General features: G+C 71.3%; 54 protein-coding genes and 1 pseudogene (1 of these 55 running past the window's edge). 20 read left to right on the forward strand and 35 right to left on the reverse strand.

The features are described 5' to 3' along the window. The 6 genes from ASC99_RS18085 to ASC99_RS18110 all read right to left on the reverse strand — a co-directional run. On the reverse strand, window positions 1–590 hold the 5' portion of the coding sequence (locus ASC99_RS18085; RefSeq protein WP_057233219.1) for a DegT/DnrJ/EryC1/StrS aminotransferase family protein. It extends 625 nt beyond the left edge of the window; only the first 590 of its 1,215 coding nucleotides appear in the window; its start codon is at window positions 588–590; the stop codon falls past the left edge of the window. Next, a complete protein-coding gene (locus tag ASC99_RS18090; protein ID WP_057233221.1) occupies window positions 577–2,100 on the reverse strand; it encodes a hypothetical protein in 1,524 nt (507 codons plus the stop codon). The genes ASC99_RS18085 and ASC99_RS18090 overlap by 14 nt, the downstream gene beginning before the upstream one ends. Next, complete coding sequence (locus ASC99_RS18095) at window positions 2,100–3,149, reverse strand: GNAT family N-acetyltransferase (RefSeq protein WP_235502591.1); 1,050 nt, start codon at window positions 3,147–3,149, stop codon at window positions 2,100–2,102. Before ASC99_RS18095 ends, ASC99_RS18090 begins: the two co-directional genes overlap by 1 nt. A gap of 40 nt (window positions 3,150–3,189) precedes the next feature. Beyond that, window positions 3,190–4,290 (reverse strand): glycosyltransferase, encoded by a 1,101-nt coding sequence (locus ASC99_RS18100; protein ID WP_057233223.1) that lies wholly within the window; start codon window positions 4,288–4,290, stop codon window positions 3,190–3,192. Further along, window positions 4,287–6,017 (reverse strand): polysaccharide biosynthesis tyrosine autokinase, encoded by a 1,731-nt coding sequence (locus ASC99_RS18105; RefSeq protein ID WP_157531599.1) that lies wholly within the window; start codon window positions 6,015–6,017, stop codon window positions 4,287–4,289. Before ASC99_RS18105 ends, ASC99_RS18100 begins: the two co-directional genes overlap by 4 nt. Window positions 6,018–6,198: 181 nt before the next feature. Continuing rightward, entirely contained in the window at window positions 6,199–7,311 is a 1,113-nt protein-coding gene (locus tag ASC99_RS18110) for a glycosyltransferase family 4 protein (protein WP_235583054.1), read from the reverse strand. 227 nt (window positions 7,312–7,538) lie between these two features. Between ASC99_RS18110 and ASC99_RS18115 the strand changes: the two genes are divergently transcribed. The 6 genes from ASC99_RS18115 (at window position 7,539) to ASC99_RS18140 (ending at window position 13,746) form a co-directional block, all read left to right on the forward strand. Beyond that, complete coding sequence (locus tag ASC99_RS18115) at window positions 7,539–8,618, forward strand: glycosyltransferase (RefSeq protein WP_082598421.1); 1,080 nt, start codon at window positions 7,539–7,541, stop codon at window positions 8,616–8,618. Window positions 8,619–8,720: 102 nt separating this feature from the next. Beyond that, a complete protein-coding gene (locus ASC99_RS18120) occupies window positions 8,721–9,539 on the forward strand; it encodes a slipin family protein (protein ID WP_057233231.1) in 819 nt (272 codons plus the stop codon). Between the two features lie 86 nt (window positions 9,540–9,625). Continuing rightward, window positions 9,626–10,261: a thiol:disulfide interchange protein DsbA/DsbL gene (locus ASC99_RS18125; protein ID WP_057233233.1), complete on the forward strand. Its 636-nt coding sequence runs from the start codon at window positions 9,626–9,628 to the stop codon at window positions 10,259–10,261. A 183-nt stretch (window positions 10,262–10,444) separates the two neighbouring features. After that, window positions 10,445–11,341, forward strand: coding sequence for an ABC transporter permease (locus tag ASC99_RS18130; RefSeq protein WP_057233235.1), 897 nt, complete (start codon window positions 10,445–10,447; stop codon window positions 11,339–11,341). Next, window positions 11,331–12,542, forward strand: a complete 1,212-nt coding sequence (locus ASC99_RS18135; RefSeq protein WP_057233237.1) for an ABC transporter ATP-binding protein — start codon at window positions 11,331–11,333, stop codon at window positions 12,540–12,542. The genes ASC99_RS18130 and ASC99_RS18135 overlap by 11 nt, the downstream gene beginning before the upstream one ends. A gap of 4 nt (window positions 12,543–12,546) precedes the next feature. After that, complete coding sequence (locus ASC99_RS18140; RefSeq protein ID WP_057233239.1) at window positions 12,547–13,746, forward strand: glycosyltransferase family 4 protein; 1,200 nt, start codon at window positions 12,547–12,549, stop codon at window positions 13,744–13,746. A gap of 42 nt (window positions 13,747–13,788) precedes the next feature. Here ASC99_RS18140 and ASC99_RS18145 read toward each other — a convergent pair whose 3' ends face one another. Continuing rightward, window positions 13,789–14,538, reverse strand: coding sequence for a cyclopropane-fatty-acyl-phospholipid synthase family protein (locus ASC99_RS18145; protein ID WP_057233406.1), 750 nt, complete (start codon window positions 14,536–14,538; stop codon window positions 13,789–13,791). A gap of 4 nt (window positions 14,539–14,542) precedes the next feature. Beyond that, the gene (locus ASC99_RS18150; RefSeq protein WP_057233241.1) at window positions 14,543–15,709 is read right to left on the reverse strand and encodes a glycosyltransferase; all 1,167 of its coding nucleotides are present in this window, start codon (window positions 15,707–15,709) and stop codon (window positions 14,543–14,545) included. A gap of 235 nt (window positions 15,710–15,944) precedes the next feature. Between ASC99_RS18150 and ASC99_RS18155 the strand changes: the two genes are divergently transcribed. Next, a complete protein-coding gene (locus tag ASC99_RS18155; protein WP_057233243.1) occupies window positions 15,945–16,727 on the forward strand; it encodes a glutamate racemase in 783 nt (260 codons plus the stop codon). On the opposite strand, the gene ASC99_RS18160 is transcribed toward ASC99_RS18155, so the two are convergent. Then, complete coding sequence (locus ASC99_RS18160; RefSeq protein ID WP_057233245.1) at window positions 16,718–17,521, reverse strand: pentapeptide repeat-containing protein; 804 nt, start codon at window positions 17,519–17,521, stop codon at window positions 16,718–16,720. The genes ASC99_RS18155 and ASC99_RS18160 overlap by 10 nt on opposite strands. Before the next feature lie 220 nt (window positions 17,522–17,741). On the opposite strand from ASC99_RS18160, the gene ASC99_RS18165 reads away from it, so the two are divergent. Next, window positions 17,742–18,743, forward strand: a complete 1,002-nt coding sequence (locus ASC99_RS18165; RefSeq protein ID WP_057233247.1) for a glycosyltransferase family 2 protein — start codon at window positions 17,742–17,744, stop codon at window positions 18,741–18,743. 43 nt (window positions 18,744–18,786) lie between these two features. Here the strand turns inward: ASC99_RS18165 and ASC99_RS18170 are convergent, their stop codons facing one another. Beyond that, window positions 18,787–19,809: a polysaccharide deacetylase family protein gene (locus ASC99_RS18170; RefSeq protein WP_235502593.1), complete on the reverse strand. Its 1,023-nt coding sequence runs from the start codon at window positions 19,807–19,809 to the stop codon at window positions 18,787–18,789. A 397-nt stretch (window positions 19,810–20,206) separates the two neighbouring features. Between ASC99_RS18170 and ASC99_RS18175 the strand changes: the two genes are divergently transcribed. From ASC99_RS18175 to ASC99_RS18190, 4 genes are all read left to right on the forward strand, one after another. Then, a complete protein-coding gene (locus ASC99_RS18175; RefSeq protein WP_057233249.1) occupies window positions 20,207–20,467 on the forward strand; it encodes a hypothetical protein in 261 nt (86 codons plus the stop codon). A gap of 236 nt (window positions 20,468–20,703) precedes the next feature. Continuing rightward, a complete protein-coding gene (locus ASC99_RS18180) occupies window positions 20,704–21,498 on the forward strand; it encodes a polysaccharide deacetylase family protein (RefSeq protein WP_057233251.1) in 795 nt (264 codons plus the stop codon). After that, a complete protein-coding gene (locus ASC99_RS18185) occupies window positions 21,491–22,663 on the forward strand; it encodes a glycosyltransferase family 4 protein (protein ID WP_057233253.1) in 1,173 nt (390 codons plus the stop codon). Before ASC99_RS18180 ends, ASC99_RS18185 begins: the two co-directional genes overlap by 8 nt. A 33-nt stretch (window positions 22,664–22,696) precedes the next feature. Continuing rightward, a complete protein-coding gene (locus ASC99_RS18190; protein WP_057233255.1) occupies window positions 22,697–23,341 on the forward strand; it encodes a sugar transferase in 645 nt (214 codons plus the stop codon). Window positions 23,342–23,771: 430 nt separating this feature from the next. Here ASC99_RS18190 and ASC99_RS18195 read toward each other — a convergent pair whose 3' ends face one another. The 11 genes and pseudogenes from ASC99_RS18195 to ASC99_RS18240 all read right to left on the reverse strand — a co-directional run. Next, entirely contained in the window at window positions 23,772–24,221 is a 450-nt protein-coding gene (locus ASC99_RS18195) for a YcxB family protein (RefSeq protein ID WP_057233257.1), read from the reverse strand. A 122-nt stretch (window positions 24,222–24,343) separates the two neighbouring features. Then, a complete protein-coding gene (locus tag ASC99_RS18200; protein ID WP_057233260.1) occupies window positions 24,344–25,960 on the reverse strand; it encodes an amylo-alpha-1,6-glucosidase in 1,617 nt (538 codons plus the stop codon). Then, window positions 25,960–26,784 carry a carbohydrate ABC transporter permease gene (locus ASC99_RS18205; protein ID WP_057233262.1) on the reverse strand — a complete coding sequence of 275 codons (825 nt, stop codon included), beginning with the start codon at window positions 26,782–26,784 and terminating at the stop codon, window positions 25,960–25,962. Before ASC99_RS18205 ends, ASC99_RS18200 begins: the two co-directional genes overlap by 1 nt. A gap of 7 nt (window positions 26,785–26,791) precedes the next feature. Then, complete coding sequence (locus ASC99_RS18210) at window positions 26,792–27,685, reverse strand: carbohydrate ABC transporter permease (RefSeq protein WP_057233264.1); 894 nt, start codon at window positions 27,683–27,685, stop codon at window positions 26,792–26,794. Then, window positions 27,682–28,980, reverse strand: coding sequence for an ABC transporter substrate-binding protein (locus ASC99_RS18215; RefSeq protein ID WP_235583055.1), 1,299 nt, complete (start codon window positions 28,978–28,980; stop codon window positions 27,682–27,684). The genes ASC99_RS18210 and ASC99_RS18215 overlap by 4 nt, the downstream gene beginning before the upstream one ends. 53 nt (window positions 28,981–29,033) lie before the next feature. Beyond that, window positions 29,034–29,783 carry an SDR family NAD(P)-dependent oxidoreductase gene (locus ASC99_RS18220; RefSeq protein ID WP_057233266.1) on the reverse strand — a complete coding sequence of 250 codons (750 nt, stop codon included), beginning with the start codon at window positions 29,781–29,783 and terminating at the stop codon, window positions 29,034–29,036. Next, on the reverse strand, window positions 29,780–30,859 hold the full coding sequence (locus ASC99_RS18225) for an ATP-NAD kinase family protein (RefSeq protein WP_063857119.1): 1,080 nt from the start codon (window positions 30,857–30,859) through the stop codon (window positions 29,780–29,782). The genes ASC99_RS18220 and ASC99_RS18225 overlap by 4 nt, the downstream gene beginning before the upstream one ends. Further along, window positions 30,856–32,412 carry an aminomethyl-transferring glycine dehydrogenase subunit GcvPB gene (gcvPB, locus tag ASC99_RS18230; protein WP_057233270.1) on the reverse strand — a complete coding sequence of 519 codons (1,557 nt, stop codon included), beginning with the start codon at window positions 32,410–32,412 and terminating at the stop codon, window positions 30,856–30,858. Before gcvPB ends, ASC99_RS18225 begins: the two co-directional genes overlap by 4 nt. Beyond that, window positions 32,409–33,758: an aminomethyl-transferring glycine dehydrogenase subunit GcvPA gene (gene gcvPA / locus ASC99_RS18235; protein ID WP_057233273.1), complete on the reverse strand. Its 1,350-nt coding sequence runs from the start codon at window positions 33,756–33,758 to the stop codon at window positions 32,409–32,411. Before gcvPA ends, gcvPB begins: the two co-directional genes overlap by 4 nt. 8 nt (window positions 33,759–33,766) lie before the next feature. Continuing rightward, window positions 33,767–34,207, reverse strand: coding sequence for a Beta-galactosidase C-terminal domain (locus ASC99_RS40650; protein WP_235583063.1), 441 nt, complete (start codon window positions 34,205–34,207; stop codon window positions 33,767–33,769). Window positions 34,208–34,245: 38 nt separating this feature from the next. Then, a pseudogene (locus ASC99_RS18240) lies at window positions 34,246–35,811 on the reverse strand (beta-galactosidase); the annotation flags it as partial. Between the two features lie 76 nt (window positions 35,812–35,887). On the opposite strand from ASC99_RS18240, the gene ASC99_RS18245 reads away from it, so the two are divergent. After that, complete coding sequence (locus tag ASC99_RS18245; protein ID WP_082598425.1) at window positions 35,888–36,505, forward strand: GntR family transcriptional regulator; 618 nt, start codon at window positions 35,888–35,890, stop codon at window positions 36,503–36,505. A gap of 44 nt (window positions 36,506–36,549) precedes the next feature. Here the strand turns inward: ASC99_RS18245 and ASC99_RS18250 are convergent, their stop codons facing one another. The 3 genes from ASC99_RS18250 to ASC99_RS18260 form a co-directional block, all read right to left on the reverse strand. Further along, a complete protein-coding gene (locus ASC99_RS18250) occupies window positions 36,550–37,017 on the reverse strand; it encodes an NADAR family protein (RefSeq protein WP_057233275.1) in 468 nt (155 codons plus the stop codon). Window positions 37,018–37,148: 131 nt separating this feature from the next. After that, window positions 37,149–37,370: a hypothetical protein gene (locus ASC99_RS18255; protein ID WP_157531600.1), complete on the reverse strand. Its 222-nt coding sequence runs from the start codon at window positions 37,368–37,370 to the stop codon at window positions 37,149–37,151. A 239-nt stretch (window positions 37,371–37,609) separates the two neighbouring features. After that, window positions 37,610–38,341 carry a DUF4839 domain-containing protein gene (locus ASC99_RS18260; protein WP_057233278.1) on the reverse strand — a complete coding sequence of 244 codons (732 nt, stop codon included), beginning with the start codon at window positions 38,339–38,341 and terminating at the stop codon, window positions 37,610–37,612. 711 nt (window positions 38,342–39,052) lie between these two features. On the opposite strand from ASC99_RS18260, the gene fusA reads away from it, so the two are divergent. Next, the gene (fusA, locus tag ASC99_RS18265) at window positions 39,053–41,134 is read left to right on the forward strand and encodes an elongation factor G (RefSeq protein WP_057233280.1); all 2,082 of its coding nucleotides are present in this window, start codon (window positions 39,053–39,055) and stop codon (window positions 41,132–41,134) included. 135 nt (window positions 41,135–41,269) lie between these two features. After that, window positions 41,270–42,025, forward strand: coding sequence for an SOS response-associated peptidase (locus tag ASC99_RS18270; protein WP_057233282.1), 756 nt, complete (start codon window positions 41,270–41,272; stop codon window positions 42,023–42,025). Between the two features lie 47 nt (window positions 42,026–42,072). Here ASC99_RS18270 and ASC99_RS18275 read toward each other — a convergent pair whose 3' ends face one another. From ASC99_RS18275 to ASC99_RS18295, 5 genes are all read right to left on the reverse strand, one after another. After that, window positions 42,073–43,254 (reverse strand): hypothetical protein, encoded by a 1,182-nt coding sequence (locus ASC99_RS18275; RefSeq protein WP_057233284.1) that lies wholly within the window; start codon window positions 43,252–43,254, stop codon window positions 42,073–42,075. Between the two features lie 416 nt (window positions 43,255–43,670). Then, window positions 43,671–44,165 carry a dual specificity protein phosphatase family protein gene (locus ASC99_RS18280; protein ID WP_057233286.1) on the reverse strand — a complete coding sequence of 165 codons (495 nt, stop codon included), beginning with the start codon at window positions 44,163–44,165 and terminating at the stop codon, window positions 43,671–43,673. Window position 44,166: 1 nt separating this feature from the next. Continuing rightward, window positions 44,167–44,454, reverse strand: coding sequence for a hypothetical protein (locus ASC99_RS18285; protein ID WP_057233288.1), 288 nt, complete (start codon window positions 44,452–44,454; stop codon window positions 44,167–44,169). Between the two features lie 490 nt (window positions 44,455–44,944). Continuing rightward, window positions 44,945–45,493 carry a GNAT family N-acetyltransferase gene (locus tag ASC99_RS18290; RefSeq protein ID WP_057233290.1) on the reverse strand — a complete coding sequence of 183 codons (549 nt, stop codon included), beginning with the start codon at window positions 45,491–45,493 and terminating at the stop codon, window positions 44,945–44,947. A 43-nt stretch (window positions 45,494–45,536) separates the two neighbouring features. Beyond that, window positions 45,537–46,493, reverse strand: a complete 957-nt coding sequence (locus tag ASC99_RS18295; protein WP_057233292.1) for a GNAT family N-acetyltransferase — start codon at window positions 46,491–46,493, stop codon at window positions 45,537–45,539. Between the two features lie 283 nt (window positions 46,494–46,776). Between ASC99_RS18295 and ASC99_RS18300 the strand changes: the two genes are divergently transcribed. Next, entirely contained in the window at window positions 46,777–47,580 is an 804-nt protein-coding gene (locus ASC99_RS18300; RefSeq protein ID WP_057233295.1) for an endonuclease I family protein, read from the forward strand. 65 nt (window positions 47,581–47,645) lie between these two features. Here the strand turns inward: ASC99_RS18300 and ASC99_RS18305 are convergent, their stop codons facing one another. Continuing rightward, window positions 47,646–48,113: a hypothetical protein gene (locus tag ASC99_RS18305; protein ID WP_235583056.1), complete on the reverse strand. Its 468-nt coding sequence runs from the start codon at window positions 48,111–48,113 to the stop codon at window positions 47,646–47,648. Between the two features lie 254 nt (window positions 48,114–48,367). Further along, window positions 48,368–48,796 carry a MarR family winged helix-turn-helix transcriptional regulator gene (locus ASC99_RS18310; RefSeq protein WP_057233299.1) on the reverse strand — a complete coding sequence of 143 codons (429 nt, stop codon included), beginning with the start codon at window positions 48,794–48,796 and terminating at the stop codon, window positions 48,368–48,370. A 131-nt stretch (window positions 48,797–48,927) separates the two neighbouring features. On the opposite strand from ASC99_RS18310, the gene ASC99_RS18315 reads away from it, so the two are divergent. Next, the gene (locus tag ASC99_RS18315; RefSeq protein ID WP_082598426.1) at window positions 48,928–49,812 is read left to right on the forward strand and encodes an MBL fold metallo-hydrolase; all 885 of its coding nucleotides are present in this window, start codon (window positions 48,928–48,930) and stop codon (window positions 49,810–49,812) included. Between the two features lie 12 nt (window positions 49,813–49,824). Here the strand turns inward: ASC99_RS18315 and ASC99_RS18320 are convergent, their stop codons facing one another. After that, a complete protein-coding gene (locus ASC99_RS18320; protein ID WP_057233300.1) occupies window positions 49,825–50,043 on the reverse strand; it encodes a hypothetical protein in 219 nt (72 codons plus the stop codon). Between the two features lie 490 nt (window positions 50,044–50,533). Between ASC99_RS18320 and ASC99_RS18325 the strand changes: the two genes are divergently transcribed. Both ASC99_RS18325 and ASC99_RS18330 read left to right on the forward strand, forming a co-directional pair. Then, window positions 50,534–51,079, forward strand: coding sequence for a SigE family RNA polymerase sigma factor (locus ASC99_RS18325; protein WP_057233302.1), 546 nt, complete (start codon window positions 50,534–50,536; stop codon window positions 51,077–51,079). Window positions 51,080–51,188: 109 nt separating this feature from the next. Next, complete coding sequence (locus ASC99_RS18330; protein WP_057233304.1) at window positions 51,189–52,487, forward strand: hypothetical protein; 1,299 nt, start codon at window positions 51,189–51,191, stop codon at window positions 52,485–52,487. A gap of 220 nt (window positions 52,488–52,707) precedes the next feature. Here ASC99_RS18330 and ASC99_RS41720 read toward each other — a convergent pair whose 3' ends face one another. Then, complete coding sequence (locus ASC99_RS41720) at window positions 52,708–52,833, reverse strand: hypothetical protein (RefSeq protein WP_255359254.1); 126 nt, start codon at window positions 52,831–52,833, stop codon at window positions 52,708–52,710. 737 nt (window positions 52,834–53,570) lie between these two features. On the opposite strand from ASC99_RS41720, the gene ASC99_RS18335 reads away from it, so the two are divergent. After that, window positions 53,571–53,963, forward strand: a complete 393-nt coding sequence (locus ASC99_RS18335) for a hypothetical protein (RefSeq protein WP_057233306.1) — start codon at window positions 53,571–53,573, stop codon at window positions 53,961–53,963. 66 nt (window positions 53,964–54,029) lie between these two features. Here the strand turns inward: ASC99_RS18335 and ASC99_RS18340 are convergent, their stop codons facing one another. Then, entirely contained in the window at window positions 54,030–54,701 is a 672-nt protein-coding gene (locus ASC99_RS18340) for a hypothetical protein (RefSeq protein WP_057233308.1), read from the reverse strand. 115 nt (window positions 54,702–54,816) lie between these two features. Further along, window positions 54,817–55,461, reverse strand: coding sequence for a hypothetical protein (locus tag ASC99_RS18345; RefSeq protein WP_057233311.1), 645 nt, complete (start codon window positions 55,459–55,461; stop codon window positions 54,817–54,819). Between the last annotated feature and the right edge of the window lie 404 nt (window positions 55,462–55,865).

The following is a 55,865-nucleotide window of genomic DNA, read 5'->3' on the forward strand; positions in this document are numbered from 1 at the left end:
AAGTTGCCCACCGGCACGCCCTTGCGGCTGGAACCGAAACCGTGCGCGGAGTCGTACACCAGCGGCAGCCCGGCCGCGTCGGCGATCCGCTGCAACTCCTCGGTCTGGCAGGGAGTGCCATAGACGTGCGTGGCCATCAGGGCGGCCGGCCGGTCGGCGGCCTTCAGCCTGGCCTCGGCGTCGGCCGGGTCCAGCGTGATGTCCACCTCCCTTGCCTCGGCGAACAGCGGGGTGCCGCCCGCCCAGTGCGCGGCGTGCGCGGTGGCCGAGAAGGTGAAGCCCGGCATCAGCACCGGCCGGCCCTCGCCCACCCCGGCGGCCTGCAGCACCAGCATCAGCCCGGCGGTGCAGTTGGAGACCGCCACCACGTGCGGTACGTCCAGCAGTTCGGCGGCCCGCTGCTCCAGCTCGGCCACCGTCCGGCCGTTGGTCAGCATGCCGCTGTCCAGCACGGCGCCGAGCCGCTCCAGCAGACCGGCGCGGTCCGGCACCTGCACCCGGGTCAGCGGCAGTCCTTCGGGGAAGGCGGGTGAGCCGCCGAGAAAGGCGGGTGAGGCGGTGTCAGCGAACGAAGCGTCAGTGGAAGTCATGGTCGGGTCGATCCCCCCTGGGTCGAGGTGGTGGCTGGGACTGGCCGCCGGGACCGCCCACGCGGGCCGGGCGGAGCACGGTGGTCGGCGGACGGGAACCCCACTGCCCGGGCTGCACCCGCCAGACCGGTGGCCGGGAGCGCCGACGGCCGGTCGGCCGGTCGTTCTCTCCCTCCGGGCGGGGCACCGCCAGCAGGACGAGGACCAGCGGCAGCACCTGGACCCGCTCGCGGGACAGGATGCCGAGGTTGTTGATGGTCGAGAAGGCCCAGCAGAACAGCAGCGTGTACACCAGCGCGAAGGCGATGTACGAGCGGCGCAGGAACAGCCGGGGCAGCTGACGCATCCTGGGCCAGCCCCGGATGAACATCACCAGCAGGGCGAAGCACTCCACCGACTGGAACAGGCTCTGGATGTTGGACGCCTCGAACGGGAACGGCCGGAACAGCACGCTGACCACGGCCATCGGCAGCCCGGCCGGGTTGAGGCTGAAGGCGGGCGCGGCGTCCTCGGCGGCCGGCTGGTTGATCACCGAATTGCCCTGCGAGGTACGGCGGGAGGTCTCCGAGAGCACGTGGTTGACCGAGTCGCCACCGCCGCCGGTGGTGCCGAAGAAGGTGTTGACCTGTTGCAGCATCAGCATCACCATCGCGCCCAGCACCACCACGGTCACCACCATCCGCAGCGGCCCCAGCGCACTGACCTGCTTGGGCCGCTTGCGCAGCACGTACGCCACGGTGAGCCCGGCCCCGACCAGCACGGTGACGTGCGGGCGGACCATCGCGGTGCCCAGCGAGCCGAGCGCGATGAACAGGAAGGCGCCGAACCTGCGGTCCAGCAGCCGGGCCACGCCGTAGGTGGTCAGGCCCAGACAGAACATCATCCAGGCGTCCTTGCCGATGCTGGACGGCCAGAACAGCAGCGAGGGCAGGAAGAAGACCAGCTTGGCGTAGCGTCGGGTGTCCGCCTCAGGGAAGGCGATCTGCAGCGCCCGCCAGAACAGCAGCAGCCCCCAGAAGCCGAGCCAGGAGAACACCAGGAAGCCGCCGACCAGCGACGGTCCGGTGATCGCGTAGACCACCCCGGTGACGATGATGACGAAGCCGGTGCCCGCGACCTTCATGCCGAGGTCGTAGTGGATCCCCGAGGAGAAGTCCGCCTGGTCCAGGAAGAGCGCCAGCTCGCCGCCCTTCTGGTGGTACATCTTGGCGTCCGCCGCGCCACCGTAGAGCACGAAGGCCATCAGGTAGCGGGGGAAGGCGCAGAGCAGCTTGAGCGCCATCGCCAGCATCAGCAGCTTGAAGATGTCCCGCTCGGGGTTGGCGGCGGCCACCCGGGCCAGGATCGGGGTGCCGATCGCCATCAGCGCGGGCAGCACCAGCAGGGCGCCCCAAGTGTCGTAGCTGGTGTGCACCATGGCCAGCACGAACACGGTGACGTAGCCGAGCACCAGCGCCCCGGCCACCACGGTCGGCCAGGGGACCGCCCGCAGCAGCGGGTGCCGGCCCATCAGAAGACCTCCAGGTCACCGAGGGTGAACCGGAACTCCGGGCGGCCGGGCGGCGGTCGGCCCGCCGGGGTCCTGGCCGCCAGCCGCATGCCGGTGCGAGGTGCGCGCAGGTAGCCGACCCGGAGCGCCGCCCGGGCGGCCTCAGTGCCCGGTGCCAGGTGGGTGGCCACGTGGTCGCCGCCGGCTTGGGCCGCCGTCCGGAGCAGCCGGGTGGCGGCCTCGCCGTCGCCGGGCCGGACGATCAGGTCGGCGAGGGTGAACTCGACCAGCGGCCCGCGCCGCCGGGGCCGCCCGAACGCCACCCCGGCCAGCTCGCCGCCCCGGTGACAGGTGATCACCCGGTAGTCCAGGCCGGGCGCGTCGCCGTACCGCCAGCGCAGGAACTCCTCGGTCCGCAGCACCGCGAGCCGGGCGTCCGGGGCGTCGGCCGTGGCCCGCTCGCGGAGCAGCTCGGTGACCGGCTCGGTGCCGAACCACTCGGCGGCGGTGGGCAGTTCGCACGCCACCGGGCCGACCGCGGCCCGGCGCCTGGTGAGCGCCGCGCGGGCGCCTCGGGCGAACGAGAGCGGCCGGGCCACCCGCAGCGTGACCGGGACCTGGCCGAGGTCGTGCCAGCCCATCCGCAGATAGCCGGGCAGGCTGTTGCCGTTCGGCGTGTTGAAGACCAACTCCGCCTCGGGGGTCACCTGTTCGAGCAGTTGGGTGGTGAGGCGGCGGAAGATACCGCGGCCCTGGAAGTCCGGGTGGGTGGCGGTGTCCACCGGGCGGACGGCCCGGACCGGCCGGCCGGCGCCCTGCCACTCCCAGCGCAGGAACAGCCGGACGCCGACGATCCGGCCCGCCGGGGTGACCGCCACCAGGCCGGGGCTGGCGCCGAACGGGTTGCGGCGGTGCTTCCACTCGAAGAAGTCGGCGCTGCGGGTGCCGGTCGGGCCGCCCGCCAGTGAGGCGGTCAGCAGGTCCAGTACCGCGGGGGTGTCGGCCGGGCCGAGCGGACGGCAGGTCAGCTCGGCGGCGTCGTCCCGGACTTGGTCGGGGCTCGCGCTCACGGTGGTGGTCTTCCTCTCGGAGGGGCAGGGCGGGCGAGGCTCAGGCCCGCAGCACCTGCTCGTACACCTGCTCGACGGCCCGCTGGGCCCCGGCCACGTCGAAGCGCTCGGCGCGCAGCCGGGCGGCCGCCCCGAGCCGCTCGCGCAGCCCGGCGTCCCCGGCCAGCCGCCCGAAGGCGGCGGCCAGACCGGCCGGATCGCCCGGCTCGACCAGGAAGCCCTGCCCACCGTCGTCCAGCACCTCGGGCATCCCGCCGACCCTGGTCACCACCGAGGGCAGACCGCTGGTCATCGCCTCCATCAGGGCGACCGGCAGCCCCTCCTGACGGGAGCTCAGCGTGAACACGTCGAAGCCGGGCAGCAGTTCGGGCACGTCCGCCCGCGATCCGGCGAAGACCACGCCCTCGCCGGCCGCCGCCCGCAGCTCCGCCTCCAGCGGACCCGAGCCGATCAGCACCAGCCGGGCTCCGGGGTGCTGCTCGCGGAGCAGGCCGAATGCGGCCAGCAGGGTGGCCTGGTCCTTCTTCGGGGTGAAGTTGGCGACCGTGCCGATCACCAACGCATCCGGCGGCAGCGCGAGTTCGGCCCTGGCATGGGCTCGGGCGGCCGGACCGCCGAGCGCGCCGCCCAGGTCGGGGCCGTGATGCACCACGTGCACGAAGTCACCGGCCCGGCGACGGGCCGCCGGGATCGCCGCGGCCACCGCGTGCGAGACCGCGATCACGGCCCGATTGCGCCGGTAGGTCAGCGAGTTGGCCCATCGGGTGGCGGTCCGGTAGCGCTCCCAGACGTTGTGCTCGGTGTGCACCAGTACCGGCTGTCGACGGCCCAGGGTGAGCAGCCGGACCGCCGCGGCCGGGATCGGCATGTGCGAGTGCACCAGGTGGTAGCGCCGGCCGGCCAGCAGCCGGGCCAGCCGCCACGGCCAGAGCCGCCCGGGTGCCGCGCCCAGGCAGTGCACCTTGACACCCGCCGCCTCCAGCGCGGGCACCAGCGCGTCCTTCCAGGGCAGCACGTACGCGACCTCGATCTCGTACCGATCGCGGTCCGCGTGCCGGGCACAGTTGACCAGCAACTGCTCGGCCCCGCCCCGGCCCAGACCCTTGGTCAGCCAGAGCACCCGGATCCGGCCGGCGGTCACCGGGTCTCGCCCTCGTGGCCGCCGGTGGCCGACTCGACGGCCGGGGACGGGTGCTGGGCGCGCCGGGCCCAGGTCGGCGAGGCGCGGTGCCTGGGCTCCTCGCGCGGCTGGTGCTGCGCCGGGCCCCCCGACTGGGCCGGAACCCCGGACCGGTCGCCGCCGTGCTGGCCGTCGCGCTTGCGCCGGCCGGACGGGCCGAGCGTGCCGAGCAGCGCCACCCCGGCCACCGGGACACCGGTACGGGACAGCAACTCGCTGACCCGGTCGGCCTGTTCGGGTGTGACGTTGCCGGCCCGGACGGTGACCAGCACCGCGTCCGCGTGCCGCACCAGGTCGTACGCGTCGTTGGCGTGCAGCAGCGGGGAGCTGTCGATCAGCACCACGTCCGCGTGCCGCCGGGCCCGGCGGAGCACCTCGCCCGCGCGCAGCACCAGGGCGGCCGGGTAGGCGGTGGTGTTGCCGCCGGTGATCAGGTGGACGCCGTCCACGTTGGTCCGCCGGATCAGGTCGTCCAGCTCGGGCAGCTGCTCACCGCTGAGCAGCTCGGCCATCCCCGGGCCCTCGCCCACCCCGAACTGCTCGTGCGCCTGGGGATGGCGGAAGTCGCAGTCCAGCACCAGGACTTCGCGGCCGGTCTCGGCCAGCGCGGCGGCCAGGTTGGCCACCGTGGTGGTCCGCCCGTCGCCGCTGCAGCCGGACATCACCAGGATCACCGGCGCGGGCTGGGCCAGCCGCCGGGAGACCAGCTCGGCCGGGTTGAGATTGCCCTCGGCCAGCTGCGCGGCGAGCGCGGGCGGGCCGGTCAGCAGCAGGGTGGAACGCAGCGAGCGGAACGCCTCGGCACCCGGGTCGGACGGCCGGGCCACCACCAGCGGGTCGCGCAGCCGCCGGAGCCGCCGGGAGAGTTGCGGGATCTCGCCGATCACCGGGAGGTTGAACGCCTCCTCCGCACCGTTGCGGGTGCGCAGCCGGGTGTCCATCCGACTGAGCATCAGCGCGGCCACCACACCCAGGGCCAGCCCGAGCGCCACCGCGAGGCCCAGCCTGACCCCACGGTTCGGCGAGCTGAGCAGATTGCCGCCCGCCTCCTTGGCGTCGATCGAGCCCCACTGCTGGATGGCGTCGGTCTGACTGACGTTCTGCAGGTCGCTGATCGCGGTCAGGGTCTTGGTCAGCGAGGCCAGCGCGGCCGTCAACTGCGGTTGCAGCTTGGGCTGGTCGACCGGCTTGGCGGAGCTGAACTGCTGCTGGAACTTGTTGACCTGCTCCTGCTGGGTGGCCGCTTGGGCCTCCAGCCGCTTGATCGACTCGCTCGCGCTCTTCGCCGACTCCTGGCTGTAGCCGTTGATGATCGCCTCGGCGAAGGCGGCGGCGGTGTCCGCGCAGCTGTGCTGGGTCGGACCGATGGCGGTGACGGCCAGCATCTGGGTGCTCGCGGCGGACACCGTGCGCCGGGCCGCCAGCGCCGCCACGTCCGTGACACCGAGCTTCTTGGCGGCTGCGGTGGTGACATCCGAGCCGGCGGCGTAGGAGAGCACCTGGTCGGCCCGGACCGCCTCGCCTGCACCCGCCACCGGGGTGATCGCCACCTTGCACTGCCACTTGCCGTTGTCGACCGTGTCGCCGGTCGGGGTGAGCAGCAGACCGATGATCAGGGCTGCCACCGTGCAGCCGGCCAGCAGACGCCAGTAGCGGCGCAAAACCAAGAAGTGGTTAGCCGGTTCCACCGGGTGGTTCCCCTCGCGTTCGTGGTGCATACGCCGTACGGACCGGCCGAGCCGGATGCAGGGTTAGCTCCGTACGGTCCGGTGACGGCCGCGCGACACCCCCCGACGTCGCCGACTCCCCTGGACCCCCGAGCCTGATGCTTGCGGCACCTGACGTGCGGCGCAAGCACTTTGGCCAATCTCATCCCCGCCGCAGTGATCTTTCGTAGAACTCGACCATTTGGCCGGAGACATGGTGCAGGGTGAAACGGGTCAGGAACCTGGCCCGGGCCGCCTTCACCCGCAGCGCGGCCGCCGAGGGATCGCCGAGCGTCTCGAGCAGCGCGGCCGCCAGCTCGCCCGGCCGCTCCGGCGGCACCAGCCGGGCGTAGTCCTCCGAGCCGACCGTCTCGCGCAGCGCCGCCACGTCGGCACAGACCAGCGGGACACCGACCCCCATCGCCTCCATCGCCGCGCTGCCCAGGCCTTCCCAGCGGGACGGCACGGCGAACGCGTCGGAGGCCGCCATCAGGTCGAACACGTCCGAACGCGGCCCCAGGAAGCGGACGTTGCCCGCCAGGTCGGCCAGCTTCCGCAGCCCGGCGGTCTCTGTACCGGGGCTGCCCGCGAGCAGCAGCACCGCGTCCGGCAGCTCCGCCCGTACCTTGGGCCAGGCCTCCAGCAGGACGTCGAGACCCTTCTGGTACTGCTGCCGGGCGGCCGCCAGCACCACGGGCGTGTCGGCGGCCAGCTCCAGGCCGGCCCGGACGGCGGCCCGCCGCTCGGGGGTCACCGAGCCGAGCAGCTCGGGGTCGCGGCCGCGCGGCACCACGTCGATCCGGTCCGGCGAGACGTGCAGCCGACGGGCCATCACCTGGGCCACGTGCCTGGTCAGTGCGTGGAACCGCCGGGTGCCCTGCGCGGTCGCCGCATCCACGGCCTGGGCGGCCCGGACCTTCCACGGGTTCAGGCCGCGGGCGTGCAGATGCTCCGGCCCGTACGCGGAGTTGACCAGGCTGGACACCACCGGCACCCCGCTGGCGAGCGCGGCCGAGCGGCCGAGCACGTCCGACTCGTAGAGCGTGGTGTGCACCAGCTCGGGGCGACGGCGGCGGACCAGCCGACGGAGCGCCGCCAACTCGCCGACCCGGCTTGCCGCGTGCACGCCGAAGACGGTGGCACCGGCCTGGGTCAGCTCGGCCTGGAAGCCGTCCGGCGAGTGCCGCAGGTACGCCACGTCCAGTTGGACACCCGAGCGGACCAGCTGCGGCGCCATCGACACCAGGCCCTGCTCGGCGCCGCCGATTCTGCTCACGCTGTCGATCACATAGAGCACGTGCACAGCGGCAACCCCCAGCGAGACCCCCGGCGCCGACCCCCCGGCCCAGCGCGCTCTGACAGACGATCAGCATCCCAGGCCGGACGGGGGCTCCGCCAGCGAATGGCCATACCCGCCAGGGGCGCGGGGCGGAGCCGTGCGTGTCACCGCCCCGCGCCCCTGAAAGCTTGACCCGTCCCGCGAAGTCCCCGAAGGTTGGCCGCATGGCTGACGGACCTCGCGTGCTGCACCTGATCACCGATCCCCGGGGCCGGGGCGCGCAGAATCTCGCCCGCGACCTGCACGCCGAGTTGCTGCGCCGGGGCGCGCCGTCCGTGCTCCGTGCGCTCCAGCCGCACGCCGACGCGCCGCCGGAGCACGATGCACCGGTGCTCGGTCCGTCCCGCCACCACCCCGCCACGCTGCGGGCGCTGCGGGCCGCCGCCCGGCAGGCGGACGTGGTGGTGGCGCACGGCTCCAGCACCCTGCAGGCCTGTGCCGTCGGACTGTTGGGCACCGGGGTGCCCTTCGTGTACGTCAACATCGGCGACCCGAGGCACTGGACCGCGAGCCTGTCCCGGCGGCTTCGGGTGGGTGCGTTCCTGCACCGGGCGGCCGCCGTCTCGGCGATCTCGGACGGGGCCAGGACGGTGCTGTTGGAGCGCTTCCGGCTGCCCGCCAGGAAGGTCCGCACGATTCCGAACGGCCGGGCCGCCGACGCGTACCGGCCCGCCGCCGGACCAGCCGAACGCGAGGCCGAACGCCGGGGCGCCCGCGAAGAGTTGGGCCTGCCCCCGCAGGGGCCGGTGGTCGCCTGGATCGGTGCGCTGGCACCCGAGAAGCGCCTCGACCTGGCACTGGCCGCGATAGACCGGCTGCCCGGCGTGCACCTCGCGGTCGCGGGCGACGGCCCGCTCGGCGGCAGCTTCCCGCTCACCGACCGGGTCCACTTCCTCGGCCGGCTGGCCGACCCCGGCGTGCTCTACCGGGCCGCCGACGCGCTGCTGCTGACCAGCGACAGCGAGGGCGTGCCCGGCGTGCTGATCGAGGCCGCGCTCGCCGAACTCCCCGCCGTCGCCACCGATGTGGGCTGGGTCGGCGACGTCGTGCTGGACGGCCGGACCGGCGCGCTGGTCCGCCCCGGTGACCCGGCCGCACTGGCCGAGGCCCTCGGCCGGGTGCTGGCCGGGGACCGGGCCGCACTCGGCGCCGCTGCCCGGGCGCACGCGCTGGCCCGGTTCGACCTGGCCGTGGTGACCGACTCCTGGCAGCACCTGTTGAGCCAGGTCACCCCCGCGCGATAACGATCCGTCAAGAAGTCCCCCGCGGCCTGTCCCACCCTCCGGGACGCGCGCATACTGTGCCGCGCGGCCACCGTCCGGTGACCGCCACGGGGGAGGTCGGACATGGGATTTCTGGCACTGGCGGGCGCGTTGGCCGTGCTCTGGCTGGTCTTCGGGGTCAAGGTGGTGCAGCAGTACGAGCGCGGCGTGGTGTTCCGGCTCGGCCGGGTCCGCGGGAACGTCCGTGATCCCGGGCCGATGCTGCTGATCCCGCTGGTGGACCGGATGCGCAAGGTCAACGTCCAGGTGATCACGATGCCGGTGCCCGCCCAGGAGGGCATCACCCGGGACAACGTCTCGGTCCGGGTCGACGCGGTGGTCTACTTCCGGGTGGTCGACCCGGTCCGGGCCACCGTCGACGTGCAGAACTACACCTTCGCGATGTCCCAGGTGGCGCAGACCTCGCTGCGTTCGGTGATCGGCAAGAGCGACCTCGACTCCCTGCTCTCCGGCCGGGAGGGCCTGCACCGCGGCCTCGAACTGATGCTGGAGAGCCCGGCGGTGGGCTGGGGCGTGCACATCGACCGGGTGGAGATCAAGGACGTCGCACTGCCCGACTCGATGAAGCGGTCGATGGCCAGGCAGGCGGAGGCGGACCGGGAGCGCCGGGCCCGGATCATCACCGCCGACGGCGAGTTCCAGGCCGCGAGCAAGCTGGCCGACGCCGCCCGGCTGATGGACGGTACGCCGTCCGCGATGCAGCTGCGCCTGTTGCAGACCGTGGTCGAGGTGGCCGCCGAGCAGAACTCCACCCTGGTGCTGCCGTTCCCGGTCGAGCTGCTCCGGTTCTTCGACAGCGTGAACCGGAGCGCTCCCGAGCCTTCGGTCGCCGACCCTGCGATCCCCGAGCAGACCGTCCTGCTGGACAAGGCCGACGACTGACCTCGTTGGGCCGTCCGGGCGAACCTGTGCTCCGGACGGCCCGTCAACTGGGCCGCAGGTCAACGGCACTGGCAGCATGACCGCTCGTGAACCCGCTTCTGCGTACCGCCGTGCTGGCCGCCGTCGCCAGCGGACTGCTCGTCACCCCGGCCACCGCCGCCCCCGAGGTCCCGCACGAGGGCGGCCTGGTGGGCCGGATCGACCACCCCGGCCCGGTCCGGGCGCTGAAGCAGGAGGCGGTCGAGTTCTTCTGGTACGACTGCGGGCACTCGCAGCAGCTGGAGATCCCGCTGGAACGCTGGGCGGAGAAGCACCGGGCCGACGTGACGCTCCGTCGGGTGCCGGCGGTCTGGGCGGGCAGCCGCGAGGAGCAGGCCCAGCGCGGCCACGCCCGGCTCTACTACACGCTGGAGCAGCTCGGCGAGGTGGACCGGCTGCAGCTCGCGGTGTTCCGGGCGGTGCGCGAGCGGGAGACCGATGTCACCACCGAGGAGACCGCTGCCGCCTGGGCGCTGACGGTCGGTCTGGATCCGGACAAGTTCCGGGCGGCGTACCGGTCTTCGACCGTCGAGCAGGCCACCGAGGCGGCCGCCGGGCTGCTGGTCAGGTACCAGGTGGACGAGCTGCCGACCGTGCTGGTGGAGGGCGACCGGCGGGTGCAGCCGAGCCGGGACGGCGGGGTCGAGGGGATGCCCGCCGCGCTCGACCGGCTGGTCGACTGACCCGGCTCTGAGCAGCCCGAATTCTTCACCGAACCAGCCCCTTGCTCGCACACTCTGTGCCAGAGTGGTCGCCGCGGCCGAACTGCCTGAGCAGCGGCCCGGATTCGAGACTCGAGCCGGTCGGACCGGCCCTGGTACCTCGGACGTCACCGAATCACTCGGCACCGGAGAAGGCGGGGTTCCGTGGGGGGACAGCGCGCGCAGGTCCTGGACCAGCGCGAGAACCAGACCGAGGCGCGGCGGGCGGCGGCCGACGGTCCGCCTGCTGAACTGATCTTCAAACGAAGGCTGCGGCCCGCCCAGGTGGCCCGCGAGCTGCTCGGGGCGCGCGAGTTGGTGCGCGCGCTGGCCGAGCGCGATCTGCGGGCCCGGTACAAGCAGGCGGTGCTCGGCTTCGCCTGGGCGGTGCTCACACCGCTCGCGCTGTGCTCGATCTTCACGCTGGTGTTCCAGCGCGCGGTGAAGATCGACACCAGCGGGGTGGCCTACCCGCTGTTCGCCTATGTCGGCCTGATCGTCTGGCAGTTCTTCAGCAACACGATGAACCAGGGCGCACTCAGCCTGGCCAACAACCTCAGCCTGCTGAACAAGGTCTACTGCCCGCGCGAGGTCTTCCCGCTCGCCACCATGCTGGTCGCCAGCGTGGACATGCTGATCGGCATCGGCGTGCTCGGGCTGCTCTTCCTGGTCTTCTGGACGGCGCCGGCGGTCACCTTCTTCTGGGTGTTCCCGCTGCTGCTGATCCAGATCGCCTTCACCTACGGCGTGGCGCTGGTGCTCTCGGTCGCGGTGGTCTACCTGCGCGACGTCCGGCACCTGCTGCCGATCATCACCCAGATGGGCGTCTTCGCGACCCCGGTCGCCTACCCGCTCTCGCAGATCCCGCAGGGCCTGCAGGAGATCTACGTCGGCTTCAACCCGCTGGGCGCGGTGATCGAGGGCTACCGGCGCGCCCTGCTCTACGGCCAGGCCCCGGACCTGACCCTGACCGGTATCGCCGCCGCCAGCTCGGTGGTCTTCCTGGTCGGCGGCTACCTGGTCTTCAAGAAGCTGGAAACGGGGATCGCCGATGTCGCATGACCTTTCGAGCAGGCAGAGCCTCCCGCTGGGCACGATCAGGACCGAGCAGGTCTGGAAGCGGTTCAAGGCCGACCAGCAGCGGATGTTGCTGCGCGACAAGGTCGAGCAGCTGACCCGTCGGCTGCGTGGCGGCCGGGGCGAGGACTGGCGCTGGGCGCTGCGGGACATCAACCTGCACATCGAGCCCGGCGACTCGGTCGGCCTGATCGGCTCCAACGGCTCCGGCAAGTCCACCCTGCTCAAGATGCTGACCCGGGTGATGTACCCGTACGGCGGGGTGATCGACGTGCGCGGCCGGATCGGCGCGCTGATCGAGATCCGGGCCGGTATCCACCCCGACCTGACGGGTCGGGAGAACATCTACCTGTTCGGCGCGCTGCTCGGCCTCAAGCGCCGCGAGGTGGCCTCCCGGTTCGACGACATCGTCGAGTTCGCCCGGCTCGGCGGGGCGATCGACCGGCAGGTCAAGTACTACTCCTCCGGGATGCAGATGCGGCTCGGCTTCGCGGTGGCCGCCTACCTGGAGCCGCACGTACTGCTGGTGGACGAGGTGCTGGCGGTCGGCGACGCGGTCTTCCAGCAGCGCTGCCTGGACCGGATGCGCGAGGTCGCCGAGCAGGGCACCACGATCGTTTTCGTCTCGCACGACCTGCCCGCCGTCGAGTCGATCTGCCGCCGGGGCGTCTGGCTGGAGCAGGGCTCGATCCGGGTGGACGCGGGTATCAAGGAGGCGATGTCCGGCTACCGGGACTCGATCGAGGCGCAGTCCGAGGCCGGCGGCCGGGTCGGTGAGCCGCTCCAGCTGCTCAAGCACGAGATCGTCGGCGAGGGCCGGGAGAATCTCACCACCGACGAGCCGATGACCGTCGAGCTCACCCTCGGCGGCGACTACCGGGGCGACGCCACGCTGCACCTGGGCGTGAGCGAGGGCACCTCCAGCCCGATCTTCCAGATCAGCCACGAGATCCGGCTCACCGGCGAGGACCACCAGGTCGCCTGCATGATCCCCAACCTGCCGCTGCCGCGCGGCCGTTACACGCTCTGGGCGGGTGTCTACAGCATCGGCAGGACCGACGGCGGCACGCTGATGAGCTGGCACTCGGTCGGCCAGTTCGACGTCTTCGGCCCGATGTTGGACACCCCGCCACGGGCCGTGGTGCTGGCCGCACCGGTCTTCGTCCCGCACCGCTGGGAGGAGTGAATCGGTGAACGGCCTCAGAGTCCTGGTCCACCTCAACAACCTGGCGCTCGGCGGCGCGCAGCTGAACGCCGTCGACATCGCCCGCACCCTGCGCGACCGGGGCCACCACCCGGTGCTGTTCGCCCAGGGGGTGGACGGGCCCGCCCCGCTGGTCGAACTCGCGGCCGGCCACGGCCTGGAGCTGGTGGTCGAGGGCGGTCCCGACACCCCGGTCCGGGTGGTCAGGCAGCGGCTGAACCGGCTGGCCGAGCAGCACGGCAGCCAACTGCTGCACGCCTGGGAGGTCCGGGCCGCCCGGAACTCCTTCTTCGGCCCCGGCCGGCTCGGCCGACTGCCGGTGATCACCACCTTCTACGGCATCAGGATGCTGCGCGGGCTGCCCCGGCACCAGCCACTGGTGCTCGGGCTCGGCGCCCTGCTGGGGGAGGGGCGGGCCTTCGGGCACCGCGACGTCCGGCTGATCGAACCGCCGGTGAACACCGTGACGGACGCCCCCGGGGTGGTGGACGGCGGCGCCTTCCGTCGTGAACACGGCATCGGCGAACGGGAGTTGCTGCTCGCCATCGTCACCCGGCTGGTGCCCGACCTGGAGAAGGACGCGGGCGCGCTGCTCACCGTCGAGGCGGTCCGCAGACTGGCCGATCCCCGGGTCCGGCTGGCGGTGGTCGGCGCCGGGCCCAGCCTGGAGCCGCTGCGGGCCGCAGCGGCGGCCGCGAACGCCGAGCTCGGGCGCCAAGCCGTCCTGGTACCAGGCCAGTTGGCCGATCCCCGGCCCGCCTACCAGGCCGCCGACGTGGTGCTCGGGATGGGCGGCTCGGCGCTGCGCGGACTCGCCTTCGGCAAGCCGGTGGTGGTGCATGGCGCCGCCGGGTACACCGCGCCGCACGAGCCGGGCCCGCTGGTCGAGCCGCACGCCTCGCGCTGCATGTACGGCTTCGGGGACGGCTCCGGATCGCCCGAGCTGCTGGCCGAGCAGCTCCGCCCACTGCTGGACGACCCGGCCCGCCGGGCCGCGCTCGGCGACTGGGGCCGGGACTGGGTGGTCGGCAGGTTCTCCCTGGAGAGCGTCGCCACGGCGTTCGAGGACCTCTACCACGAGGTGGTCACCACCCCGCCGGGGAAGGCGAGTTGGCTCCGTGACCTGGAGCAGATGAGCCGGTTCGAGTACAGCAAGCCGACCGCCGCGCGGCTGCTCGGCAGGTAGGTCTCCGGCAGGCGGGCCGCCTGCCGGAGACCGGACGGTCCGTCAGTCGGCCCGGCGGAGCAGCAGGGTGAGGAACCCGAGGGTGCCCCGGTAGCCGCCGAGCCAGCCCAGCCGGTGCTCGGCGGCGGTCGCCGCCGCTTCGGCGCTGTCCGGGTGCTCGGGGTGGTCCAGGGCCCATTCGGCGAGCGAGCCCGCCCAGGCCCACTCGTAGTCGTCCCACTCCTCCGGCGTGCTGATGTGGCCGAGCACCGGCACCCAGCCGGCCTCGGTGACCAGCCGGATTGTGCCGGTCAGATCGGTGTGGTCGTCCGCGTTCGGTACGCCGAGCCCGGCCAGTGCGGCCGCGTCGGGCTCCCGCTCCCAGAAGCAGTCGCCGATCAGCACCAGTCCGCCCGGCGCCAGGTGCTCCCGGGCCGCCGCCAGGGTCGGCAGCAGCCCGTCGAAGGCGTGCGTCGCACCGACCGTGAGCACCACGTCGAACGGCTGGTGGGCCTTGAACTCCTTGGCGTCCTGGTGGTGCAGCCCGATCCGCCGGGCCACCCCGAGCGCCTCGGCGCGATCCCGACCGAGCGTCAGCCCGGCCTCGTCCAGGTCGACGCCGACCGCCTCCAGCTCCGGGTACGCGGCCAGTGCGCGGAGCAGCCAGGCGGCCTCCCCGCAGCCGAGGTCGAGCACCCGCCCGGCTCTGCCCCGGAGGGCCCGGTCCAGCAGCCGCTGGACGTTGGTGTCGGACAGCGGCGCGGCGATCGGGTGGTCGGAGTGGGCGATCCTGGTTCTGAGTTGACGGTCCATCGGGTCAGTCTGGCGCAGGACCGTCACCCGGTTCCAGCTTTCCGTAGGTCCGTCCCTTCCAGGCCGCGCCCCGCCCACGCCAGTGCTGGACGGCCGAGTCCACCGTCATCAGCAGGTACAGCAGCGCGGTGAACGGCAGCAGCAGCGCGGCCGCCGCCGGCTGCCCGTAGTAACGGAGCATCGGCATGAAGGTCCCGGCCATCAGCGCCCAGGCCACCGCGCCCGCCGCCGTGACCCACCACGCTCCGGCGACCGCCCCGGCCACGGTTGCCACCGGCGGCACCAGGTACACCAGCGTCAGCCCGAGCACCGTGCCGAGCAGCAGCAGCGGCGAGTGCCGCAGCTGCGCGTACGCGCTGCGCGAGACCATCCGCCAGAGCTGCCCCAACTCCGGATAGGGCCGGACGCTGTCCACCTGCTCGGCCAGGCCGAGCCAGGTCCGGCCGCCGGTGCGCTTGACCGCCCTGGCCAGATTCACGTCGTCGATCACCGCACCCCGGATCGCGGCGATCCCGCCCGCCCGCTCCAGCGCCGTCCGGCGCACCAGCGAGCAGCCGCCCGCCGCCGCGGCCGTCCGCGATCCTGGCCGGTTGCTCCACCGGAACGGGTACAGCTGGGCGAAGAAGTACACGAAGGCCGGCACGATCAGCCGCTCCCAGCCCGTCTCCACCCGCAGCCGGGCCATCTGCGAGACCAGGTCGAGCCGGTGGCCCTCGGCCGCCAGCACCAGGGCGGCCAGCGAGTCCGGACGGTGCGCGATGTCGGCGTCGGTCAGCAGCAGGTACTCCGCCCCGCCCGCCTGTTCGACACCGTGCCGGAGCGCCCAGAGCTTGCCCGTCCACCCCGGCGGCAGCGGCGGGGGAGTGGTCACGGTCAGCGCAAGCCCGCCGCCGTCCGCCCCGAGCCGCCGGGCCAACTCACCCGTCCCGTCCGAGCTGTGATCGTCCACCAGCACCACCCGGGCCCGCCCCGGGTACCGCTGTGCCAGCAGGCTCGGCAGACTCACCGGCAGCACCTCGGCCTCGTCCCTGGCAGGCACCAGCACCACCACCTCCGGCCACCGCCCGGTCGGCACCGGAGCGGGCAGCCGCTGGTCGGTCCGCCAGAAGAACCCCTGAGCCAGCGTCAGCCACACCCACGCCGCCAGCGACACCCACACCAGTACGGTCACCTCTCGCAGTCTGCCACCGCACCACCGGCTCGCGCTGTAACAGGCGATCGGACATCAGCCATCAGGGGCTCGGGGAACTGCGACGCCGACCCTTGCAAGGTGATCCGTGCGTAGGTGGTCAGGCACCTTCGCAGTGACCCGAACGACAGATCTCCTCGCAGTTCCCCGAGCCCCTGGTGGTGCCTGGCTGACGCAGTCCCGATTCTCCGGATCGTCTCCAGTAGAGTCGTCAACCGTGAAGATCGCACTGGTGGACTCAGGACTCGGACTGCTCGCGGCCGCCGCGGCCCTGCGCCGCCGCCGTCCCGACCTGGACCTGGTGATCTCCTCCGACCCCGACGGGATGCCCTGGGGACCGCGGACGTCCGAGGACATCGCCGCGCACGCGCTGGCCTGCGCCCGGGCCGCGGCCGAGCTGGCGCCGGACGCGTTGGTGATCGCCTGCAACACCGCCTCGGTGCACGCGCTGGACGTGATCCGGGCCGAGCTGGAGCCCGGGCTGCCGGTGATCGGCACCGTCCCGGCGATCAAGCCCGCCTCGACGGCCGGGGCCAAGGTGGCGATCTGGGCCACCCCGGCGACCACCGGCAGCCCCTACCAGCAGCAGCTGATCCGGGAGTTCGGCGGCGCCGCGACGGTGACCGAGGTGGCCTGCCCCGGTCTGGCCGACGCGGTGGAGCGGGCCGACCAGCAGGCGATCGCCGCCGCCGTGGCCGACGCCGCCGCCCGGACGCCCGCGCACACGGACGCGGTCGTGCTCGGCTGCACCCACTACGAACTGCTGGCGGACCAGATCCGGTCCGCCGTGGCCGCCCCGGGCGGTCCGCTGCCGGTCTGCCACGGCTCGGCCGACGCGGTCGCCGCCCAGGCGCTGCGCCGGATCGCCCCCGGCCGGCCCGAGGGCGGCGGCACCCTCACCGTGCTGCTCAGCGGCCGGATCGGCAGCCTGCCGCCCGCCGTCCTGCACTACGCGGAGGGCCGGCTGCTGGCCGAGCCCGCCTCGGCCCTCTACCAGTGACCCGGCTGCCGCAGCCCTGACGGCAGCCGGGTGCTCGCGTCGCCGCGCGCCGCGTTCAGCTGAGCCTGGGTCAGGAAGAGCGCCCCGGTCAGGTCGGCCCCGGTCAGGTCGGCGTCCCGGAAGTCGACCCCGATCAGATCCGCCTCCCGGAGATCGGCCCGCGTCAGGTCGGCCGCGATCAGGTACGCCCCGCGCAGGTTGGCGCCGCGCAGGTTCGCCCCGGCCAGCCGGGCGCCCATCAGGTCGGCGCCCCGGTGGTTGCGCTTCTTGCCGGGAACCCCGGCCCGGACCAGCTCGCTGACCCGCAGCAGCAGCTCGCCGACCCCCTGACGGATCGTCGGCACGTCCGCCGCGACCAGCTCCGCCGCACTGCCCCGGGTCAGCGCCCCGATCCGGTCCAGCTCCGTCCGCAGCTGCCCGTGCACCGACTTCGCGGCGCGCAGATCGAGCGCCTCGGTCAGGTAGTACAGCAGCTCGTGCAGCTGCCGCATCACCGGGAACACCTCGTACATCGCCCCGGCGGTCTCCGGCGCCTCCCGCCAGCTGCGCCCCTCGAAGGTGACCTGGGACACCTTCTGCCCGGCGCCGAAGCAGTCGAAGACCGTACAGCCGGTGAAGCCGCTGGTGCGCAGCTCGGTGTGGATGCCGCAGCGGAAGTCGGTTTTCAGGTTCTTGCACGGCGTGCCCGCCGCCTTGGTGACCGCGAAGTCGGTCGAACGCGCGAACGGCAGGGCCACGCAGCACAGCCCGAAGCAGTTCGCGCAGTCGGACAGCAGCTCAAGGTTCTCGGACACCGCGCACGCACTCCCACCGCAGGACGGACACCGTGCTTCCCCCGGCGCCCTGGACATGCCCCATTGTCCCCGATCGTCCGGCTGCTCCGGCCCCGGGGCCAGGCCGTTCGGATGCGGTCGAACAGCTGCTGGCCAGCGGGGACGGGTTACGTGTATACCAAGAGGTCGATGACCGGTCGCAGGACGGTCGCAGCCACCGACCGAAAGGCCCACGGAGCCGATGTCTCCCCGACTCTCCGTCGTCGTCCCGATCTACAACGTCGAGCGCTACCTCCAGGAGTGCCTCGACTCGATAGCCGCCCAGACCTTCGAGGACTTCGAGTGCGTGCTGGTGGACGACGGCTCGACCGACGGCAGCGCGGCGATCGCCGAGGCGTACGCCGCCAAGGACACGCGGTTCCGCCTGGTCCAGCAGGAGAACAAGGGCCTCGGCGCGGCCCGCAACACCGGCTGGCGGCACCTCGCCCCGGGCACCGAGTACCTGACCTTCGTGGACAGTGACGACACCCTGCCGACCGGCGCGTACCAGCTGATGGTCTCGACCCTGGACGAGACCGGTTCGGACTTCGTCGCAGGCAACGCGCTGCGGCTGCGGGTGGCCGGTCTCTTCCCCTCGCACGGCCACCGCCGGGCGTTCGCCGAGTCCAGGCTCCGCACCCACGTGCGCGAGGTGCCCGGCCTGGTCACCGACCGGACGGCGTGGAACAAGGTCTACCGCCGCTCGTTCTTCGACGCGGCCGGCGTGCTGTACCCCGAAGGCATCCTGTACGAGGACGCGAAGAGCGTGGACGTGCTCTCCGAGCCGATCTACCACTGGCGGGTCCGGGAGAGCGGCGACCTGTCGATCACGCAGGTGAAGACCGACCCCAGGGGCGTGATCGACCGGGTCCGCTCGATCGAGCTGGTCCGGGAGTGGCTGCTGGCCAGGACCGAGCCCGAGTACCGCGAGTTCCTGCGGTCCTACGACCACAACACGCTGGTCGAGGAGCTCCCGATGTTCTTCTGGTCCGTGCCGGACGGCGACCGGGTCTACCGGGCGGCCTATCAGGAGCACGTCAGCCGCCTGCTGCGGGCGATCGGCGTGGAGCGGATCGACGGGCTGCCCGCCCAGCTGCGGCTCAAGTACCGCCTGACGCTGGCCAATCGGATGGAGCGGTTCGTCGCCGTCCAGCGGTTGCACCGCCAGGTCAGGAACCTCCGCTCCCGGCGCGCTGCGGCCTGAACACCTGCGGCTCAGCTCCCGACGGCCGGGAGCTGAGCCACCGTCACTCCGCCACGGTCGGGCCCTTGCGCCAGCGCTGCACGGCGGGCTCCAGGCCGGACAGGATGGTGTCGAAGCGCCGGGTGCTGGTGGTGCTGTCCACCTGGAGCCGGCTGATCCTGAGCGGGTGGACGGGCAGCCGGGGGCCGAGCTGGTGGTCGGACAGGAAGCCGAGCCGGTAGCCGAGCTGGCGCAGCAGGGTGTCGGCGCGCGGGTCGTAGCCGCCGTTCGGGTAGGCGAACGCGGTCGGCGGCTCGCCGAGCCAGCGGGTGAGCGCCTCGTGCGCCCCGGTGATCTCGGCCTGCACGGTCGAGTCGTCGCAGCGGGCCAGGCACGGGTGGCCGAGGGTGTGGTTGCCGACCGCGACCCCGCCGTCCTGGAGGGCCCGCAGGTCCTCGGGGGAGAGCTGCTCCTGGCCGGGCGGCCGGCGGCGGGCGCTGACCCGGAGCTCGTGCAGGCTGCGGCGGCGGTCCGGATCGGGCAGTGCCTTCAGCCGGGCGAGCAGCTGTTCCGGGCGGACGTGGCTGCGCAGCGAGCGGGCCTGACCGCCGTGCCGGGCCAGGAAGGCGGCCTCGTGCCACCAGAACGGCCGATCGGTGCCGATCAGCTCGGAGATCACGAAGGCGGCGGCCGGGATCTTGCGGGCCGTCAGCTCCGGTAGTGCGTGGGTGAGCACCGAGCGGTCGGCGTCGTCGAAGGTGATCAGCACCGAGCGCGGCGGCAGCGGCTTCCCCTCGGCGATCGCCTGCTCGACGTCCTGCACCGAGACCGGCGTGGCCAGCCGCCGCAGCCGGTCGAGCTGGGCGCCGAACGACCGGGGGTCGGTCACCCCGTGGTAGGCGAGCACCGCGAGCCGCTGGGCGGCCCGGGCACGGAACAGCGGCTGGGCGGGCGAGAACCGCAGCCAGCCACCCCGGTCGGACTCCGGCCCGGCCTCGGCCTCGGTGGCCGTGGCGGCGCCGGTGGTGCTTGTGGTCGGTGGCAGGCTGCTGACGGTACTGCTGAGCGTGGCTTCGGACTGCGGCACTGGGCCCCCCTCGGTCGCCGGTGCGGCGTGGTGGTACCACCGGAGGGCCCTGACCGCCCTCCGGTCCCGGGGCGCGGCGGCGCCGCCCTCGGCTCGGCCGATCACGGTGGGGACTCCCAACCCGCTCCGCTGACGGCCTGGTTCGCTGCTCTCAACTGGTGCTGATTCTCCTGGACCGGACTGACGGCGGGCAGTGTGTGGGCACCGGCCACCGGCAGTACAGGCTCGATCTGGATCGCTCAATGTAGTGGAGACCATCCAGTGGCACCGATGGTTGTACGGCGTTTCGGCGAGTTTTCGCGGGCGCGCGCAGAGCGCTCGGAGGAGCGCGGTAGGGTGCGCCGGCCCCGGGCCCGGCGGCTGCCGCCGGGCGGGGCCCGGGTATACCGTGGGTGGCATGGGAGAGACGCAAAGTGATCATGGCAGGAGTCGCGCCGCCCGGATCTGGAGCGGCGCAGCCCTGCACCGGCACCAGCTGCTGCTGACCGCGGCCGGTGCGGCCTGTATCGCGATGGGCATCATCACCGCCGTACTGGTCCCGGAGAGCGACGGCCCGGCCTGGGCGATGGCGGTGGCCGGCTGCCTGGCCGCAGGCGTTCTGCTGCTCGGCCGGATCGTCTTCGCGCTGCTCCGCCGGAACGGCCGCACCGCGCTCTAGTGCCGCGTCCGGGCACGACACTAGCCCCCGAAGGTCCGCCCGGACCGGTCAGATCCGGTCCGTGGTTGCGTCAGGCTGATCGGACCGGCCGATTTTCGGCCTATCTGCGCGCTTCTTTCACAACTTCCGGGCATCAGCGCCACACATCCCCCTAGTCTGAGTCCGCTCGGTAGGCGACTGCCGCCGTGCGCACGGCCACTTGCGGTGCCGGGGAGGGCACCGCAGAGGGGGAGACGATGGCGGGCAGTACCGTCCCCGGCGGCGTCCGGGGCAGAGTCAAACAGCAGTTGGTGCGGGTGGCGGGGGGAGTCCCCGGCGAAGGTGCCACCGTGCTGATCTACCACCGGGTCGGCGGCGCCGACTTCACCGCCCAGGTGGACCTGCTGGCCGAGCTGCCGGTCGGCCGAGTGGTCGGCCTGGACGAGGCCACCGACCGGCTGGAGGCCGGCCGCCGGACCCCGAGCACCGTGCTCACCTTCGACGACGGCTTCGCCGACGTGTACGAGAACGCCTGGCCGCTGCTCAAGGAGCGCGGCCTGCCGTTCACCATCTACCTGGCCAGCGGTCAGGTCGGCGGCGAGATGCGCTGGGAGGGCTCGACCGCGAAGGAGTCCGGTGCCCCGGGCCTGAGTTGGGACCAGCTCCGCGAGATGGCCGCCTCCGGCCTCTGCACGGTGGCCAACCACACCCGCAGCCACGCCCGCCCCGCCCTGCTCAGCACCGCCGAGCTGGACGCCTGCAACGACGACGTCGAACAGCACCTCGGCACCCGCCCGAAGCACTTCGCCTACACCTGGGGCGTCCCCGTCCCGCACATGGACGCGGCGCTGCGAGCCCGGTTCCGTACCGCCGCCACCGGCCGGGTCGGCCGGAACGACCCCAGCTTCGACCCGGTCCGGTTCTGCCGGGTCCCGGTCCGCCGGACCGATCCGATCGACTTCTACCGGGCCAAGCTGTACGGCCGGCTGCTCCCCGAGCGGGCCTACGCCCGGATCGTGGCCACCGCGAAGGCGGTCGGCGCCCGTGCCTGAGACGCCGTCACCCCGACTACGCGGCCCCGAGGGCCGGCCGCTCCGGGTCGCCCACCTGACCACCGTGGACATGAGCCTGCAGCTGTTGCTGGCCACCGAGCTCAAGGTCGACGTGGAGTCCGGCTTCGAGACCTACGGCATCAGCGCCCCCGGTCCGTACCTGTCCCAGCTCGACGCGATCGGCATCCGGCACGAGCCACTGCCCTCGCTCACCCGGGCCTGGCAGCCGGGCGCCGACCTGGCGGCGGCGCGCGAACTGCTCGCCGTGCTGCGCCGGATCAGACCGGACGTGCTGCACACCCACAACCCCAAGACCGGCGTGCTCGGCCGGATCCTCGGCCGGCTGGCCGGGGTGCCCGTGGTGGTCAACACCTGTCACGGACTCTGGGCGCAGGCCCACGACCCGTTCGCCAAGCGGCTGTTGGTGCTCGGGGCGGAGGCCGTCGCGGCCCGCTTCTCGCACGCCGAGCTGTACCAGAACGGCGAGGACCGGCAGACCCTGGCCCGGTTTGTCCCGGCCCGCCGCTCCCGGGTGGTGGGCAACGGTGTGGACCTCTCCCGGTTCGGCCCCGACCCGGCGGCCCGGGCCCGGATCAGAGCCGAACTCGGCGTCTCCGACGACGAGTTGCTGGTGGCCGGAGTCGGCCGCCGGGTGGCCGAGAAGGGCATCGTCGAGTACGCGGCGGCGGCCCGCGCACTGGCCGGAAAGGCCCGGTTCGCCTGGATCGGCCCGCAGGACGCCGACAAGCCCGACGCCCTGGCGGAGGAGGAGGCCGGGGTCGAGTTCCTCGGCAGCCGCTCCGACATGCCGGCGCTCTACGCCGCACTGGACGTCTTCGTTCTTCCCTCCTACCGGGAGGGATTCTCCCGCTCCGCCATGGAGGCCGCCGCCAGCGGCCTGCCGATGGTGCTCAGCGACATCCGGGGCTGCCGCGAGATCGGCACCCACGGCGAGCACCTGCTGCTCGCCCCACCCGGCGACGCCGGGGCCCTCACCACCACGCTCGGCCGGCTCCTCACCGAGCCCGCCCTGCGCGAGCAGCTGGGCACGGCGGCCCGTCGCCGCGCCCTGGCCGAGTTCGACCAGCGCGGTGTCGCGGCGGTCTCCCTGGAGACCTACGCGGCCGTGGCCAGAGCCAAGCGGTTGGCCTGGTCGGTCGGCTGAAGCCAACCTCACACCACACCCGCTGGGGGAGAAATGAAACGAGGGGGGGACCTCGTGGTCACCGCGCTGGCCGGAAGCATCGCGCTTCCGCTCGGTCTGGTGATCGCGATCCTGATCCGCTGCACCATGGGCGGCCCTGTGCTCTTCCGTCAGACCCGGACCGGCCGTGCCGGTGCGGAGTTCGAGATCCTCAAGTTCCGCACCATGCGGGACATGCGCTTCGCCGACGAACCCGACGCGCCCCGGATCACCAGGCTCGGCGCGCTGCTCCGCAGGACCAGCCTGGACGAGCTGCCGCAGCTGTGGAACGTGGTGCGCGGCGAGATGGGCGTGATCGGTCCCCGGCCCACGCTGCCCGAGCAGGTCGTGCACTACTCGCCGCGGCAGCGCGGCCGGCTGGCGATCCGGCCCGGGCTGACCGGCTGGGCCCAGGTCAAGGGCCGCAACTCGATCAGCTGGCCGGAGCGGATCGAACTCGACCTCTGGTACATCACCAACCGGACGGTCGGACTCGACCTCCGGATCCTGCTGATGACCGCCCGTCAACTGCTCCGCCCGGCCGGGATCACCGCGGTCGGCGGGGTCAACCCGGGCTTCCCGATCCCGACCACCACCACCCGCATCGTGCTGCCTCGGCAGGCGACGGCCACACGCATCCCGGTGGAGGAGGCCTCCTGAGCCATCCGCAGGGGCTCAGCCAGGTGACACCAGGGGCTCGGGGCTCTGCTGACTTGCGGCTCCGCCGCGGGGCGACGCCGACCTCGAAAAAGGTGATCCGTGCGTAAATGGTCAGGCACTTTCGCAGTGACCCGAACGCCAGACCTCCGCGCCCCGCGGCGGAGCCGCAAGTCAGCAGAGCCCCGAGCCCCTNCTCCATCGGGCCACCGACCGGGGCGAGTCGGGCCCGGCGGTCCGTCCAGCCGGTCTCGTTGCAGATGGGCAGCACGAATCATCAGGTCCTCAGGGGAGAGTGACGAACTCCCAGATTAGCCCGGAGAGTTGAGCTGCCATCAAGAATCAGTAAAACAAGGTTGTGTGATGACTAAATGGAACGGGAAATGCCGAGAGAACATGGTCGGATCATCGCAATGAAAGGCAGCGGAAGAAATCAGCGGCGCTGCGTGTGCTCCCGTACCGGCATGGCCCGGGTGGGGGCGGTCTGCTGGGGCGGCGCGGTCGTGCCGTTCAGAGTGGCCACGAAGGCGGCCAGTTCGGCGGCCTGCGCGGCGGTGAGGCCGCGCTTGAGTACCGATGTGACCGTGGTCTCGCTGATGTACAGCAGGAGGAACTCAGGCGTGTCGACCACCTTGAGGTACTGCGCCCACGCGATCTCGGTGTGCAGGCCGGGCCGGCGAATCGTGACCGCATCCTCGGTCAGTCCGACTTCGATCGTCCCGGCGATCCGGGGCAGCGACTTCCGGACGGTCCGGCGGGTCCCCAGGGTCAGGGCGTACAGCCCGTAGGCGCCGGCCGGCAGACCGGCGAACGCGATCGGGTAGTTCCCCAGCGAGAGCATCAGCAGAGCGTCGGTGAACAGGACGATTACAAACACCCACATGATGCGTCGCCGACGGTGCAGGCCCAGTCGCGATGCCCGGAGCAGTTCCTCGAACGAAACCCGGTACGACGTGCTGATATTCAAAACTTCCCCCGGGAGTCCGCAGTGACAAGACCAGGACTCTAGGGGGTGATCGTCTTCCCGTCCAGGTGATCATCCGTCAGCTCCGACAGCCCGGCGGCGAGGTCGACGAACAGGGCGGCGGACCAGCCGAAGCCGGAGGTCGCTCGGGTCGCGCGGGCTCCGGTGAGCGGGTTCCAGTACTCGTACAGGCCCCCCGCGTCGCGGACCATGGCCAGGGTGCGCAGCCGGAGCTCGTCCGCGGTGGCGGCGAAGCCGGAGCGGTGCAGGCCCTCGATGAGGAGGTAGTTGACGTTGAGCCAGACCGGGCCGCGCCACATCGCGTCCGGGTCGAAGGTGGGATCGTCGAACGCCACGGTGGGGACGGGGTGTTCGCCCCAGTAGCGGGCGGAGCGGAGTTCCTGTTCCAGGGCTGCGGCCACCTCGACGGGGAGGCGACCGGTGAACAGCGGCATGAGGTCGAGTGCGGTGCGGACCGGGACGGGCTCGCCGCCCGCCAGGGTGCGGAACCGGGTGCCGTCCCAGCGCCGGGCGACCAGCAGCTCGGTGTGGGCGGCGGCCTGTGAGCGCCAACGAGCGGCCTCCGTCGGCAGGTTGATGGCCTCCGCGATGTCGGCCAGGCGGTCGGCCTGGAGGATCAGGTAGGAGTTGAGGTCGGGGGGCTCGGCGCGTGGGCCGTAGTCCCAGACGGGGCTGTCGTCGAGACCGGACGAGTAGGGGTGCAGGTACTCGGGCAGCCCGTCGCCGTCCGGGTCGGAGACCGCGAACCACCAGGCGTGCGCGCGGACCAGCTTCGGGTAGACCGAGGCGAGGAACGGGAGGTCCGGGTCGGTCTGGTGGATCTTCCAGACGGCCCAGGCGGCCAGCGGGGGTTTGGTGACCGGCACCGGCTCCGAGGAAGGTACGACGCCGTTCGCCCGCCCGACGTGCTCGCTCAGCCGGGCGAGGTCCGAGCGGGGGAGGTCGGTGGTCTCGGCCAGTACCCCGTGATCGTGGACGACGTCGGGGAGTTGGCCGTCGGGGAGTTGGTGGTCGAGGAGCAGCAGGATCTGGTCGCGGGCGAGCGCGGGCGAGGCATGGCGCAGCGCGACGGCGTGGAAGAGGGCGTCCCAGTTCCAGACGCCCACGTACCCGTACTTGGATGGGACGAGCCCCTCCCGGCCGCCGATCGGCAGCAGGTTCACGGCCAGCGTCCACCAGGCCATCCGGGCCCGCTCCGCCAGGTCCGCCCGGACAGGCGGCATCCGGGCGAACCACTCCTCCCAGCGAGCCTCGGCCGCCGCTCGTACGGCCGTCGCCGACCAGCTTCCCTGCGGACCGGTCAGCACATGGCATCCGGTGAGTGCCACCGCCTGCTCGGTCCCGTCCGACAGCCGCCAGGAGGCGTGGGCGTGCTGCCCCGCGATCACCAGCGTCGCGGGGTCGGCGAACATCAGCGAGACCCCGTTCGCGAACGCCACCTCGGACGGCGTCGCCGAGGCGACGGGCACCGTACGCCCGTCGGTGTCGCGGACGACCAGTGCGGTCAGCTCGGTGGTCTGGTCGAGCGGGGTCTCGTACTCCGCCCGGGCGACCCGGAGGCCGTCCGGGCCGGCCGTCACCAGCAGCCGCGAGCCGCGTTCGGTGAACGGCTGTTCCACGAGGTCGAGAGTGAACATCAGCGCCCGCCCAGGCCGGAGGAGGCCATGCTGTTGAGGATCCTGCGCTGTCCGATCAGGAAGGCGATCAGCATCGGCACCACGGTCATCGCCGACAGGGCGGCGGTCAGTCCGTAGTCCACGCCGCCGCGTTGGGAGTTGAAGGAGTCCAGCAGCAGCGGGATGGTGAACAGGTCCGGGGTGTTCAGGAACACCAGGGGGAAGAAGTAACTGTTCCAGCTGGCCAGGAAGACGATGATGCCGAGCGTCCACAGACCGGGCCGGATGTTGGGCAGGATGATCCGCCAGAAGATGGTCCAGCGGTTGGCGCCGTCGATCCGGGCCGCGTCCTCCAGCTCGACCGGAACGGCCCGGATGAACTGGCGGAGCAGGAAGACCGCGAACGGATTGGCGATCGCGGGCAGGATCAACGCCAGGTGCGAGTCGATGAGTTGGAGCTTGGCCAGCATGATGTACAGCGGCACGATGGTGACCTGGGCCGGGACCATCTGGGTGGCCAGGAACAGGCCGAACAGCGGCCCTGAGCCGCGGAACGGTATCCGGGCGAAGGCGTAGGCGGCCATCGCGCCGGTGAACAGGGTGGCCGCGACGGTGACGGCCGCGATGTACATGCTGTTCCAGTAGGCCCGCCCGATCGGCACCTCGTCGAGCACGTCCGGGTAGTTCTGCGAGCGCCAGGGGCTGGGCAGCCAGGCCAGTGGCTCGTTGATCATCTGGCTGACGCCCTTGAAGGAGGTCAGCATCATCCAGACGAACGGGAACAGCGTGATCAGGCCGCCGAGGGTGAGGACGGCGTGCAGCAGGATCTGTCTCCGGTGGGTCATGCCGTCCTCAGGACTCGTAGTGGACGAAGCGCTTCTGCGCCTTGAACTGGACCGCCGTGACGACCAGCGTCAGCACCAGCAGGATCAGCGCGGCGGCACTCGACAGGCCGAACCGGAACTCCCGGAAGCCCTGTTGGTAGACCTTGTAGACGATGGTCTGGGCCCCCTCGTTGTGGTCGGGGTTGACCAGGACGTAGATCAGGTCGAAGGCCTGGAACGAGCTGATCACCGACACCACCAGGGTGAAGAAGACGGTCGGTGAGAGCAGCGGCAGGATGACCGAGCGCAGCGTCTGCCACGGCCCGGCGCCGTCGATTCGCGCGGCCTCGATCAAGTTGGCCGGGATGGTGGCCAGTCCGGCCAGGAAGATCACCACGTTGAGACCGAGTGAGGACCAGATCGTCACCACCGCGATGGCGGGGACGACCCAGGTCGGGTCCTCCAGCCAGCTCGGCAGCGTGACGCCGAACAGGTCCTGCACCGTCCCGTTCAGGATGCCGTCGCTGCCGCCGCCGAGGATCATCTGCCAGATCACCGACACCGCGACCGAACTGGTCACCACCGGCAGGAAGTAGATCACCCGGTAGGCGGTCCGGCCCCGGACACCGTGCAGGGCGAGGGCCAGCAGCAGGGCCAGCACCAGCCCGCCCGGCACGGTGATCAGGCCGATCTTGACGGTGTTCCAGACCGCGCGGCCGAAGCCCGGATCGGTGAGCAGGGCCCGGAAGTTGTCCAGCCCCACCCAGGTGGTGTCGCCGAGCCCGTCCCACTCCATGAAGGACAGCACGATCGCGAAGCCGAGCGGGCCGACCAGGAACACCAGCAGGCCGAGCAGTTGAGGCGCCAGGAACACCACGGCCCACCGGCGGTCCCGCCGCCGCCAGAGTGGCTCGGCACTCAACTCTTCCGGCCCTTCAGGCCGTCGACCAGGGTCTGCAGCTGGGTCATGCCCTCGTCGAAGCCGACCTTGCCCTCCCAGATCTTCATCAGGTGGTCGTTGACGGCCTTGGTCAGGCCGGGGACGGCGACCTCGTCGGGGTAGTTGGCGAAGCCCTTGTCGCGGACGTCGAGGAAGGTCTGGGCGTGCGCGGGGTACTTGCCGTCCGTCACCAGGCTCTCGGCACCCTTGACCGACGGCACGGCGCTGCCGCCCTTGAGCCGGAGCTGCTGGCCCTCCTTGCTGACGAACTCGGTCAGGAAGGTGAAGGCCTCCTTCGCGTGCTTGCTGTCCTTGTTGATGGTCAGGTAGGACGCGGCGACCGCACCCTGGATCGGCTGCCCGGACTCCGAAGGGAACGGCACGATGTCGTAGTTCGGGCGATCGCCGCCCTTGTCGATGCCCTCGATGACCCAGCGGCCGCCGGCGTAGAAGCCCGCCTTGTGCTTGATGAACTGGGTGGAAGGACCGTTGCCTTCGGGCAGCAGGTCGGCGGAGGCGAAGGTCTTGTCCCGGTAGCCGTCGGCGAGGGTCTTCAGCGCCTGCCGGGCCTTCGGATCCGACGGCGCGACGAACTTGCCGCCCTCCCACACCTTGCCCCCGAAGCCGTTGACCAGGCTGTAGTTGGCGCCGTACCAGTTCCAGAAGATGGAGCCGTACTTGCCGGCCGCCTTGAGCTTGGCGTTCATCTCCAGGTACGTGGCCATGGTCCACCGGCCGGCCTCGTTCAGCGCGGCCGGGTCGTCGGTGATCCCGGCCTCGGCCAGGGCCTTCTTGTCGAACCAGAGCACCTCGGGGTTGGTGTCGTTGGGCACGCCGTAGGTGACCCCGGCCTTCTTTGCACCGCCGTAGATGCCCTCGAAGAAGTCCGTGGGCCTGCTCTTGCTCTGCGGCCCGGCCAACTGCGCGTCGAGCGGGGCGAGTACGCCGTCGGCGACCAGCTTGCCGATGTAGTCGTCGCCGACGTAGAAGACGTCGGGGGCGGTCTTGGAGGTGAGCTGGGTGAGCAGCTTGGGGTGGTAGTCCTCGTAGGAGGCGACCGGTTCGAGCTTCAGCGTGATGTTCGGGTACTTCTTGGTGAAGTAGTCGGTGAAGGCCTTGAAGACCGCCATGTCCTCGGCCGGGCCCCAGGTCGCCCAACGCAGGGTGACCTTGCCGTCCTGGCCGTCACCGGCGGCGCCGTTGGTCCCGCTGCACGCGGACACGCAGAGCGCGGTCGCGACGGCGAGCAGTGCGGTTCTTCTCTTGAGAGTTGACACCAGGTGCCTCCGAGCTGGGGGTGGGTGGATGGGTGGAGCGAGGTCAGGCGAGGTCAGGCGAGGCCGCCGCCGTCGACGACGAGCGTGGAGCCGGTGACGAAACTGCTGGCGTCGCCGGCCAGGAACAGCACCGCGGCGGCGATCTCCTCCGGCGAGCCCGCGCGGCCCATCGGCCGGTCGGCAGCGTCCTTCTCGAACACCGCCCAGTCCTCGGCGAGTTGGCGGGCCTCGTCGCGGAGCATCGGCGTCATGGTGTCGCCGGGGTTGACCGAGTTGACCCGGATGCCCGCAGCGGCGTGGTCGATGGCCAGGGCACGCGTCATGTTGACGACCGCGGCCTTGGAGGCGCAGTAGGACAGCGCGTTGCCGCCGCCCTTGAGTCCCCAGCCCGAGCCGGTGTTGACGATGGAGCCGCCCTCGGTCATCGCCGGGACGGCGAACCTGCACATCAGGTAGACCGATCTGACGTTGACGGCCATCACGAGATCCCACTCGTCGACGGGGATCTCCAGCGCGGTCTTGCGGCGGATGATCCCGGCGTTGTTGAACAGGACGTGCAGTCCGCCGTACGTCTCGACGGCGGTCCGAACGATGCGCTCACAGTCAGCCTCTGACGAGACGTCAGCCTGCACCGCGACGGCCCGGCCGCCGTCCGCCTCGATCTCGCGGACGACGTCGGCGGCGTCCGCCAGGTCGGCGATCACCACGGCGGCGCCCTCGGCGGCGAACAGCCTGGCGGTGGCGCGGCCGATGCCCGAGGCACCGCCGGTGACGATGGCGACCTTGTTCTGGAGGGTGTTCATGAGTCCTCACTCGCTGACTGGATGCGGTAGATCACTGATTCGCGGTACCCGGTGATGACCCGGGCGGGCCCGCTGAGTGCGGCGTCGATCGCGGTGTCCCCGCTGTCCACCAGTAGCGGCCGGCCGCCGAGGGCGGCGAGCTTCTGCTGGGTGGCGAGCACGGTGATCCCGGCCAGCGGGTCCAGCACTCGGGGGCTGAACTGCTGGTTGCCCCGGCCGATCACGAAGCCCTGCCCGCCGATGACGGAGAGAATGGCATGCGTGACCTGTGACATGGCAAGGGTGAGCAAGGTCTGCTCGGTGACGTCCGAGGCGAGCAAGGCGCCGTCCCTGACCACGTCCACCCCCAACAGCGTGAGCTCCAGGCCGAGTTCACGTCCCACCGCGAGCGTGGTCGCGCCCGGCCCCAACGCGTAGGCCGTGCCGGGCTGCATGGACGCCACCACCGCGCGCGCGATCGACTCCACCGAGCCGGGAGGTGCCGAGGACGACCCGGTCTTACGACCGCTGAGCCGCGCCCGGGCGGCAGGCACCCGGAGCGTCCCGTACAGCCGGGCGCCGACCTGCCCCGACCGGTAGGCGTCCTCGTCCAGGTCGACGACTTCCGCCTCCAGTGTCGTGCCGTCGAACCCGGCCGCCGTCGTCCCGGCCGCGAACGGGCTGACCGCGAAGCAGCCGGAGTAGACCTTCACCCCGGCCGGTACGCCGAGCACCGCCCCGGTCGGCCGGGCGTCCAGCACGTCCCGCGCCGTCCCGTCCCCGCCGACRAACAGCAGCAGATCCACCCCGCCGAGCGCCGCCACCGCCGCCCGGGTGTCCGCCGCGCCGGTGACGCGTGCCGGACGGTGGACGAGCTCGAACGGGACTCCGGCGGCGACCGCGCTGTGCTCGCCCATCGGGCCTGCCACGGTGTGGAGTTGGATTGCCGGGCGCCGGGCGTGCAGGGCCCGGAGCGCGGCCGTCGCGCGTCCGCCCGCCTGGGGGACCGACCCCAGGGCGAGCGCCCCGTGGCTGCCCTTGAGCGCGGCCGGTCCGCCGAGGCCTGCCACGGGGTTGACGATCAGTCCGACGATCACCGACGGTGCTTCCGGCAGTAGGCCCGCCAGGTGGGGGACCACTGCGCCGGATCGTCCAGGGACGTCGCGTCGATCCGGTGGACGGTCTGGTTGTAGGGCGCGTTCTTGACGAACTCGGGGTCCTGGCGGGCCTCGGTGGCGACCTGGGCGAGGATCGCGGCGTACTCGTCCAGGTCCTCGCGGGAGTACGACTCGGTCGGCTCCAGGGTGAAGGGCTCGGGGACCACGTACGGGTGGTGGCTGGTCCAGTAGTGCACGCCGAAGTCGGCGGCGCGGATGCCGATCTCCTCCGAGTGCACACCGGTCTCCTCGGCCAGCTCCTGCCAGGAGTACCTGACCTGCTCCACCCGCCGTTTGTCCGCCCACGGGACGGAGGCGCCGGGGATCTGCAGCACCTTGTGGAGCAGGTAGTTGTTGTTGAGCACCGCCGTCTCCGCGACCTCGCGCAGACCGTCCGCACCGAGCGCCATCACCCAGGCGTAGGCGCGCACGACGTTGGGCGTGACCCCGAGGAACGGCCGGATCTTCCCGACCGGACTCGCCGGGGAGTTCAGCGTGTACGACTCGCCGTCGCGGTCGACCACCGGGCCCGGCAGGAACGGGACCAGCGCCTCGGAGACCCCGCACGCGCCGGCCGCAGGACCGCCGCAGGCGTGCGGCGTCGAGAAGGTCTTGTGCAGGTTGAAGTGGCACAGGTCGAACCCGGCGTCGCGGGCCCGGGTGATGCCGAGGATGCCGTTCGCGTTGGCCTGGTCGTAGCAGGCCAACCCGCCTGCAGCGTGGATCAGTTCGACGAACTCCCGGATCCTCGGGTTGAAGATACCGGTGTCCTCCGGGTTGGTGATCAGCAGCGCGGCGGTACGCGGCCCGACCGCCGCGCGGAGCGCCTCGATGTCGGGGTAGCCGTCGGCGTCCGGCATCAGGGTGATCACCTCGTACCCGGCGACCTTGGCGCACGCGGCGTTCGACGGGTGCGAGAACATCGTGGTGACGACCTGGTCGCGCTGCCCGGCCTCGCCCCGGGAGGCGTGGTAGGCGCGGATCATCGCGAGGTTGGCGTAGATCGCCGCCGAGCCCGCGCCGGGCTGGAGAGAGACTCGGGTCATGCCGGAGATCTCCTTGAGGATCTGCTCCAGCCGCCAGTAGATCTCCAGCACGCCCTGCACGGTGTCCTCGGGCTGCAGCGGGTGCAGCTCGGCGATCCTCGGGTCCCGGACGAAGGTGTCGTTGACCTTCGGGCTGTACTTCATCGTGCAGGTGCCCTGGCCGACGTCGATGTTGAGGTCGGCGCCGAGGGTCTCCTGGGAGAGCCTGAGGTAGTGCCGGACCACCTGGTTCTGCGACAGCTCGGGCAGCGCCGGCGGGGTGGCGCGGCCGATGCCCTCGGGCAGTTCGACCAGCGGTGCGTCCGGGGCCGGGACGCCGATGCCGCGCCGCCCGGGCCGGGAGAGTTCGAAGATGATCTCCTCGTCCCAACGTGCCTGGTGGAAGCGCCGCAGGGCGGGCTTGGGCGCGACCGGCAGCGTCGCGAACGATTCTCCGTGCGAGCTCACTTGGTGCCTCCGGTGACCGAGAGGGCGTCCTTGACGGCCGCCGCGAGGGTGTCGATGTCGGCGATCGAGTGCCGCTCGGTGACGCAGACCAGGACCCGCCAGGGCGAGATCCGCACCCCGCCGAAGATGCCCGCACCCCGCAGCGCCGCGAGCAGCGCGTCGGCGTTCGGCACCTCGATGGTGAACTCCCGGAAGTGGAGCGCCTCCTGGTTAAGCACCAGGGCCCCGGCCGACGCGAGTGCCTGCATGGCGTACCTGGTCCGGGCGAGAATCGTCTCGCCGATCTCGCGCATGCCCTGCGGGCCCATCAACGCGAGGTAGACGCCGGCCGTGATGCCCCACAGGGCGGCCGCGGTGCCGACCCACTCCTTGCCCTCCTCGCGCAGCGCGAAGGAGGTCCGGTCGTAGAAGACGTCGCCGAAACCGTACTCGCCCTCGACGGCGGTCGGGGCGATGCCGAACAGGCGGGACGGGAACTCCGCGACCAGCCGCTCCTCGTCCCGGCTCGCGATGAACCCGGCCTGGCCGCCGCCGTACTGCTGGTGCATGCCGAGCGATTGGATGTCCCCGCAGACCAGGTCGGCGCCGTAGGAGGCCGGCGGTGCGAGCACGCCGAGCGAGATCGGGTCCGTGCCCACGACCAGCAGGGCACCCACGCCGTGTGCCAGGACGGCCAGTTCGCGTCCGCGCGTCTCGATGACACCGTGGACGTTCGGCGTCTCCAGGTACAGCGCGGCGAAGGTGTGGTCGAGGGCCGGCTCGGCGATCTCCCCCGAGTCGGCCACCGGGGCGAGCACGACCTCGAGGTCCGGGGCGAGGTAGTCGTGGATCATGCTGAGCTTGTCGGGGGCGACCGCGCCGCTGACCAGCACCCGGCGGCGGCCGGTGTAGCGGGCGGCCATCCGCAGGGCCGTCCCCGCCGCCTGGAAGCCGTCGTAGACCGGCACGTTGACGACGTCCATCTCGAGCAGCTCGCCCATCATCGAGACGTACTCGAAGAGCGCCTGGAACCGGCCGTGGTCCTCGTACGGCTCGCCCGCGTAGGCGGTCAGGAACTCGCCGCGACCGTTGACCTCGTCGCACACCGCCGGGACGTGGTGCGGGTAGCAGCCGTGCCCGAGGAAGCTCAGCACCCGGGTGGTGTCGGTGTTCCTGGCCAGCAGGCCGTTCAGGTGCCGGACCAGACCGTGCTCGTCCAGGAAGGGCGCGGGCAGCTCGAGCGGACGGTCCAGCCGGAGGTCGGCGGGGATGTCGCCGTAGAACTCGGCGACGCTCGGGGCGCCGATCTCGGCGAGCATCGCGGCCCGGGCCGCGGGGCCCGCGTTGGGTATGTAGGGATGGATCACGGCACTCCTCAGTGCTTCAGGACCACGGCGTCACGCGGCGCGATGGCCACGGAGCCGTGCAGCTGACGACCGGTCAGCAGGTCGGTCCCGGCGGCGGGCAGGGAGACGGTGGCCGTGGCGGCCCCGTGGTTGAGCAGGAACAGGAAGTCGCCGCGGCGGCAGGCCTCGACGCCGTCCGGCAGGTCCGTCCAGGTGAGGCCGGCGGCGGCGAGCACCTCGTCCAGTACGGGCGTCAGGTCGTCGGGCAGGCAGCTGAGGTAGGTGGCCGCGCCGCGCCGGGTGACCGCCGGGCGGCCGTCGAGTGGCCCGCCCCGGTAGTGCGCGAGGGGCTGCGCGTCGTCCAGCTCCAGCCACTCGCTCCAGGTCCGGACGGTCAGCCGGGTGCCGTCCGCCGTCTCGAGCAGCTGGGTGCGATCGTCCGGGATCGGCCAGAACTCCTCGACCTGCACGCCGAGTTGGCCGCCGGCACGACTCTGGTCCAGTACCNCCAGAACTCCTCGACCTGCACGCCGAGTTGGCTGCGCAGCGGCCCCGGTGCCCCACCGTCGTGGACGTGGTCGGCGGCGTCCACCACCCCGCTGAACGGGCCGACCACGAGCTGACCGGGGAAGGCGGCGAGGTTGGCGGCCTGCTCGGCGGTGCAGAGGTAGAGGTTCGGGGCGATGACGACCCGGTAGGAGGAGAGGTCGCGGTCCGGCGGCGCCAGGTCGACGGCGATGCCCCGGGCGTGCAGCGGGGCGTACCAGGAGAGCAGGAGCCGGTGCAGCCTGAGCCGGTCGGAGGGCAGCGACTCGGGTGCCTCGAGCCCCCACCAGCTGTCCCAGTCCAGTACCAGCGCGACGTCCGCCCGGGTGGTGGTGCCCGCGACCTCGGCCAGCCGTCGCAGGTCCGCACCGAGGGCGAGCGTCTCCCGCCACTGGCGGGTGGCCGTCCCGCCGTGCGGGAGCATCGCCGAGTGGAACTTCTCCGGGCCGTATCTCGCCTGGCGCCACTGGAAGAACATCACCCCGTCCGAGCCGTGGGCCAGTGCCTGCAGGCTGTGCAGCCGCATGACGCCCGGCTCCTTCGGGACGTTCACCTCGCGCCAACTCACCGCGCCGGGCGCTGACTCCAGCAGCAGCCACGGTTGTTGCTTCAGTGACCGCATCAGGTCGTAGCTGAGTGCGGCTTTGACGTGTGAGGTCGGGTCGGCGGGGTCGGGGTAGGCGTCGTCGCTGACGAAGTCCTCGGCGGCGGCCCACTTCCAGTAGTCCAGGTGGTGCAGGATGCTCATGAAGTTGGTGGTCACCGGGACGTCCGGGGTGACCTCCTTGAGCACCTCGCGCTCGGCCTCGAAGCAGGCGAGCAGCGCGTCGCTGCAGAACCGGCGCCAGTCCAGCACCTGGGTGGGGTTGACCGGGCCCGGCGCCTTCCGGGGCGGGCTGATCTGCGTCCAGTCGGTGTAGTGCTGGCCCCAACAGGACGTACCCCAGGCGGCGTTGAGGCCGTCCAGGCTGCCGTGGCGATCCTCGAGCCAGCGGCGGAAGTGCCGGGCCGACTCCTCGCAGAAGCACTCGACCGTGTGGTCGCCGTACTCGTTGCCGATGTGCCACATGACCAGCGCCGGGTGGTTCCCGTACCGCTCGGCCACGGCGCGGGCCAGTCGGACGGTCCCTTCCCGGAACACGGGGGAGGAGGGGCAGTAGCCCTGGCGGGAGCCGAACTCCAGCCTGGTCCCGCTCGCGTCGACGGGCTGGATCCCGGGATGCTGCCGGACCAGCCAGGGTGGCGGGGTGGCCGTCGCGGTCGCGAGGTCCACGGCGATCCCGTGCGCGTGGAGCAGGTCGAGGATCCGGTCGAGCCAGCCGAACTCGTAGACGCCCGGCTCGGGTTCGAGCCGGGACCAGGAGAAGACGGCGACGGTCGCGACGTTCACCCCCGCCTCGGCCATCAGCCGGACGTCCTCCTGCCACACCTGCTCGGGCCACTGTTCGGGGTTGTAGTCGCCGCCGAACAGCAGCCCCGGCACCCGGGTCAAGCCCATGGATTCGTCTCCCCTTCGCCCCATCGGCATTTTGTATTCAGAATACTTAGTGCAGTACTCTGCATTCGGTCAAGAGCTATGCTGGGACGGGAGATTGGGGGGCCAGATGGTGATCGAGCGCCGGCCACTGCGCGAGCAGATACGCGACGAACTGATGGAGCGGCTCACCCGCGGCGAGTTCGCCGCCGGTACGGACGTCAACGAGGCTGTCCTGGCAGCCGAGTTGGGCGTCAGCCGGACCCCGCTGCGGGAGGCCCTGATCACCCTCACGGGCGAGGGGGTGCTGGAGAGCAACCAGGGCCGTGGCTTCCGCTTCGCGCCGGTCAGCCGCAAGGAGTTCCGCGAACTGGTCGCCGTCGTCGCGGCGTTGGAGTCGCTGGCCCTGGAGTCCTCCGACGCCGCGCACCTGCGGAAGATCGCCCCGGAGCTGCTGAGGCTGGCCCAGGGTTTCCCCGACCCGGTGGCCGAGCACGCCGTGGTCGACCGCCGCGACGACGAATGGCACGGCCTGCTGCTCAGCGGCTGCCCGAACGAGCGCCTGCTGGACCTGCTCACCGGCGTCAAGGCCGGCATGCGACGCGAACCGGTGGCCCGGGAGTCCGAGGAGCACTGCGAGATAGCCCGCCGCCTGCTGGAGGACGACCTGCCGGGCGCGATCGAGGCGCTCAAGGCCAACTGGGTGGGCGGCATGGAGCGGATGCTGGCGCACATCCCGCAGGAGTAGGACAGGTCCGGCCACAACGGCACGAGCGATCCCCTCGCAGGGCACTACCCGGAGTGGTCGTCACTTCCTTGGGCCTCTGCCCGGAGTTGGTTTCGGGTGCGCATCAGGATCCGGCCGAGCATGTTCTTGCCGGTACCGGTCCGGCCGCGGCCCCAGTAGTGGTCGGCGGTGGTGTCCTCGACGATCTCTTCGTCGGCGGTGGACAGCAGGATGTCGCGGATGTCCGCATGTGCTCGGAACTTGGCCGCCACGGCACGACGCATCACGTCGTCCTTGACGCGCTCCCAGTCCCGCCGCAACGGCTTGGACGGGTCACGGCCCAACTCGGCGGCACGCAACGGCGTGCGAGCCCGACGGACGAGATCAGCGTGGCGGGTGCCGATGAACTTCTGGGCCTGGAAGTAATGCTCCGAGGTCGGCCACACATGCCCGTCGAGGTCCAGGCTGTGCGCGGAGAAGTTGGAGAAGCAGCCGTAGGGTACTTCGTCGGCACCGTAGAAGTAGATCGTCATCCGAGCCTCGTGGCAGGTGTGGGGACCCGCACGGTCTCAGTCGCTGGGTTGCGCTCGCAACCGGATTCGGCCTCGGGCAGCCCCGGCAGACGGGGCCTGCCGGGGCGTGCGGGGCGTGGTGTGCGCCGGGGTCAGCGGGTTGTGGCGGCTGGTGGGGGTGGGGGCGTGGCGGCGGGAGTGGGGTCGTGGTGGTCGGCGAGCCAGAAACCGGCCAGGAGGCCGGCGACGGCGAGTACCTTGTGGCGGTTGCTCTTCCACCACGACGGCGAACCGGCCGCCATGAAGCGTAGCTGCGTGTAGTCCGGATGCTCCCGGGGTGGTGCGTCCTTGAACAGTCCCATGGTCTGGTGCACCTCCTTCCACCTTCAGGGGGTTCATGACCATACGCCCTGCTCTGTCTTGATCGCAGGTCTTTAATCCCGATCCAGGGACATGAGCTGACGCTTGCTCAGTTTTTTGAAGGCCGTGGTCCGGAGCCGGTTGCCGAAGAGCCTCCGGCCGTCCCGACGACGGAGCCGACTGCCGTCGAACCGCCCGCCCCGTCGGAGGCGATGGCGCCTGGGCAGGCCGGGTGGAGACCTTCACCTCTTGGCTACCGGATTTCCGTCGAGACCGGGTGGAGGAAGAAGAGGCACTGCTTCGCGTTGAATTCGCCCACCTTGGCGACGAAGCGGAAGGTATCGCCCGCGCGGACGGTGGCGGGGGTGTTCCGGCCGGTCAGCTTCAGGTCGAGGATGTTGACGTCCTCGTACTTGAAGGCCGGGCCGATCCCCGTCTTCGTTCCCTGGTCGCCCGGGCCCAGGAGGAAGTCGTAGCGGGTGTCGGCGTCACCGTGGGGCGCCATGTGCACGATCGAGCCGTCGAACGCGACCGTCTTGCCCTTGTACTTGGTCGCGAAGTCCTGGTTCGCGTTGTCGCAGTAGTCCGGCGTCTTCAGCAGCGCCGCGAATTCCGGGCTGCTCTGAGGCGTGATCACCTCAGCGGCAGCCGACCCGGCCGCGGTCGGAGTCGACGTGGTGGAGGGCTGGGCGCTCGCCGTGGCCGCCGTCGGCTTGTTCGACCTGTCCTTCTGCTCGCCGCCGTCCTCGAGTGCCGCGGCTACGCCGATGACGATGGCCAGGATCACGAGGCCGCCGACCACGGTGCCGATCAAGAGCCGCGGCAGGGGCTTCTTCGGCCGACGGAAGTCGAGGGTGGAGCGCAGAAGGCCCTGGGTCTGTTCCACGAGCTCCCAGCCGTCCTTCTGCATCTTCGAGATCACCAAGCCGTCGGTGCCGCGAACTGTCTGCACGGTCTTGTGCTCGTACTTGATCTCGTCGGCCATACGGCTCCGCGCCCCCTAGGTGAACTGCTCCTACCAACTGCCCCGCGAGCATAGGGGACTCCGCGAGGAGCTCGGCATCACCGACGTAGCCCTCGGTCCCGAGCTCGCGATTCGGACCAAGGAGCACCCGGGCAGCAGGTCGACGGCCCGCCGAAGGAGCGTGAACGCCTCATCCATGTCCTGCATTTCCCCTGTCCCGGTTGCCCGTCCATCGGCGACCAGACAGGAGTCGTTCGGGTAGCGGTCGTCCAGGCGACGTTGGCTCTGGCCGCCAGCCCCGGCGGGCACAGCCGCCCGCGGCGGGCTGACCCGCAGTCAGTTCGCCCCGGGTGTTGGCCCTGTGCCGGTGCCCGGGGCGTTCGGCTGTCCGGGAAAACCCGGTGCGGCGGCCGGGGCGGGTTCCCTAGACTCGGGGCACACCGAGCGCCGTCCGACCGGACGGCGTCCACCGTGACGAGTGAGGGAGACCGGCCATGCGCTACCGCACCGCTGTCGTCGTCCCCCCGTCCCGGTACGAGGTGATCCTGGTGTCTCGGTCCGCCCGGTGCCCGCTGCGCGCCCGGCACCGGATGACCGCGACGACAGTCTGACCCGCTCCTGCCCCGCCCTGCCCGGTACGCCGCCGCAGAGGCTTCGCACGACCCGGTGTCGGACCGTTCCGTCCGCAGATCGCGCCGCCCTTCTCCGGATCACCCCGAAAGGCCAACGGCCGTGCGTACCAAGCCGCACCTGCAGCACACCGACCCGCTCGCCACCGTCCGCAACCTGGGCATCCTCGCCCATGTGGACGCCGGCAAGACCACCGTGACCGAGCGGATCCTCTACCTCACCGGCGCCGTGCACAGGCGCGGGGAGGTCCACGACGGGACCACCGTCACCGACTTCGACTCCCAGGAACGGGACCGGGGCATCACCATCTTCGCGGCCGCCGTCAGCTGCGTGTGGGACGGCCACCGGATCAACCTGATCGACACCCCGGGCCATGTCGACTTCGCCGACGAGGTGGAGCGCTCGCTCCGGGTGCTCGACGGCGCGATCGCGGTGTTCGACGCGGTGGCCGGCGTCGAGCCGCAGAGCGAGTCGGTCTGGCGGCAGGCCGACCGGCACGGCGTACCCAGGATCGCCTTCGTCAACAAGCTGGACCGGGCCGGGGCGGATCTGGACGCCGCCGTCGAGTCGATCCGGCAGCGGCTGCACCCCGTCCCGCTGGCGGTGCAGCTGCCGGTCGGCCGGGAGGAGCATTTCACCGGTGTGGTCGACCTGTTGACGATGCGGGCGCTGCTCTGGGACGCCGGTGATGACGGCGGGGACGGCTACCGGGAGACCGACGTACCCGAGCAGCTGCGGGCGGAGGCGCAGCACCGGCGTCGCCTGCTGGAGGAGGTGGTGGCCGAACTGCACCCGGCCGCGCTGGAGGAGTTCTGCGCGACCTCGGCGGTCTCCGGACCGACGCTGGCCGCCGCGCTGCGGGACCTCACCCTGACCGGCGAGGCGCTCGTGGTGCTGTGCGGATCGGCGTACCGGAACCGGGGGATCGAGCCGCTGCTCCAGGCGGTGACGGCTTATCTGCCGTCGCCCGTGGACGTGCCGCCGGTGCGCGGCCTGCTCGGCGGCACGGCGCAGGAACGGCCGGCCGAGCCGGAAGCTCCGTTCGCCGGGCTGGTGTTCAAGGTGAGTTCGGCCGCCACCGGGCGGCTGTCCTACCTGCGGATCTACTCGGGAACGATCGGGAAGGGAGCATCGGTACTGGACGCGGGCACGGGGCGGACCGAGCGGATCGGTCGCATCCTGCGGGTGCAGGCCGACCGGCACGCGGACGTGGAGCTGGCGGTGGCCGGGGACATCGTGGCCGTCATCGGGCTCAAGGGGGCCCGGGCGGGCAGCACGCTGTGCGCACCGACGGCGCCGCTGGTCCTCGAACCGCCGAGCACCGCCGAGCCCGTGGTCTCGGTGGCGGTGGAGGCCAGGACCGGTGGCGACACCGACCGGCTCGCCACGGCGCTGGCCCGACTGACCGAGGAGGACCCGTCGTTGCTGGTCCGCACCGACCCCGAGACCGGGCAGACGGTGCTGTCCGGGATGGGCGAACTGCACCTGGAGGTGGCGGTGGAGCGGATCCGGCGCGCCCACGGGTTGGAGGTCCAGGTCGGTCGGCCGCAGGTGGCCTACCGCGAGACCGTGGTCCGAGGGGTGACCGGCCTGGTCTACCGGCACGTCAAACAGGACGGCGGGGCCGGGCAGTTCGCCCATGTGGTGATCGACACGGCTCCGCTGGAGCCGGCGGAGGACGGTGCCGACCAGCCGGTGGGCTTCGAGTTCCGCTCGACCGTCACCGGCGGCCGGGTGCCGGCCGAGTTCGTCCGGGCGGTCGAGGCCGGCTGCCGGGACGCGCTCACCGAGGGCCCGCTCGCCGGCCACCCGGTGACCGGCCTGCGGGTCACCCTGACCGACGGGGCCACCCACTCCAAGGACTCGTCGGAGCTCGCCTTCCGGACGGCCGGGCGGCTCGCGCTCCGCGAGGCGCTGCGGGCCGGGACGATGGCGCTGCTGGAACCGGTGGTCGAGGTCACGGTCACCGTGCCCGACGCTGCCGTGGGCGGAGTGCTCGGTGACCTCGCCGCCCGGCGCGGCCGGGTCTCCGGCTCGACCGGCCGGACCGGCACGGCCGTGCTCACCGCGACGGTGCCGCTAGCCGAACTATTCGGCTACGCAACCCAGTTGCGTAGCCGGACGCAGGGCCGGGGCACCTTCACCACCAGGGCCACGGGCTACGCTCCGGCACCGGCTCGGTAGCGCGTCCGGCCCGACCCGGCCACCCCGACCCGATCACCTCGGATCGGGGTGGCCGGGTCGGGCGTGGCTGAGGACACGATCGTCGGTCTCCCGAGGGAGGCGCCTTGCGCAGCGGGAAGTGGCAAGGTGATTCCCATGTGCGGAAGATTCGTCTCCACCACGACGACACAGGACCTGGTCGAGCTGTTCGAGGTGAACCGGGGGACACCCCTCGAGGAGCTGGCGCCGAGCTGGAACGTGGCCCCGACCGACCCGGTCCCGGCGGTGCTGGAGCGCGTCGACCGCGACACCGGCGAGCTGACGCGGCAGCTCCGGGTGCTGCGCTGGGGGCTTGTGCCCTCCTGGTCGAAGGACCCGAAGGGCGCCGCCCGGATGATCAACGCCCGTGCCGAGACCGTCCACGCGAAGCCCGCGTTCCGCAAGGCGTTCAGCACCCGCCGCTGCGTCCTTCCGGCCGACGGCTACTTCGAGTGGGTGCCGGTGCCGGCCCTCCAGGGCCACAAGGCGTTCAAGCAGCCGTACTACCTGTATCCGGCCTCGGGTGAGCCCATGCTGATGGCCGGGCTGTACGAGTTCTGGCGTGACCACTCGGTGCCGGACGGCGACGACCCGGCCGCCTGGCTGGCGACTGCCACCATCATCACGACCGACGCGACCGACGCAGCGGGCCGCGTACACGACCGGATGCCGCTGACCATCAACCGCGCCGACATCGACGCCTGGCTGGACCCGGAACTGACCGACCCGACCGAGGCCCGGCACCTGCTGCACACTCCCGGCGGGGACGAACTGGCCGTCCGGTCGGTGTCCACCGCCGTCAACTCCGTTCGTAGCAACGGCCCCGAGCTGCTGGATCCGGTGCCGGACCCGATCGGTAAGGCCGACAGCTAGGCCGACAGCCAGGCGTGACGTCGGACCGTCCGGCGTAGCCGCCATGGTCAGGGTTCGGTCGGCAGCAGACCGACGCGTCGGGCCAGCAGGGTCGCCCACCGTCCGATGTTGCCGGTCGGCCAGGCCATGAGTTCCTCCAGAAAGGTCGGCCAGCCAGGCCTGCGCAGGAGTGTGGTTAGCTGCCCCTGGAGCGCGGCTTGGCGGCCCGGGGCCCAGCCGAGTCCCGCAGCCTCGCCGTGCGGGTCGGCGAGGTAGGCGGCCAGCTGGAGGACGGATTCGTAGCGGTCCACCGTGGGTCGGAGGCGGCTGACGTGGTCCGCGTAGTGGGCGAGCAGCTCGTGGGCGTTGTCGAGGGAGGCGAGCGTTGCGCCCATGCCGAAGCAGTCGGTCATGGTGCGCAGCAGTCTTCCGGTCTGGTCGACGACTTCGCTGTCGGCGTGCGGGTCGGCGATCGCCTGGTCGACGGCGGCGGCGATCACGGTCTGGGCCGCGAAGTATCCGTTGAAGTCGCCGAGGTCCACTGCCCGGCGCCGCAGCCAGTGGACGGCCTGCGGGTCGGCGGGACGGTCGGGCGACGCGTAAGGGTCATGGCCGTTCCGGTACCAGGGGTACCGGGCTCCGGGGTCGGCGAGGCGGTTCAGGGCGTGGATGCAGTGGATGCGGCCGGTGCCGGTGGTGCGGTCCGCGAGCCAGGTCAGGGCCGGTGTCGGTGCCGGTAGGCGTTCCAGCGCGTGGGCGGGGAGGACGGCGAACGGGGAGCCGAGCAGGCCGATGGTCTGGATCATCGGGATGTCGCGCTCGGTGGCCGTCTCGGCGAGCAGGGCCAGACCGGCGAAGACCACGTCCCGTTCGGTGCCATGGCGTGTCAGCCAGCGGCCCACCGTGCGCAGCAGCTCGGGTGGGTGGCGTTTCGTCAGATCCTGGATGGCCGGGTCGGGCGAGGACGGCACGGACACCTGGGCCAGGGCGCTCGCGAGCAGTCGAAGCGAGGCCGGGCTCAGCGGGCGGTCCAGGCGTCGGCCGATGACGGCCGCGGTGCGGGCGCCGCGCAGACGCGCTTCCTTGGAGTCGCGGTAGCACCTGCGCTGACGTTCCGCCCTGAGGTGGCGCTCTCGGTCCGGCAGAGACTCGAACCCTGGAAGCGGGCCGTCCGGATCCAACCGGTGCAGGCGCAGCGCGTGTTCGTACAACGGGACCGTCGAGGTGGGCCACGTGCGGGGGGCGGTCACCGGAGGGTGTCGGACTCGATTCTCTTCATGCCGCAGATCCTGCCACCGTCGGTGGTCCGGCGACAAGAGCGGCGATCCTGGGCAGCCACTCGCTCCGGGCGCTCGGGGCGCGAATGTCGGACCGGGTGGGCGGCCTGACGGACCGTAGGCATGAGGTCATGCGGACCGCCGTTGACCAGAGTCGCGTTCGACTCGGACGCCGATCAAGAGCGTCCTGGCCCACTGCCCCGCGCTTGACGCCCTCACCCGGCACGTCCGCGCCTTCGCGGTCATGCTGACGGAACGCCAGGGCGGACGGCTCCCGGAGTGGCTCGACCGCGGCCGAGCCGCCGTCATTGCAGGACTCAGCCTTCCCCGGAACTCCGGCGTCGTCGAAGGACACGCCAACCGCGCATCATTCTGTGACATCTGATTTGTCAACACTGTGTGGGTTTGAGTAGTTCCAGGGTCCAGTCTCGCTGCTCTGCGGTGTCCGGGACGGCAAGCCCGCGAGCTCGTTCCAGTTGGACCCAGGCAGTGTTGGGATCGACGCCGTTGAGGATGAGAAGCGCGGCGGCCAGGAGGGATGAGCGTCCGATGCCGGCACGGCAGTGGGTGACGATGTGTGCGCCCTCGTTCAGTTGTTCAGCGAGTCCCCGCAGGGTGGGCAGGATGGCAGCGAGGTCGGGGGTAGTGCGGTCGGGGATGGGTATAGCGACGAACCTAAGCCCTGCGGCCACGGCTGCCCGGGGCTCGTCGGCGAGGCCGAGTTCGTCAAGCTCAGGTCGGGTGAGCGCGCAGACCAGGGTGTCGACGCCGCAGAGGCTCAGCGCGGTCATCTCGTCCTCGAGCCAGTCATTGCCACGGGGTTTGGCCATGGTGCTGAGCCGTCCCGGGCCAGGGATGTCGACGGTGAAGAGGGTGGGGCGCATGTCAGCAGCCCTTTCGGTCGATGGGGTCTGATGGTGATCGGACGGTCAGGGGCAGGGGTCGGTCGGGTTCGGCGCGGAGCTCGGTCGGAGTCGGGCCGGCAGAGGTGGCCACCTCGGCGAGGCGCTCGAGAAGACGGTCGAGGGCGCTCTGGCCGTCGTCGACGGCGGCGCGTTCATATTCGGTGAGTGGAATGCTCACGAGCATGCGCTGCAAGTTGGCTTTGGCTTCGAGGAGTTGAGACTCCGTCGAAGCCTTGGGCGTGTAGAAATCGCAGCGGGCGTATGCCATGCGGTGCTGGCATGGTTCGAAGAACGTGTAGGAGCACAGGCCGTGTCCGAGATCGTAGTACTGCCACGGTTCGCCGGAGGCCGCGGCCCGGCGATCACGGCAACCGGACGGTCGAGGGTGTCGTGGCCGTGTCGCGCGAGCCAACGCCCCATCGCCGCCGCATTGCGCAGAGAACCCGCAACCACCGTCGAATCCCCGGCCGGCGCGGCAATTGACGAACCGTTTGGGGGAGAGCAGGACCAGAGGCGGTGGGTGCGCGGCCACGCCGGACGCGCTGGGCGCCGACGGGGCTCAGTCGAATCGCGCCCCACTGCCTGTCTGCAAAGACCGCTCGTCCATGGCCGACGGCAATGCCAGTGAGGCTGGTCCCCAGCATCAGCAGGGTGTCGCCCCGGACGACCTGGTCACCACGATTCCGCCGAGCTCTGGAGGCGCGCCGAGGCCGACGGGCGATCGGTGACCCGGTGGATCCGGGTTGTCGAGCAGGAGCTCAACCGGACGGCGTGACCGGGAGCCACACGCCGAACCACTGCTCGGCGCCGTACTCCTCGAACCGCTCCAACTCGGTGAAGCCCAGCTTCGCCGCGAGGCGCATCGAGCGGACGTTGGCGGTCTGGGTGCAGAGCACGACCGGCTCGCCGGGAAGCGCGTCGGCGGACCAGTCGAGTGCTGCGGCGCACGCCTCGGCGGCGTACCCGTGTCCCCACGCCTGCGGCAGGAACATGTAGCCGAGCTCGGCCTCCCCGCCATCCGGACGGACGTGACCGGGACGCTCGGCGGCGCGTCGGTCGAGCGTGATCACGCCGATCATCGCTCCGTCGCGCTCGACCACGAAGGAGCCAGGGCGCCGGCCGGGCACCTCAGGCACCGCGCGCTCGAGCTCGGCACGCGGCCGAGGGCCACCGAGGTAGGTGCCCACCTCCGGCGAGGCGAACAGCTCGACGAACGCCGTACGGTCCCGGGCCTCGGACTCGCGGAGTACGAGCCGCTCGGTCCTGATCGGGGCAGGCGGCCAGGCGACGGGTCCGAGCTCGGTCATGGCGGGCAACCTATCGCACGTCCGTTGGGCAGGAAGGTGAGAACTAACGGACGGGCCGGACCAGTTCCCAGGTGTCGACGGCGAAGTCCAGCGCCATGCCGTGGCGCTCGTAGAGTGCCAGCGCGCCGGTGCTGTTGTCGGTGTCGACGCCCAGGCCGACGCGGTCACGGCCGAGTGCGGCGAAGGTGCCGAAGAAGTGGCGCAGCAGGTAGCTGCCGAGCCCCCGGCCCCGGGCGGTGGAGAGCACGCCGATGTTGGCCGCCCAGCCCATCGTGGTGCGGTTGTTGTGGCTGCGCAGCACGGCCACGTCGCCGACGTCCGCGAGGGTGGCGATCCAGATCAGCGACCAGTCGGTGCTCTCGCCGTCGATGTCGTGCAGCCACTGGTCGTAGCTGCGGGGCTGGAAGTCGAAGTGTCCGGCGAAGGACTCCTGGACCAGCCGGTGGGCGACCCGGCGGTCGTCCTCCGTGCCGCAGCTGCGCAGCGTCACCCCAGCGGGCGGCTCGGGCACCCGGTCGTCGGCCGAACTCACCTGACGGGCCAGCACGTTGTACCGTCGGACCGGCCGCCAGCCCCTCGCCTGGAGCGCTTCGGTGTCGACGGTGGGTTCGATGTTGAGGTGCATGTGGATTACGGCCTGCTGGACGCCGTTGCCGGCGGCCCGCTCGGCTGCCCTGGCCTCCATCAGGTCGAACAGGTGCAGCGCACCTGCCTGACGGTCCGGCAGGACGTACTGGTCCATGTCGATCCGCTCGGCGCCGGAGTCGTCCCACAGCAGGCCGTAGCCGACCAGCCGGGAGCCGTCGTACAACAGCCAGGAGTCGCGTTCGAGTTCGACCTCGGGATGCTTGAGGTCCGCCTCGACCTCGTGCAACTCGGTCTCGGCGCGGCCGATCTCGATCAGGTCGATCTCGTTGAGGAGTCCGCAGACGGCCTCGGCGTCGCCGAGGGTCGCCGGACGTACGGTCAGGCCGGCGGGCGGCGCAGAAGTCGTGGTCATGCCGGCCACCTTCGCACCGGTGGGCCGGACTCCGCGAGCGAATTTCGCGCCCACGCCCCAGTCGCAGACCGCGGGACGTGGCGGCTACCGCCCCGTGGTCATGCGAGTGTTCGGCATCGGGCCGTATGCGAGAACGTCACAGAACGGCTTTCTCCCGGTTACACGACCGACCCCCGGTTCATGTCATGCTCCCGATGGCAAAAAAGTCAACACGCGTAGATCACGGCATCCCTGAGTATGTGCCAGGTCGAGCGCGTGCCGTCCCCGGGAAAGGGCACCCCCCATGTCCGTTGCGCAGACAGGCAGATGGAAGGTCCTGGCGGCAACCATATCCGCCGTCCTCGTCGGCCTCACCCTTCCGACGGTCGCCGCGACTCCGGCGAGCGCCACGACCACCGCGTACGACAGCACGTACTACAAGAACGCGATCGGCAAGACCGGCACCAGCCTGAAGGCCTCGCTGCACACCATCATCAGCAGCCAGACCAAGATCTCCTACGATGCGGTCTGGAACGCGCTCAAGGTCACCGACCAGGACCCGAGCAACAGCAACAACGTGATCCTGCTGTACAGCGGCACCTCGCGCAGCAAGTCCCTCAACGGCGGCGACGTGGGCGACTGGAACCGTGAGCACGTGTGGGCCCAGTCCCACGGCAGCTTCGGCACCTCGGCCGGCCCCGGCACCGACCTGCACCACCTGCGCCCCGCGGACGTCCAGGTCAACAGCATCCGCGGCAACAAGGACTTCGACAACGGCGGCAGCGCGGTCAGCGGCGCACCCGGCAGCTACACGGACTCCAACTCCTTCGAGCCGCGCGACGCGGACAAGGGCGATGTGGCCCGCATGATCCTCTACATGGCCGTCCGCTACGAGGGCGACGACGCCTGGGCGGACCTGGAGCCCAACGAGTCGACCACCAACGGCAGCGTCCCGTACATGGGCCGCCTCTCGATCCTGAAGCAGTGGAACGAGCAGGACCCGCCGAGCGCCTTCGAGGAGAAGCGCAACCAGGTCATCTTCGACACGTACCAGAAGAACCGCAACCCGTTCATCGACCACCCGGAGTGGGTCGAGGCGATCTGGTAGGACCTGACCTGAGGTGAGCTGAACTCCCCGCCATGGGCGGGGAGTTCAGTGCGTCCGGCGAAACGTCAACGACGGTTGCGGCCGGCGAGGTAGGCGAGACCCCAGGCTGTCAGCGCGGCCAGGGCGAGGCCGAGCAGGGCGATCCACTCGGTTCCGTTGCGGCTGCCCCACCAGGCCTCGGCCGGGAAGAAGGGGTCGGACTTCAGCAGGAACTCGGCGGAGTGAAACCCGCCGTGTTCGGTGATGATCAGCGGCACGGCGTTGGCGTAGCCGAAGAACGCGCCGAGCGGGGCCAGCACGGCCGCGCCGATCCGGGCGACGTTGCTGCCGCGGCTCACCAGGCCGGCCAGGACACCGACGACAGCTCCGTTGGCCAGAGCGTGCGACAGGTAGAGCGCATGCCTGGCGAATTCGGACTGCTCCCGGTAGGTGGCCAGGATGATGCCGGTGTAGATCGCGGAGACGACGAACGAAGCCAGTAGCCCGAGGAACAGCGCGCCGACCGGGTTGCCGCGCCTCGGCTGTTGCCCCATGGGATGCGTGGGGTACGTGGACTGCATGGGGTGCGCGGGGTATGCCGGGTACGGCTGGCCGGGCGGCGGCATCGGTGGCAGTCCGGGGTAGGCAGGCGGGGGACCGAAGCCGGACTGCGGCTGAGGCACGGGTGCCTGGCTGTACGGGTTGAACTCCGGTGATTGGGAATGCGGTTGGCTCATTGATCCCCCGTGCGGCGAACTCTGCTGGAGGGGTGAGGGTATCAACGCCCGGCCGGCGGCGACTCGTCGACTCAGCGAGCGGTGATGGCCTGCTCCAGCAGGCCGTGCAGGACGCGCTGCTCCTCGGGGGTGAGGCCGGACAGCGGGGAGTCCACGGCGAGGAGGCCGAGAAGACGTGCGCGCAGTGCGGTGCCCTCGGCCGTGAGGACGAGGTGCTTGGCGCGGCGGTCGGTGGGATGCGGGTGGCGCTCGATCAGGCTCAGCTTCTCCAGCTTGTCGACGACGAAGGTGGTGTTGGAGGGTTCGCAGCTCATGCGTTCGGAGAGCTCCCGCATGGTCATCGGCCCGCTCATCTCCCGTAGCGCGGTTGCCTGGGACGCAGTCAGACCGAGGGTGGCCGCGCGCTCCCGGACGTGCTCGGCGATGCGCTGGGCCAGCCCGTTCACCAGACCGCACAGCTGTCGCTCGGCGATGGCTTGCCGCTCCGGGGACGTCGTCATGTCCTCACTCTAGCAAATCCGTCTAGGTCAAATAATTGCAGCTTGAATGATTCGAACTTGATGCTTATGGTTGGCGTCGTCGCCGCGGCAGACGCCTCGACGACCTGATGACGACTCACAGGAGAGAACTCATGGCCGACTTGATGGTGGTTCAGGACGCACGACTGCGTCGGCCGGCGGGAATCCGCTCGATACAGCTGGGCGACACGAAGGTGTCGTACGTGCCGGACGGTGATGTGCGGCTCCGGCCGCTGGAGCTGCTCCAGGACACCACCGACGAGGTATGGGCCGCACACCCGGAGTACCTGGACGCCACGGGCCACGTCGTGGGGAGCGTCGGCAGTCTGCTGGTGGAGCACGGCGACCGCGCGCTGCTGATCGACGCGGGTTTCGGCCCGCAGACGCACGAGGCCCCGGACGGCATCATCGCCCGAATCCACGGAGGCGCGCTCCCGCAGAACCTGGCCGAACTCGGCCGTCGCCCCGAGGACATCGAAGCGGTGGCCTTCACCCACCTGCACGCCGACCATCTCGGCTGGGCCTGCCACCCCGCTCCCGGCGCCGACCAGCTGCTGTTCGCCCACGCCGACTACCTGATCTCCGCGCCGGAGTGGGAGCGGCGCGACCTGCTGGTGGATCAGGGCATGAGCGCGCAGGTCGCAACCCTCGCACCGCGGGTGCGCACCGTCACGGACGGACAGGAGATCTTCCCCGGCGTCGTCGTGCGGATCACTCCCGGCCACACCGTCGGCCACGCCGAGTACGTCATCACCGGCGGCGGACGCCGACTGATCGCCTTCGGCGACGCCGTGCACTCGCCGATCCAGATCGACCACCCCGAGTGGTCGGCCGGCTTCGACCACGACAGCACCCGGACCGCCGACCACCGCCGTCACCTGGTCGCCGAGCTGGCGGAGCCCGGCACGATCGGCTTCGGCGTCCACTTCGCCGACGTGGTGTTCGGACACGTCCGGCAGGGCGGAGACGGCCCGGCCTGGCGGCCGCTGGACGCCTGACCCGGCGACGCTTCAGCCGGTGATGAGCCCGGACGTGCCGGTGCCGGAGACGGTCTCGGCGTCGCTGACGGGCAGTACGTCCGTGGCGGCCTCGGTACCCGTGACGGCTTCGGAACCTGAGGCGCCGACCAGGCCGGTGGTGTCACCCGTGGCGTGGGCGTGCGGCGCGGTCAGGGAGAGGGCAACGCCGGCGGCGAGGGATGCGGCGGCGAGCAGGCTGCGCTTCTTCATACCCGGTTCAACGCCTGAGCGCGGCCGGAGGCACGGGTGATTCCCGGGCGGCGGGCTCTGCGCGGGCTCGCGGGCAGGTCGGGACAGTTCGCGGCGGCTCAACCTCCGCCCGGATTCGCCCGGTTGAGTACCGCGTAGCCCTGGGCCGGGCAGGGAAGGATGGAGGTTCACCGGTGACGTCGCGGTAGGGGGAAGCATATGAAGGGCTTGGCCAGGAAGGCGCTCTCGCGTCTGGCTACCGTTGTCCGGATGTTCCGCAAGCGGCCTGGGGGTCCGTATTCGGCGGAGGCCGACAACCACCGGCAGTCCGGGTGGCCGTTCGGACACTAGGTGGGGCACCGCTGGCTCAGGGGTTCCTGATGGTCCGTCTCTGCTCCCCTCCCCTCCCCGTTCGTCACAGCGGGGCTGAAGCTCCCCGAGAAGTCGTGTGTAACATTCGGGAGCCCCCGACCCCTCTTGATATCTGTACGTACCGTGAGGGGGAGTGAACATGGCTGGCAGCCATACCGCTGCAGAGGCCAGGGACGCCGGGTTCCTGGAGCTGACGGCTGGGCGGACCGCGCAGCTGTATCGCACGGCGTGCCTGCTGACCGGCGGTGACACGCACCTGGCGGAGGACATGGTCCAGGACACGCTGGCTCGGATGTACGTGATCTGGCGGCGGCAGAATTCCTGGCTGATGGGTCGTTCGCGGATCGAGAATCCGGGCGCGTACGCGCAGCAGGTGCTGGTGCGCACCTTCCTCGCTCACCGAAAACGACGTTCCAGCGGCGAGCTGCCGATCGGGGAGCTGCCGGAGACCGGTGATCCGGGCCGTGACAGCGCGCTGCGGCTGACCCTGCTTCAGGCCCTCTCGCAGCTCAGCCCGCAGGACCGAGCGGTGCTGGTGCTGCGGCACTGGGAGGACCGCAGCATCGAGGAGACCGCCGAGATGATGCGGTCGACTCCGGGCGCGGTGCGGACCAGGACCACCAGGGCGCTGGCCAGGCTGCGCCCGCTGCTCGGCGATTCGCTCGCCGAGCTGGCGTCCCGCTGACCCCACCCCGCCTCCGGCTGTCCGGGCCCCGATACTTCGGGCTCGGCCGGTCCGGCCGCGCCCCATCCGGTCCCGACGTAGACCATGACGACAGTGACGAGGTTTCAGCGTGTCCAGTGACCAGCAGTTCGAAGAGGATCTGACGTACGCCATGTCGCGCACCGGCGAGGCGTTCCGCACGGAGACGGCGCAGCTGGACGCGGTCGGTCTCGAGCGCGGCCGCCGTGCCTGGCGCCGCCGTAGCGCGGCGGTGATGGCGGGCAGCGCGACGGCGCTGGCCCTGGTCGGCGGGGGCACGTTCCTGGTGATGGGGCGGAGCGGTCCGGCCGCCTCGTTCGATCCAGCCGTCTCTGTCGTTTCGTCAGATGTCCCGAGCCCGGACGGGCCGTCCGGGGCGGCTGCGTCGACGGCTGCGAGCGGGAGCACCGGGACGGCCGGTCCGGTGCCGGTGCCGACCGAGCGGGTGCTGGCGGCGCTGAAGACGGTGCTGCCGGCCGGTTCGATCAGCGGTGTCGAGGGCCTGGAGGGCAGGGGCATCCCGGCAACGGGCGCGATGGTCCGGTTGCGCTTCGACGACGGCAAGGGCGTCGGCAGGCTGTCGGTGTCGGTGAAGCACCTGGCTCGGCAGACGGCAGCCACAGCACCTGAACTGAAATGCCCGGACCGGAAGATCCTGCCGTACGACGCCTGCCACACCAGCACGCTCGCCGACGGATCGGTGCTGACGCTCTTCCAGGGCCTGGAGTACCCCAACGGCCAGGCGGACACCAAGCGGTGGTCGGCAACACTCTCCGGCAAGGACGGCCGGCTGATCGAGATCAGCGAGTGGAACGCGGCCGAGGACAAGGGGGCTCCGACCACCCGGCCGACGCCCCCGCTGACGACCGGTCAGCTGTCCGCCGTGGCGACCGCGCGCGCGTGGGACAGCATCGTGGCGGAGCTTCCCGTGGTCGGAGGTCAGGCCGTCCCACGGGCCGAGTTCCCAGCAGAGCAGATCGTCGCCACCGCAGCCAAGCTCCTCCCGGCCGGGCTGACACCGGCCGACGCCAACACGGACATGGACGGATACGCCAACTTCACCGTCAAGGACGCCAAGGGCGCGAGCCTGGTGGAGATCAACGTCCAGGACTGGCGCCGCGACCTGGCGCAGCCCTCCGGCAGTGTCATCTCCGGTCAGTACGCCAACGGACAGGCCCTGGCGGACGGCAGCCGGGTGGTCGAAAGCCAGGAGGGCAAGAACCCCGGCCGCTGGATCGTCGAGGTGCTGCGGGCGGACGGTCTGCGCGTCGTGGTGGCGGCGTACAACAGCGGCGGGCTGCAGCAGGCCGCGACCCGCCAGACCCCGGTGCTGACCACCGAGCAGCTGCGGGCCATCGCGCTCAGCCCCGAGTGGAAGCTGCCGAGCTGAGCCCTGTCCGCCCGGCGAAGCTTCGGGACACTCGCTGGACCCGATGAGCGCAGTGCTTCCTCGCCGCCCTCACGCCAGGCCCGCCGCAGTCTTCTCGCTCGCCCCGAACCGGGCACCGGCCTCCAGTTGCACCTGTTCACGGGCCGGTGCTCTCAGTACTTGCCCGCATTCCCAAGTCGCGGATCCTGCTGAGGAATTGGGCTGACGTGTATTCGGCTGCTCAGAGCCCGGCGCGGTACGCCTCAAGATGGTCGGTCAGTTCCTTCGGGTAGCTGAGCATCGGGCAGTGATCGCCAGACATCTCGTCCGGTTCAAAACCGAGACGCTCGGCGACGATCCGGCGCATGAACTCGGGCCAGGAAGAAGCGGTCGCCGGGGGTCAGTGCAAGGGACCACGACCTTTCCTGTGAGTGCCTCGGCGAGGCGGTGTGAGTCGCCGGTGGCGGTGACCAGGTGGGCGTGGTGCATGAGGCGGTCGGTGCTGGCACCGGCGAGTGTTTTGGGCATGACCGTGAGGGGTGGATGTCGCTGGTTACCGCGGTGGAACGCCTCGGCGGCGTCTGCTCCGACGGGCACGAGGCCGATGTCGTCGACGACGATCAGGTCGGCGCGGCAGATCCGGGCGACGGTGCGGGCGGTGGAGCCGTCGACCTTGGACTTGGCGATCTCGGTGCTGAGGGGTTTCCAGGGTGCACCAGGCGACTGTCAGGTCCTTCTCGATCGCGGCCTGGGCCAGGCCCTCGGCGAGGTGGCTCAGGCCCCGTTGATAACGCCCGGGCCACGAAGCCGGACGGCTCGGCAGTGTCGGCGAGGGGCGGCTGCCCGAGGGTGGGCGGCTGTTCAGGGGCGGGACTTCCCGGCCGGGGGAGCGGGACCGGCACACTGAGACTGGCTGAATCCGACGAACTGACCTTGATGGTCAGGTAGTTGGCCATGGCCAGCGCCGCGTAGCTGTGACCAGGCGTTCTCCGGGCGCGAGCATGTCATTGCCCGGTCGGCCCGACCGCGCCGTCAGCCCCGCGCGCCGCTGGGGCAGTGCCGGATCCTGTGGCAACGCCCGCGCTCGGTCTCTAGAGTCACCGCATGGCCACCGAGGACGAGCACCCACGTCAACCAGACGTCAGCGCGATGCTCAAAGACCAGACCAGTGCCTGCAAAGCAGCACGTGAGGCCATCGCCGCCGGTGCCGAGGTAGTGATCCTTCCCAGGGCGGCGCCCTACTGGATGGTCGCCGGCATCACCGCAAGCAGGCTGAGACACTCGTTTCGAATCGGTCTGACAACCCTCGGCCTCGACGAGACCGTTGCGATCCTCCGCCAACACCGCGACAAACCGCTGCGAACCGGCAACGTCATCGCGGCAGACCGGTCCTGGTTCTACACCCTGTACTTCGACGCCACCGGGACCGAGCTCCTCGCGTGCAGCGGCGTCAAGAACGAGGATCCTCGCCGGAAGCCCGCCGGCAGCTCCACCTGAAGAGGCCGCCCAGCACCGTTCACCACAGACGTCGCGAGCTGAACCACGTGAATCCGAGCGCAGGCGCTACCCCAGCTGCTGCGGATAGCCGATCTCGGAGATGTCCTGTGCCAGGCCGGCCAGGCTGATCGCAGGGTTGAGCTGCGACACGACTTCCTGGGTGAGCGGCCTCAGGGCACAGACCAGCTTCACCGCCCATAGGTCGACGGGGACCTCGTAGTAGTCCTCCGCGAAGCGCCGGTACGCCTCCGGTGAGCGGTCGACCAGGAGGGCGAACAGGCTTGTCGCCCCGTCCGGGTCAGCGGCGCCCTCGGGGAAGTCGATCGTCCCGTGGTGCCACCGATCGTCCGCCGCCCCGCGCCACAGGCAGGCGGTCACGACGGGGACGTCGTCCTCGTCGGTGAACGCCGGTTCCTCGACGAAGGGCTTGAAGCTCTCGGGGACTTCGTCGATCACTCCCGGCCAGGGCTCGCCGTCGTTGACGTACGGGCTCATCGGCGCTTCATGGCCGAAGCCGCGCACGTAGGCGCCGGCCGTCGAGAACACGATGGAGTACTCGTCTCCCGACCCGTCGCGCATCGAGGCCATCTCCTGGCCGTCGGCCCAGCCGGAGTTCATGGAGTAGTAGCGGCTCTCCCACTCCGGGCTCAGGATCGCGTCGAGCATCGCCAACGAACGGCAGTGGTCCCGAAGGGTGGCGATGGTGGGGAGCCGGCGGGCGAGGTCATAGACAGTCACGTGCAGATCAAACCGGACGCCAGTGACACCCCGACGCCGGGCCCGACCGCTGTACGGCAGCCGCTGCTGTCGAGCGTCCGCACCGCCGCCTGGTTGGTGGTGATCTGGCGCGGGCTCAGATGGTGCCGCGGTTCGCTTGCGTGTCGTGCCGTCGCCTTCGTGGTGCCGTCAGTGCGGCGATCGTCCGCCGGGCGGCGTCGCGGCCGTCGGGGCGGGGCATCGCCGTCCGGGGCCCGGCGAGATCGCGGTCGGTGAGGGACTTCGCGGGGGCGGTGGTCCAGTCGCTGCGGCTTACCACCGCGGTGTGACCCTCCCGGTGGGCCCGCTCGTTCTTCCAATCGTCGGCGGGGGCCATCAGGACGCGCAGGTCCTGACCGTTCAGCCACTCCAGGCCCAGGACCTGACGGCCCATCCAATGCTCGATCAGCGACCGGGGGAGCCCGCTGTCCAGGTCGACGAGCAGCAGTTCCCCCTCGAAGAAGTACCCGCCGTCGTAGGCGCCGGTCCCCACGGCGAGCAACGGCAGGGTGGGGTGGAAAGCCATGGCGTGGATCTCGTAGGTGGAGTGAAGGAGCCAGCGGCGGCGGGGGTGGCCGGCGATGTCGAGGAGCGCGAGGGCCCCGGTTTCGTCGTCGTCGTCGTTCTCTACCGCCACTGCGAGCAGGCGGCGCCGCTCGTCGGGGACTGCCAGCACGGGATCACCGATCCCGGCGAACGGGTCCTGGTGGTCGTCACGGCCGGTGGCGGGGAGCGGTTGCATACCGGGCATTGTCCCAGCGGCGTTGCCGGACCGGGCTCGGCGGGGTGTCCCGGGCGGGGTGGTGTTCGACCACGGCACCGTGACTGTGGCCTCGATCCGGCTGGGGCTCAGGAGGTGAGACACATCGCTGTCACACCGGGCCCGGTACGCCTTGCTCGACCTCTTCGAACGCTCCGAGGCAGGCGGCCCGTCCACAGATCGCGGGCACGCAGCTCCAGCGCGGCATCACGCACGAACATGCCGGTGCAGTTGATCGGAAGCCCCGAGCCTGTCAGCGCCATTCCCGCCTCGGGACCTGTGCCCACAGCGAGGAGAGGCCCCGGCTCGAAAGGGCGCCACGACACGGCCTCAACATGCTTCTCGCTCATGACTACGAGCTGGATGCCCAGCGACCTACCAGGTCA

The sequence above is a fragment of the Kitasatospora sp. Root107 genome, from assembly GCF_001424875.1.
Lineage (GTDB): Bacteria > Actinomycetota > Actinomycetes > Streptomycetales > Streptomycetaceae > Kitasatospora.

Bases quoted from the DNA above. Each gene is read 5' to 3' on its own strand.
- ASC99_RS18325 (WP_057233302.1), top strand. From the start codon at position 50,534: ATGGCTGGCAGCCATACCGCTGCAGAGGCCAGGGACGCCGGGTTCCTG.
- ASC99_RS18260 (WP_057233278.1), bottom strand. From the start codon at position 38,341: ATGGCCGACGAGATCAAGTACGAGCACAAGACCGTGCAGACAGTTCGC.
- ASC99_RS18250 (WP_057233275.1), bottom strand. From the start codon at position 37,017: ATGACGATCTACTTCTACGGTGCCGACGAAGTACCCTACGGCTGCTTC.
- ASC99_RS41720 (WP_255359254.1), bottom strand. From the start codon at position 52,833: ATGCGCCGGATCGTCGCCGAGCGTCTCGGTTTTGAACCGGACGAGATG.
- ASC99_RS18245 (WP_082598425.1), top strand. From the start codon at position 35,888: ATGGTGATCGAGCGCCGGCCACTGCGCGAGCAGATACGCGACGAACTG.
- ASC99_RS18310 (WP_057233299.1), bottom strand. From the start codon at position 48,796: ATGACGACGTCCCCGGAGCGGCAAGCCATCGCCGAGCGACAGCTGTGC.
- ASC99_RS18180 (WP_057233251.1), top strand. From the start codon at position 20,704: ATGGCGGGCAGTACCGTCCCCGGCGGCGTCCGGGGCAGAGTCAAACAG.
- ASC99_RS18190 (WP_057233255.1), top strand. From the start codon at position 22,697: ATGAAACGAGGGGGGGACCTCGTGGTCACCGCGCTGGCCGGAAGCATC.
- ASC99_RS18200 (WP_057233260.1), bottom strand. From the start codon at position 25,960: ATGTTCACTCTCGACCTCGTGGAACAGCCGTTCACCGAACGCGGCTCG.
- ASC99_RS18220 (WP_057233266.1), bottom strand. From the start codon at position 29,783: ATGAACACCCTCCAGAACAAGGTCGCCATCGTCACCGGCGGTGCCTCG.
- ASC99_RS18305 (WP_235583056.1), bottom strand. From the start codon at position 48,113: ATGGGGCAACAGCCGAGGCGCGGCAACCCGGTCGGCGCGCTGTTCCTC.
- ASC99_RS18290 (WP_057233290.1), bottom strand. From the start codon at position 45,493: ATGACCGAGCTCGGACCCGTCGCCTGGCCGCCTGCCCCGATCAGGACC.
- ASC99_RS18195 (WP_057233257.1), bottom strand. From the start codon at position 24,221: ATGTGGGTGTTTGTAATCGTCCTGTTCACCGACGCTCTGCTGATGCTC.
- ASC99_RS18320 (WP_057233300.1), bottom strand. From the start codon at position 50,043: ATGAAGAAGCGCAGCCTGCTCGCCGCCGCATCCCTCGCCGCCGGCGTT.
- ASC99_RS18335 (WP_057233306.1), top strand. From the start codon at position 53,571: ATGGCCACCGAGGACGAGCACCCACGTCAACCAGACGTCAGCGCGATG.
- ASC99_RS18090 (WP_057233221.1), bottom strand. From the start codon at position 2,100: ATGGGCCGGCACCCGCTGCTGCGGGCGGTCCCCTGGCCGACCGTGGTG.
- ASC99_RS18120 (WP_057233231.1), top strand. From the start codon at position 8,721: ATGGGATTTCTGGCACTGGCGGGCGCGTTGGCCGTGCTCTGGCTGGTC.
- ASC99_RS18115 (WP_082598421.1), top strand. From the start codon at position 7,539: ATGGCTGACGGACCTCGCGTGCTGCACCTGATCACCGATCCCCGGGGC.
- ASC99_RS18165 (WP_057233247.1), top strand. From the start codon at position 17,742: ATGTCTCCCCGACTCTCCGTCGTCGTCCCGATCTACAACGTCGAGCGC.
- ASC99_RS18280 (WP_057233286.1), bottom strand. From the start codon at position 44,165: ATGCGCCCCACCCTCTTCACCGTCGACATCCCTGGCCCGGGACGGCTC.
- ASC99_RS18300 (WP_057233295.1), top strand. From the start codon at position 46,777: ATGTCCGTTGCGCAGACAGGCAGATGGAAGGTCCTGGCGGCAACCATA.
- ASC99_RS18270 (WP_057233282.1), top strand. From the start codon at position 41,270: ATGTGCGGAAGATTCGTCTCCACCACGACGACACAGGACCTGGTCGAG.
- ASC99_RS18145 (WP_057233406.1), bottom strand. From the start codon at position 14,538: ATGGACCGTCAACTCAGAACCAGGATCGCCCACTCCGACCACCCGATC.
- ASC99_RS18345 (WP_057233311.1), bottom strand. From the start codon at position 55,461: ATGCAACCGCTCCCCGCCACCGGCCGTGACGACCACCAGGACCCGTTC.
- ASC99_RS18295 (WP_057233292.1), bottom strand. From the start codon at position 46,493: ATGACCACGACTTCTGCGCCGCCCGCCGGCCTGACCGTACGTCCGGCG.
- ASC99_RS18135 (WP_057233237.1), top strand. From the start codon at position 11,331: ATGTCGCATGACCTTTCGAGCAGGCAGAGCCTCCCGCTGGGCACGATC.
- ASC99_RS18175 (WP_057233249.1), top strand. From the start codon at position 20,207: ATGGGAGAGACGCAAAGTGATCATGGCAGGAGTCGCGCCGCCCGGATC.
- ASC99_RS18315 (WP_082598426.1), top strand. From the start codon at position 48,928: ATGGCCGACTTGATGGTGGTTCAGGACGCACGACTGCGTCGGCCGGCG.
- ASC99_RS18285 (WP_057233288.1), bottom strand. From the start codon at position 44,454: ATGGCATACGCCCGCTGCGATTTCTACACGCCCAAGGCTTCGACGGAG.
- ASC99_RS18205 (WP_057233262.1), bottom strand. From the start codon at position 26,784: ATGACCCACCGGAGACAGATCCTGCTGCACGCCGTCCTCACCCTCGGC.